This is a genomic window from Pseudomonas sp. NPDC089996, from assembly GCF_044748405.1.
Lineage (GTDB): Bacteria > Pseudomonadota > Gammaproteobacteria > Pseudomonadales > Pseudomonadaceae > Aquipseudomonas.
The window spans coordinates 57140-112762 of sequence record NZ_JBIVGA010000013.1 but is presented as its reverse complement, the minus strand read 5'-3'; the positions used below and the strand labels follow the sequence as shown (position 1 = coordinate 112762).

Annotated in this window: 53 protein-coding genes, 3 pseudogenes and 2 riboswitches (2 of these 58 only partly in view); of the genes and pseudogenes, 28 read left to right on the top strand and 28 right to left on the bottom strand. The window is 63.4% G+C overall.

Annotated features, from left to right (window positions below; translation table 11 throughout):
• The 3 genes from ACIPW4_RS21620 to ACIPW4_RS21610 all read left to right on the top strand — a co-directional run.
• Positions 1-189: the final stretch of a sensor histidine kinase gene (locus tag ACIPW4_RS21620; RefSeq protein ID WP_400661339.1), read on the top strand. 1269 nt of this gene lie to the left of the window's left edge; 189 of the gene's 1458 nt are visible here — the last part of the coding sequence; its start codon lies beyond the left edge, outside the window; it ends in the stop codon at positions 187-189.
• Between the two features lie 304 nt (positions 190-493).
• A complete protein-coding gene (locus ACIPW4_RS21615) occupies positions 494-1987 on the top strand; it encodes a sensor histidine kinase (RefSeq protein WP_400661337.1) in 1494 nt (497 codons plus the stop codon).
• Positions 1962-3389, top strand: a complete 1428-nt coding sequence (locus ACIPW4_RS21610) for a sigma-54-dependent transcriptional regulator (RefSeq protein WP_400661335.1) — start codon at positions 1962-1964, stop codon at positions 3387-3389. The genes ACIPW4_RS21615 and ACIPW4_RS21610 overlap by 26 nt, the downstream gene beginning before the upstream one ends.
• 41 nt (positions 3390-3430) lie before the next feature.
• Here ACIPW4_RS21610 and ACIPW4_RS21605 read toward each other — a convergent pair whose 3' ends face one another.
• From ACIPW4_RS21605 to ACIPW4_RS21595, 3 genes are all read right to left on the bottom strand, one after another.
• The gene (locus ACIPW4_RS21605) at positions 3431-3733 is read right to left on the bottom strand and encodes a hypothetical protein (protein WP_400661334.1); all 303 of its coding nucleotides are present in this window, start codon (positions 3731-3733) and stop codon (positions 3431-3433) included.
• Between the two features lie 84 nt (positions 3734-3817).
• Positions 3818-5170 (bottom strand): GntP family permease, encoded by a 1353-nt coding sequence (locus ACIPW4_RS21600; RefSeq protein ID WP_400661332.1) that lies wholly within the window; start codon positions 5168-5170, stop codon positions 3818-3820.
• 112 nt (positions 5171-5282) lie between these two features.
• Positions 5283-5822, bottom strand: coding sequence for a gluconokinase (locus ACIPW4_RS21595; protein WP_400661331.1), 540 nt, complete (start codon positions 5820-5822; stop codon positions 5283-5285).
• Between the two features lie 206 nt (positions 5823-6028).
• On the opposite strand from ACIPW4_RS21595, the gene ACIPW4_RS21590 reads away from it, so the two are divergent.
• From ACIPW4_RS21590 to ACIPW4_RS21580, 3 genes and pseudogenes are all read left to right on the top strand, one after another.
• Positions 6029-7048 carry a LacI family DNA-binding transcriptional regulator gene (locus ACIPW4_RS21590; protein ID WP_400661329.1) on the top strand — a complete coding sequence of 340 codons (1020 nt, stop codon included), beginning with the start codon at positions 6029-6031 and terminating at the stop codon, positions 7046-7048.
• Between the two features lie 57 nt (positions 7049-7105).
• Positions 7106-7945 (top strand): annotated as a pseudogene (locus ACIPW4_RS21585) (PAS domain-containing protein); the annotation flags it as partial.
• Positions 7946-7987: 42 nt separating this feature from the next.
• Positions 7988-8482: a methyl-accepting chemotaxis protein gene (locus tag ACIPW4_RS21580; protein ID WP_400661366.1), complete on the top strand. Its 495-nt coding sequence runs from the start codon at positions 7988-7990 to the stop codon at positions 8480-8482.
• Here the strand turns inward: ACIPW4_RS21580 and ACIPW4_RS21575 are convergent.
• From ACIPW4_RS21575 to ACIPW4_RS21545, 7 genes are all read right to left on the bottom strand, one after another.
• Positions 8457-11741: a transporter substrate-binding domain-containing protein gene (locus ACIPW4_RS21575; RefSeq protein ID WP_400661327.1), complete on the bottom strand. Its 3285-nt coding sequence runs from the start codon at positions 11739-11741 to the stop codon at positions 8457-8459. The genes ACIPW4_RS21580 and ACIPW4_RS21575 overlap by 26 nt on opposite strands.
• 13 nt (positions 11742-11754) lie before the next feature.
• Entirely contained in the window at positions 11755-12369 is a 615-nt protein-coding gene (locus tag ACIPW4_RS21570) for a response regulator (RefSeq protein WP_400661326.1), read from the bottom strand.
• A 214-nt stretch (positions 12370-12583) separates the two neighbouring features.
• Positions 12584-12826 (bottom strand): DUF1272 domain-containing protein, encoded by a 243-nt coding sequence (locus tag ACIPW4_RS21565; protein WP_400661324.1) that lies wholly within the window; start codon positions 12824-12826, stop codon positions 12584-12586.
• Between the two features lie 61 nt (positions 12827-12887).
• Entirely contained in the window at positions 12888-13640 is a 753-nt protein-coding gene (gene cobM / locus ACIPW4_RS21560) for a precorrin-4 C(11)-methyltransferase (RefSeq protein WP_400661323.1), read from the bottom strand.
• A 30-nt stretch (positions 13641-13670) separates the two neighbouring features.
• Positions 13671-14063 carry a cobalamin biosynthesis protein gene (locus tag ACIPW4_RS21555; RefSeq protein ID WP_400661365.1) on the bottom strand — a complete coding sequence of 131 codons (393 nt, stop codon included), beginning with the start codon at positions 14061-14063 and terminating at the stop codon, positions 13671-13673.
• Positions 14064-14080: 17 nt separating this feature from the next.
• A complete protein-coding gene (locus tag ACIPW4_RS21550; protein WP_400661322.1) occupies positions 14081-14773 on the bottom strand; it encodes a CbtA family protein in 693 nt (230 codons plus the stop codon).
• A 7-nt stretch (positions 14774-14780) separates the two neighbouring features.
• The gene (locus ACIPW4_RS21545) at positions 14781-14966 is read right to left on the bottom strand and encodes a CbtB domain-containing protein (protein ID WP_400661320.1); all 186 of its coding nucleotides are present in this window, start codon (positions 14964-14966) and stop codon (positions 14781-14783) included.
• Between the two features lie 109 nt (positions 14967-15075).
• Positions 15076-15298: riboswitch (cobalamin riboswitch) on the bottom strand.
• A gap of 70 nt (positions 15299-15368) precedes the next feature.
• Positions 15369-15580: riboswitch (cobalamin riboswitch) on the top strand.
• A gap of 100 nt (positions 15581-15680) precedes the next feature.
• On the opposite strand from ACIPW4_RS21545, the gene cobW reads away from it, so the two are divergent.
• From cobW to ACIPW4_RS21525, 4 genes are all read left to right on the top strand, one after another.
• Positions 15681-16748: a cobalamin biosynthesis protein CobW gene (gene cobW / locus ACIPW4_RS21540; protein WP_400661319.1), complete on the top strand. Its 1068-nt coding sequence runs from the start codon at positions 15681-15683 to the stop codon at positions 16746-16748.
• 3 nt (positions 16749-16751) lie between these two features.
• A complete protein-coding gene (cobN, locus tag ACIPW4_RS21535; RefSeq protein WP_400661317.1) occupies positions 16752-20513 on the top strand; it encodes a cobaltochelatase subunit CobN in 3762 nt (1253 codons plus the stop codon).
• A gap of 1 nt (position 20514) precedes the next feature.
• Positions 20515-21516 (top strand): ATP-binding protein, encoded by a 1002-nt coding sequence (locus tag ACIPW4_RS21530; RefSeq protein WP_400661315.1) that lies wholly within the window; start codon positions 20515-20517, stop codon positions 21514-21516.
• Between the two features lie 83 nt (positions 21517-21599).
• Positions 21600-22184 (top strand): VWA domain-containing protein, encoded by a 585-nt coding sequence (locus tag ACIPW4_RS21525; RefSeq protein ID WP_400661313.1) that lies wholly within the window; start codon positions 21600-21602, stop codon positions 22182-22184.
• Between the two features lie 113 nt (positions 22185-22297).
• Here ACIPW4_RS21525 and ACIPW4_RS21520 read toward each other — a convergent pair whose 3' ends face one another.
• Complete coding sequence (locus tag ACIPW4_RS21520) at positions 22298-22564, bottom strand: hypothetical protein (RefSeq protein WP_027919312.1); 267 nt, start codon at positions 22562-22564, stop codon at positions 22298-22300.
• Between the two features lie 343 nt (positions 22565-22907).
• Between ACIPW4_RS21520 and ACIPW4_RS21515 the strand changes: the two genes are divergently transcribed.
• Positions 22908-24233, top strand: a complete 1326-nt coding sequence (locus ACIPW4_RS21515) for a sigma 54-interacting transcriptional regulator (protein ID WP_400661311.1) — start codon at positions 22908-22910, stop codon at positions 24231-24233.
• On the opposite strand, the gene ACIPW4_RS21510 is transcribed toward ACIPW4_RS21515, so the two are convergent.
• The 10 genes from ACIPW4_RS21510 to ACIPW4_RS21465 all read right to left on the bottom strand — a co-directional run bounded on the left by ACIPW4_RS21510 (position 24234) and on the right by ACIPW4_RS21465 (position 35145).
• Positions 24234-26435 carry an LTA synthase family protein gene (locus tag ACIPW4_RS21510; protein WP_400661310.1) on the bottom strand — a complete coding sequence of 734 codons (2202 nt, stop codon included), beginning with the start codon at positions 26433-26435 and terminating at the stop codon, positions 24234-24236.
• Positions 26436-26556: 121 nt separating this feature from the next.
• Complete coding sequence (locus ACIPW4_RS21505; protein ID WP_400661308.1) at positions 26557-27843, bottom strand: hypothetical protein; 1287 nt, start codon at positions 27841-27843, stop codon at positions 26557-26559.
• Between the two features lie 47 nt (positions 27844-27890).
• A complete protein-coding gene (locus ACIPW4_RS21500; protein ID WP_400661307.1) occupies positions 27891-28637 on the bottom strand; it encodes a hypothetical protein in 747 nt (248 codons plus the stop codon).
• Between the two features lie 46 nt (positions 28638-28683).
• On the bottom strand, positions 28684-29364 hold the full coding sequence (locus ACIPW4_RS21495; protein ID WP_400661305.1) for a C39 family peptidase: 681 nt from the start codon (positions 29362-29364) through the stop codon (positions 28684-28686).
• Positions 29365-29433: 69 nt separating this feature from the next.
• Positions 29434-30924, bottom strand: a complete 1491-nt coding sequence (locus tag ACIPW4_RS21490; protein WP_400661304.1) for a heme utilization protein — start codon at positions 30922-30924, stop codon at positions 29434-29436.
• 54 nt (positions 30925-30978) lie between these two features.
• Positions 30979-31557 (bottom strand): adhesin, encoded by a 579-nt coding sequence (locus ACIPW4_RS21485; protein ID WP_400661302.1) that lies wholly within the window; start codon positions 31555-31557, stop codon positions 30979-30981.
• A gap of 1 nt (position 31558) precedes the next feature.
• On the bottom strand, positions 31559-31990 hold the full coding sequence (locus ACIPW4_RS21480) for a hypothetical protein (RefSeq protein ID WP_400661300.1): 432 nt from the start codon (positions 31988-31990) through the stop codon (positions 31559-31561).
• Between the two features lie 298 nt (positions 31991-32288).
• The gene (locus ACIPW4_RS21475; RefSeq protein WP_400661299.1) at positions 32289-32840 is read right to left on the bottom strand and encodes an AAA family ATPase; all 552 of its coding nucleotides are present in this window, start codon (positions 32838-32840) and stop codon (positions 32289-32291) included.
• Positions 32837-33403: a nicotinamide riboside transporter PnuC gene (gene pnuC, locus ACIPW4_RS21470; RefSeq protein WP_400661297.1), complete on the bottom strand. Its 567-nt coding sequence runs from the start codon at positions 33401-33403 to the stop codon at positions 32837-32839. The genes ACIPW4_RS21475 and pnuC overlap by 4 nt, the downstream gene beginning before the upstream one ends.
• A gap of 107 nt (positions 33404-33510) precedes the next feature.
• On the bottom strand, positions 33511-35145 hold the full coding sequence (locus tag ACIPW4_RS21465) for a methyl-accepting chemotaxis protein (protein WP_400661295.1): 1635 nt from the start codon (positions 35143-35145) through the stop codon (positions 33511-33513).
• A gap of 298 nt (positions 35146-35443) precedes the next feature.
• Here ACIPW4_RS21465 and ACIPW4_RS21460 point away from each other — a divergent pair, with 298 nt between their 5' ends.
• Both ACIPW4_RS21460 and ACIPW4_RS21455 read left to right on the top strand, forming a co-directional pair.
• On the top strand, positions 35444-36274 hold the full coding sequence (locus tag ACIPW4_RS21460; protein ID WP_400661293.1) for an undecaprenyl-diphosphate phosphatase: 831 nt from the start codon (positions 35444-35446) through the stop codon (positions 36272-36274).
• A gap of 1 nt (position 36275) precedes the next feature.
• Entirely contained in the window at positions 36276-36704 is a 429-nt protein-coding gene (locus ACIPW4_RS21455) for a DUF1294 domain-containing protein (protein ID WP_400661291.1), read from the top strand.
• On the opposite strand, the gene ACIPW4_RS21450 is transcribed toward ACIPW4_RS21455, so the two are convergent.
• Positions 36705-37064 carry an MmcQ/YjbR family DNA-binding protein gene (locus ACIPW4_RS21450; protein ID WP_400661289.1) on the bottom strand — a complete coding sequence of 120 codons (360 nt, stop codon included), beginning with the start codon at positions 37062-37064 and terminating at the stop codon, positions 36705-36707. It abuts the gene before it with no gap.
• On the bottom strand, positions 37057-37959 hold the full coding sequence (locus tag ACIPW4_RS21445) for a LysR substrate-binding domain-containing protein (RefSeq protein WP_400661288.1): 903 nt from the start codon (positions 37957-37959) through the stop codon (positions 37057-37059). Before ACIPW4_RS21445 ends, ACIPW4_RS21450 begins: the two co-directional genes overlap by 8 nt.
• 133 nt (positions 37960-38092) lie before the next feature.
• Between ACIPW4_RS21445 and ACIPW4_RS21440 the strand changes: the two genes are divergently transcribed.
• Positions 38093-38704, top strand: a complete 612-nt coding sequence (locus tag ACIPW4_RS21440) for an FMN-dependent NADH-azoreductase (protein ID WP_400661286.1) — start codon at positions 38093-38095, stop codon at positions 38702-38704.
• Between the two features lie 131 nt (positions 38705-38835).
• Positions 38836-39870, top strand: a complete 1035-nt coding sequence (locus ACIPW4_RS21435) for an alpha/beta hydrolase family protein (protein ID WP_400661285.1) — start codon at positions 38836-38838, stop codon at positions 39868-39870.
• Here ACIPW4_RS21435 and ACIPW4_RS21430 read toward each other — a convergent pair.
• The 3 genes and pseudogenes from ACIPW4_RS21430 to ACIPW4_RS21420 all read right to left on the bottom strand — a co-directional run.
• Positions 39841-41034, bottom strand: coding sequence for an MFS transporter (locus ACIPW4_RS21430; protein ID WP_400661283.1), 1194 nt, complete (start codon positions 41032-41034; stop codon positions 39841-39843). The two genes, ACIPW4_RS21435 and ACIPW4_RS21430, sit on opposite strands and share 30 nt — an antisense overlap.
• A gap of 249 nt (positions 41035-41283) precedes the next feature.
• Entirely contained in the window at positions 41284-42870 is a 1587-nt protein-coding gene (locus ACIPW4_RS21425) for an ABC-F family ATPase (RefSeq protein ID WP_016715632.1), read from the bottom strand.
• 20 nt (positions 42871-42890) lie between these two features.
• A pseudogene (locus ACIPW4_RS21420) lies at positions 42891-43166 on the bottom strand (site-specific integrase); the annotation flags it as partial.
• Between the two features lie 190 nt (positions 43167-43356).
• Here ACIPW4_RS21420 and ACIPW4_RS21415 point away from each other — a divergent pair.
• Complete coding sequence (locus ACIPW4_RS21415; protein WP_400661281.1) at positions 43357-44193, top strand: hypothetical protein; 837 nt, start codon at positions 43357-43359, stop codon at positions 44191-44193.
• Between the two features lie 33 nt (positions 44194-44226).
• Here the strand turns inward: ACIPW4_RS21415 and ACIPW4_RS21410 are convergent, their stop codons facing one another.
• Positions 44227-44463, bottom strand: a complete 237-nt coding sequence (locus tag ACIPW4_RS21410) for a hypothetical protein (protein WP_400661279.1) — start codon at positions 44461-44463, stop codon at positions 44227-44229.
• Between the two features lie 300 nt (positions 44464-44763).
• Between ACIPW4_RS21410 and ACIPW4_RS21405 the strand changes: the two genes are divergently transcribed.
• The 9 genes and pseudogenes from ACIPW4_RS21405 to ACIPW4_RS21365 all read left to right on the top strand — a co-directional run.
• A complete protein-coding gene (locus tag ACIPW4_RS21405; RefSeq protein WP_400661277.1) occupies positions 44764-44925 on the top strand; it encodes a hypothetical protein in 162 nt (53 codons plus the stop codon).
• A gap of 249 nt (positions 44926-45174) precedes the next feature.
• Positions 45175-45543, top strand: a complete 369-nt coding sequence (locus ACIPW4_RS21400) for a hypothetical protein (protein ID WP_400661275.1) — start codon at positions 45175-45177, stop codon at positions 45541-45543.
• 219 nt (positions 45544-45762) lie between these two features.
• A complete protein-coding gene (locus ACIPW4_RS21395; RefSeq protein ID WP_400661273.1) occupies positions 45763-46092 on the top strand; it encodes a hypothetical protein in 330 nt (109 codons plus the stop codon).
• Between the two features lie 163 nt (positions 46093-46255).
• Complete coding sequence (locus tag ACIPW4_RS21390; RefSeq protein ID WP_400661271.1) at positions 46256-47236, top strand: quinone oxidoreductase family protein; 981 nt, start codon at positions 46256-46258, stop codon at positions 47234-47236.
• Between the two features lie 13 nt (positions 47237-47249).
• Positions 47250-48098 carry a TauD/TfdA dioxygenase family protein gene (locus ACIPW4_RS21385; protein WP_400661270.1) on the top strand — a complete coding sequence of 283 codons (849 nt, stop codon included), beginning with the start codon at positions 47250-47252 and terminating at the stop codon, positions 48096-48098.
• Positions 48099-48155: 57 nt separating this feature from the next.
• The gene (locus ACIPW4_RS21380) at positions 48156-49208 is read left to right on the top strand and encodes a 3-keto-5-aminohexanoate cleavage protein (protein ID WP_400661269.1); all 1053 of its coding nucleotides are present in this window, start codon (positions 48156-48158) and stop codon (positions 49206-49208) included.
• Between the two features lie 173 nt (positions 49209-49381).
• Entirely contained in the window at positions 49382-50686 is a 1305-nt protein-coding gene (locus tag ACIPW4_RS21375) for an MFS transporter (RefSeq protein WP_400661267.1), read from the top strand.
• The gene (locus ACIPW4_RS21370) at positions 50683-51336 is read left to right on the top strand and encodes a DsbA family oxidoreductase (RefSeq protein ID WP_400661265.1); all 654 of its coding nucleotides are present in this window, start codon (positions 50683-50685) and stop codon (positions 51334-51336) included. The genes ACIPW4_RS21375 and ACIPW4_RS21370 overlap by 4 nt, the downstream gene beginning before the upstream one ends.
• Positions 51333-51644: pseudogene (locus ACIPW4_RS21365) on the top strand (Rieske (2Fe-2S) protein); the annotation flags it as partial. The gene ACIPW4_RS21370 and the pseudogene ACIPW4_RS21365, both read left to right, overlap by 4 nt.
• 13 nt (positions 51645-51657) lie before the next feature.
• On the opposite strand, the gene ACIPW4_RS21360 reads toward ACIPW4_RS21365, so the two are convergent.
• The gene (locus ACIPW4_RS21360; RefSeq protein ID WP_400661263.1) at positions 51658-52668 is read right to left on the bottom strand and encodes an AraC family transcriptional regulator; all 1011 of its coding nucleotides are present in this window, start codon (positions 52666-52668) and stop codon (positions 51658-51660) included.
• A gap of 179 nt (positions 52669-52847) precedes the next feature.
• Here ACIPW4_RS21360 and ACIPW4_RS21355 point away from each other — a divergent pair, with 179 nt between their 5' ends.
• The 3 genes from ACIPW4_RS21355 to ACIPW4_RS21345 form a co-directional block, all read left to right on the top strand.
• Positions 52848-53414: an RBBP9/YdeN family alpha/beta hydrolase gene (locus ACIPW4_RS21355; RefSeq protein ID WP_400661261.1), complete on the top strand. Its 567-nt coding sequence runs from the start codon at positions 52848-52850 to the stop codon at positions 53412-53414.
• Positions 53415-53500: 86 nt separating this feature from the next.
• Positions 53501-55456, top strand: a complete 1956-nt coding sequence (locus tag ACIPW4_RS21350) for a DUF1302 domain-containing protein (RefSeq protein WP_400661260.1) — start codon at positions 53501-53503, stop codon at positions 55454-55456.
• A 37-nt stretch (positions 55457-55493) separates the two neighbouring features.
• Positions 55494-55623 carry the start of a DUF1329 domain-containing protein gene (locus ACIPW4_RS21345; RefSeq protein ID WP_400661258.1) on the top strand. It continues 1229 nt past the right edge of the window, so the window shows 130 of its 1359 coding nt (coding positions 1-130); the start codon lies at positions 55494-55496; the stop codon falls past the right edge of the window.

The following is a 55623-nucleotide window of genomic DNA, read 5'->3' as shown; positions in this document are numbered from 1 at the left end:
AAGGGCATGAATGAACAGCAGCAGCGCCTGGCCTTCAAGCCGTTTTTCAGTACCAAGCAAGGTGGGCTGGGTGTGGGACTGGTCCTGGTCAAACGCATCATGGAACGCTTTGGCGGTTCAGTCCGGCTGAGTAGCAGCCAGGGCCACGGCACGCGGGTATCGCTCAGCTTTCGGTTGGCTAATGCGTAACAACAAACATCAAGATTGTAGTGTAACGTCTTGATTCACATGTGTTTTTTACTATTTGGGTAAACGCTACCCAATTGTGGGGAATTATTCTCGAACGGTAACCATGAATACCCATTAACTAATTGATTTATATAGAAAAGACGATTGGTTAATGGGCATGGCGGAGTTCTTGCAGTTAATCGCAGCAGGTAACGCGCGACAAAGGCGGCAGCCGCCGCCCTGGTGAGATGGCATCAATTTGCTACTATCGGTAGCAACTGCGGTGACCACCTTCTGAACGGACTCCCTGTACGGGAACGACGCGATGCAGATGCTGGATGAAGATGCTCCCGTGAGGCACGCCGCACTGCCTGTCAGCAGCGGTTTGGCCGTGCCGATTCAAGAGTTCAACCTGCTGCGTTGGTTTTCGGTGATCAGCCTGCTGATCATCGCTTCAGTGGCGGGCGGGCTGGGCTACGTGTCCACCCGCTTTGTGGTGCGCGACAGCGTAGAGCGCGATGCCATGCTCACCGCGCAGTTTGTTCAAGCCATGGCCCAGGGTGAAGTGCGCCATTCGCAGCTACCTCCGGGTACCACCATGGGCGAACTGCTCGACCCTCGCCTGGACCAACAGCACCTTCAAGTCAGCCCGGAGCTTGCCGAGTCGACCCGGATCGAGTTTCTCGACCACGTCGAGCATTTGCCCGATACCTTGCTGGCCAACGCCTATGCCCGTGACCGCACCATCGTCTGGTCCACCAACCCCCAGCTGATCGGCAAGCGTATCGAGGCTGACGGCGGCCTGGATCGGGCTTTCCGCTCGCGCAAGGCGGTATCGGCCAGCTATCACAAGGCCGAGGATGATCGCGAAGAGCAGAAGTTCCAGCGCGAGCCCAGACACCTGTTCATCGAGAATTACATCCCCTTGTTCGACAGCCAGGGCGAGCAGGTCATGGCCATGGTCGAGATCTACAAGGAGCCGCAGGACCTGGTGCGACGAATTCAGCGCGGTTACGTGTTGATCTGGTCCTCGACTCTGGTAGGCGGTGCGTTGATTTATTTCGGCTTGTTCTGGATCGTGCGCCGCGCTGCGCACATGCTCAAGCAGCAGCAAGACCGGCTGGTGGCCAGCGAAACCTACATGGCGCTGGGCGAAATGTCTTCCGCCGTGGCCCATAGCTTGCGCAACCCACTGGCCAATATCCGCTCCAGCGCCGAACTGGCGCAAGAAATAGCCAGCCCGCTGGCGCAGAAGAACATCAACGACATCATCAGCCAGGTCGACCGCATGTCGCGTTGGGTGCGTGAGTTGCTGGTGTCGCTGCGCCCGGCCAGCGATACCGCCGAGGCGGTGGACCTGGTGGCGGCCATCGAAGACACCCATCTGGCCTTTGCCCAGCAGATCGAACGCAATGGCGTGCACTTCAGCTTCGAAGGGCCGCAGGCGCAGTGGGTGGCCAGCCAGCCTCTGCAATTGACCCAGATTCTCAACAGCCTGTTTTCAAATGCCCTGGAGGCCATGCCCAAGGGCGGCATCCTGCATGCGCAGGTTTGCGTTCAGGAAGGCCAGCGCGTTCAACTGCTGCTCAGCGATACCGGCAAGGGCATGAGCCAGCAACAGGAAAGAATGGTGTTCAAGCCATTCTTCACCACCAAGCAAGGCGGTCTTGGCGTGGGCCTGGCCCTGGTCAAGCGCATCATGGAACGGTTTGGCGGCTCGGTCAGCCTGAGCAGCCGTGAAGAGGAAGGAACCCGCGTCAGCCTCACTTTCAATATCGCAGCGGGAGGGGACCATGGAGCACAGCATCCTGGTAGTTGAGGATGACGAAATCCTCGGCGACAACATTCGTACCTACCTGAGCCTCAAGGGCTTCGAGGTGACGCTCTGCCACAGTGCGGAGCTGGCGCTGGAACAGATCGAGCGGGCCCAGCCCGATGCGGTACTGACCGACAATTCTCTGCCCGGCATGAGCGGCCACGACCTGCTGCGCGCCCTGGTGTCGAAGGCGCCTGACCTCAAGGTGATCATGATGACCGGTTACGGCAATGTCGAAGACGCCGTGCAGGCCATGAAGGAGGGCGCCTTCCATTACCTGACCAAACCGGTGGTGCTGGCCGAGCTCAAGCTGACCCTGGAAAAGGCTCTGGCTGCCGAGCGCATGGAACGCACCCTGTCGTTCTACCAGGAGCGCGAGGCGCAGAAGTCCGGCTTGCAGGCATTGATCGGTGAGTCACCGGCGATGCTCACCCTCAAGCACACCCTGCAGCAGGTGCTCGACGCCGAGCGGCGCATGGCCAATGACGACCTGCCACCGGTGTTGGTCGAAGGCGAAACCGGTACCGGCAAGGAACTGGTCGCCCGCGCGCTGCATTTCGATGGCTCGCGCAGCAAGGGGCCGTTTATCGAGTTCAATTGTGCCTCGATCCCGGCCAACCTGCTGGAGGCCGAGCTTTTCGGGCATGAGAAGGGCGCATTCACCGACGCCAAGGAACGCCGCGTGGGGCTGGTGGAAGCAGCCGATGGCGGCACGCTGTTCCTCGACGAGATCGGTGAGATGGACCTGGTTCTGCAGGCCAAGCTGCTCAAGCTGCTGGAAGATCGCAGCATCCGCCGCATCGGTGCGGTAAAGGAACGCAAGGTCGATTTGCGGGTGATCAGTGCCACCAACTGCAACCTCGAGCAGATGGTGCAGCAGGGCAAGTTCCGTCGCGATCTGTTCTTCCGTCTGCGTATCATCGCTCTGAAAGTGCCGCGGCTGCATGCCCGGGGGCAGGACGTGCTGTTGCTGGCCCGGCATTTCCTGGCCCACCATGGGCGCCGCTATGGCAAGCCAAACCTGCGTTTCAGCGCCGAAGCGGAAGCCTTGATGATGAGCTACAGCTGGCCGGGCAATGTGCGCGAACTGCGCAACATGCTGGAGCAGACGGTGTTGCTGGCCCCCCACGAAATCGTGCAGGCGCACCAACTGAACCTGTGCATGACATTGATCGACGAGCCATTGGTGGCGCAACCCACGGCCACCGTGTACGAGATGCCACGGCACGAACCGGAGCCAGGTACCAGCCTGCCGGACATGGAGCGCGACCTGGTGTGCAAGACGCTGGACCGTACCGACTGGAATGTCACCAAATCGGCGCGCATGCTCGGCCTGTCGCGGGACATGCTGCGCTACCGCATCGAGAAGCTGGGGCTGACCCGGCCTGACAAGCGTCTGTGGTGAGGCTGGGGGCGCATAGCGTCCCCAGGGCTCTATTGCTGGCTCTATTGCTGACTGCCCCCTGAACTGTTTCCGCCTTGGCCCCCGGTTCCTTCCGAACCGCTGCCATCCATCCCGGGCAGGTCGCGATTGTCGTTCTGCCTGGCAGGCGGTGTTTCAGGGTCATTGCCCTGGATTCGCGGGTCGGTATCCCTGGGCATGGGCTTTTCGATGGGGTTCAGGGTGCTGTCGACACCCGGCTGCGGCGCCGGGTTGTGCGGGTCATCGGGGTAGGTGGGGCCGGTGCCGACCGCCAGTGCCAGCGGTGAGGCGAGCAGGGCAAACAGCAGCAGGGTTGAACGGGGCATGGCAGGCTCCTTTGCTTAGGGTAGGGCTCATACTTGCGTTGGGCCCCACCCAGTCTGCTCAGGTGCCATCACGCCGATCAGCGGTCACACCACCGTCGACAGCGCCATGATGAAGATGATGCCGACGATCGACAGGATCGTCTCCATCATGCTCCAGGTCTTGAAGGTTTCGGCGACGGTCATGTTGAAGTACTGCTTGACCAGCCAGAAGCCAGCGTCATTGACGTGGGACAGGATCAGCGAGCCGGCGCCGGTGGCCAGCACCAGCAGTTCACGGTTGACCCCGGGTACCAGGTCGATCACCGGGGCGACGATGCCAGCGCCGGTGATGGTTGCCACGGTCGCGGAACCTGTGGCGATGCGGATCACCGCCGCCACCAGCCAGGCCAGCATGATCGGTGAAATTTCCGCTTGCACGGCCATCTGCCCGATCACGTTGCCCACGCCGGTATCCACCAGCATCTGCTTGAAGCCGCCACCGGCGCCGACGATCAAGACGATGGCCGCGGTCGGTGCCAGGCTCTGGTCAAGCATCTTCATGATCTGCTGGCGGCTGAAGCCACGGGCCGAACCGAAGGTGTAGAAGGCCAGCAGCAGAGCGGCGAGCAGGGCAGTGATCGGGTGGCCGATCAGGTCCATCCACTGACGGAAGATGTGCTCGGCCGGCAGTACCACGTCGGCGAAGGTCTTGAGCAGCATCAGTGCCACCGGCAGCAGCACGGTGACCAGGGTGATGGTGAAGCTTGGCAGGTTGCTCTGGTCGGACTCCTTGGCAATCTGGTCCATCAGTTCCTGCGACGGGTTGCCCGGGATGTAGCGGGCGATGAAGTTACCGAACAGGGGGCCTGCGATAACTGCCGTGGGCAGCGCAACCAACAGGCCGTAGAAGATGGTCTTGCCGATGTCGGCGTGGAAGATGCCGATCGCCAGCAGCGGGCCCGGGTGTGGCGGGACCAGGCCATGAACCACCGAAAGGCCGGCCAGCAGCGGGATGCCGATCTTGATCAGGGAAACGCCCGAGCGCCGGGCGACGATGAACACCAGCGGAATCAGCAGCACGAAGCCGATTTCGAAGAACAGCGGGATGCCGACCAGGAAGGCGGCGAACATCATCGCCCAGTGCACATTCTTCTTGCCGAACGCGCGGATCAGGGTCTGCGCGATCTGGTCGGCGCCACCGGAGTCGGCCATCAGCTTGCCGAGCATCGTCCCCAGGGCGAGGACAATGCCGACAAAGCCGAGCACGCCGCCAAAACCGTCCTGGAACGATTTCATGACCTTGGCCACCGGCATGCCGGAGGTCAGGCCGAGGAAACCGGCGGCCAGGGTCAGGGCGACGAAGGGGTGAACCTTGAAATGGGTGATCAGCAGGATCAGCCCGATGATGGTGACCAGCGCGTCGAGCAGCAGGTAGGTATCTGTAGCCAGTCCGAACATGGTGTTTTGGCCTCGGTCTTATCGTTGTTTTTGGCGTTGCATTTTCATTGAACTATCGCCGCCTACAGGCGTCGAGACAGCGCTATCTTTGGTGAGCCGGAAAACCGCCGGGTCAGGCAGTGCGCGCCAGGCTCCGCTCACCGCGGGGCTTTAGCCAGGTGTCGACCGTTTCGGCGAGTACCGCAATCGGTTGAGTGGCATCCAACGGCAAGGTCAGAGGTTCGCCATGGGGCGCTTCCAGAGCAGCGAACTGGCTGGCTATCAGGCTGGCCGGCATGAAGTGGCCCGGGCGGGCGAGTACGCGCTTTTCCGCTTCTGCGGGGGTGAGCTCGAGGAACACGAACACCAGCTCAGGCATCGCCGCACGCAGGGTGTCGCGGTAACGGCGCTTGAGCGCGGAGCAGGTGAGGATCGGCCGTTCGCCAGCCTTCATCGTCGCTTGCAGCTCCTCGCCCAGGCGCACCAGCCAGCCGGCACGGTCATCGTCGTCCAAGGGGATGCCGGCGCTCATCTTGCGGATGTTCTCGGCAGGGTGGAATGCGTCGCCTTCGATCAGGCGACCGCCGCTCTTGTGGGCAATGGCTTCGCCGACGCAGCTTTTGCCACAGCCGGCCACGCCCATCACCACGATGGCGGACAGGGAAGAATTCATCAGTACCTCCTGCGGGGTGAGACAGCGCTGTCTCGTCGTCGACGAAACGCCACCTCCCCGGTGTTATTGGTCTTGTCCTTACGCAGTATGGACGCTTGGCAGAGCGCTGCAGTGGCCGCTGTCAAAGATTACATTGCCTGCGTCCTGAGACAGCGCTACCTTAGTGGCCGTTCCCCATTCCTGCAAGTAGTAAAATTACAACACCCATGGCTCGAACAGGCTCTCGCACTACAGGTCGTCCCACGCTGGCTGAAGTCGCCAGGCTTTCCGGGGTTTCCCCGATCACCGCCTCGCGCGCCTTGCGCGGGGTCAGCACGGTTGCCCCGGAGTTGGCAGAAAAGGTCATGGCCGCCGCCGCGTCGCTGGGTTACGTGGCCAACCCTGCGGCGCGGGCACTGGCGTCGGCGCGCAGCCAATCGGTGGTGGTGCTGATCCCTTCGCTGTCCAACCAGCTGTTCATCGATACCCTCGAGGCCATCCACGAGGTGATGCGCCCGCGTGGGCTTGAAGTGCTGATTGGCAACTATCACTACGATATCGACGAAGAAGAAAACCTGATTCGCAATTATCTGGCCTATCAACCCTGCGGTATGCTGCTCACCGGCTTCGATCGCAGCGATGCGTCGCGGCAGATGCTGGCGGCCAGCGGTGTGCCCTGCGTGCACATGATGGAGCTGGGGGGAGACACCGGCGCGTTGTCGGTGGGCTTCTCCCAACAGCAGGCCGGGCGTGCCGCTGCAGCGCACCTGATCGGGCGTGGCCGGCGGCGCCTAGCCTTCATTGCCGCGCAGCTTGACCCGCGGGTGATGCAGCGCGCCGAAGGCTTCCGCCAGGCCCTTGCCGAAGCCGGCATGCAGGCCACCGAGCTGGAGATCCTGGCGCCGCAACCGTCCTCCATTGCCTTGGGCAGCGAGCTGTTCAGCCAGTTGCTGGCGCAGGCCCCCGATGTCGATGGCATCTTCTTCTGCAACGACGACCTTGCCCAGGGCGCGGTGTTGCAGGCTTTGCGTCAAGGCATCGACGTGCCGCGCCAGGTGGCCATGGTCGGCTTCAACGACTTGCCCGCTTCAGCGCACATGGTGCCGCGCCTGACCTCCATCCGCACGCCTCGTGCAGCCGTTGGTCGGGGGGCGGCGCAGGCGTTGCTGGCATTGCTCGATGGCAAACGGGTCGCCATCGAGCAGCAGGACCTGGGTTTCGAGTTGATGGTGCGCGAAAGCTCGTGAGGTTTGCCAACGTCTTGCGCTAACCGCCTAATTACAAAGTAATGGCAACTGGCTTGCATGGTACCAATGGCGATCTATGCTCAGGAAACTCTGCGCATCGAGGATCCTGGCCCCATGTTCGATTTCCATCGCAAGTCCGACCTGATCGAGATTCAACGCGCACGCCAGGCATTGGCTGAAACTCAAGCCAAGCTTGCCGCGATAAGTCGTTCCATGGCGATGATCGAGTTCGCCCCCGACGGTACCATCCTCGGGGTCAATGCTCAGTTCTGCCAGGCCATGGGCTACACCACCGAGGAACTGATCGGAAAGCACCACCGGCTGTTCTGCGACCCGGGCTATGCCAAAAGTGCCGAGTACCAGCAGCTGTGGCGGGAACTGGGCGAGGGCAAGGCGATCAGCGGCACGTTCGAGCGGGTCGACAAGGCAGGCCGTGAAGTGTGGCTGGAAGCCAGCTACATGCCTGTGCTCGACGACCACCAACACGTCACCAGCGTGATCAAGGTGGCAACCGATATCAGCCAGCGAGTCAAGGACGAGCATGAAAGTGCAAGCCTGCTCAAGGCCATCGGGCGCTCCATGGCGGTGGTCGAATTCACCCCGCAGGGCCGAGTGATCAAGGCCAACCAGAACTTCCTCGATACCATGGGCTATCGCCTGGAAGACGTGCAGGGCCGCCACCATGGGCTGTTCTGCCATGCCCATGAGCGCGAATCCGGCGAATACCGTGAGTTCTGGGCTTCGCTCAACCGTGGCGAGTACCACTCGCACCGCTTCGAGCGGGTCAACAAGCAGGGCCAGACGGTTTATCTCGAAGCCTCGTACAATCCGATCTTCGACAGCAAGGGTCGGTTGTACAAGGTAGTCAAATTCGCAAGCGACATCACCGCCCAGGTCACTACCCAGCAGAGTGCTGCAGAAGCGGCCCATGCCAGTTCGGTGCAGAACGATGCCAGCGCGCGCAAGGGGACCGAGGTGGTGCAGCAGACCGTGGAAGTCATCGAGCAGATTTCCCAGGAGCTCAATGATGCCGCGCGCAGCATCGATGCGGTGAGCAAGCAGTCCGATGTGATCGGCCAGATCGTGCTGACCATCCGCGGTATCGCCGACCAGACCAACCTGCTGGCATTGAACGCCGCCATCGAAGCGGCGCGGGCCGGTGAGCATGGCCGTGGCTTTGCCGTGGTTGCCGATGAGGTGCGCAGCCTGGCGGCGCGCACCAGCAAGGCGACACTGGAGATTGTCGATGTGGTGCGGCAGAACCATGACCTGTCGCTGACCGCCGTGGCCAGCATGCAGTCGAGCCTGACGCGGACCGGCCGAGGCGTTGCCCTGGCCAACGAGGCGGGGACGGTGATCATGGAGATCCAGCAAGGCTCCCGTCACGTGGTCGACGCCATCAGCCAGATCAGCTCGACGCTGCAATTGCACTGAGGGTATCGCCCAGCTCCTGCAACAAGGCCTGCAGGCTTGCTTCCAGCTGCAGGCGCAAGGTCTCCGTCGGCAGCCCTCGGTCATGGGCGTGTTCGATGGCCTCGCACGCCTTCACGACCCCGCGTACCCGCAGCATCCTGGCGCCCCCTTTGATGCGATGGGCGAGGGCGCGCAACGTGTCAGGGTCACCCGCGCCACCCAGCGCTTGCAGCGCGGCAAGGTCTTCACGGGCGCTTTGCGTCAGTTGTTCGAGCAGGCGCCTGGTCAGCTGCTGGTCATCCTGAGTCAGGTGGCGTAGCTCGTTCAGGTTGAATCCGCTCGGCCTGGACGCTGCCAGCGGCTCGCCCGTGCGCGCGTGCGGCACGTGCGGCAGGTGAGCCTTCAGTGTCTGCAGCCCGATGGGCTTGAACAGGCAGTCGTCCATGCCACTTTCCAGGCAGCGTTGACGTTCTTCGGCCTGGGCATTGGCCGTCACCCCGAGAATGCTGCAGGCGGGCTGTCCGCGTTCCTGCTCCAGCTGCCGCACCTTGCGGGCCAACTCATGGCCGTCCATCACCGGCATGCTGCAGTCGGTGATGACCAGGTCGAATGCGTGCGCTTGCCACAAGGCCAGTGCCATTTCGCCATTTTCGGCCAGTGTCGCCTGATGGCCGAGGCTGTTTAGCTGCTTTTCCAGCAGCATCAGGTTGGCAGGGTAGTCATCGACCACCAGAACGTTCAGTGGCCCGCTGTCGGTTTCGCGGGCGGGCGTTTTTTGCTCCACGGGCGCTGGCGGTGCGCTCAGCGACAGCGACATCTGGACCACTACGCGCGTGCCGACGCCTTCCACACTTTGCAGGTCCAGCCTGCCCCCCATCAGTTCGGCCAAGGTCCGGCTGATCACCAGCCCCAGGCCTGCGCCCTGGCTTGCCCGAGGGCCAGCGGCCTGGGTGAAGGTGTTGAACAGCCGGGCCTGATCCTGGGTGGCAATGCCGATGCCGGTGTCGCTCACGCTCAGCTCGATCAGCGCGGCGTCGCCTGATACCGAGGTTTTGCATGTGAGACGGGCCAGTACTTCGCCGCGATCGGTGAACTTGATGGCGTTGCTCAGCAGGTTTGAGAGGATCTGCTTGAGCCGCAGCGGGTCGGCCAGGACCCAGCGTGGCTCGTCGGGCAGTTCGCTTTGCAGGTGCAGGCCCTTTATCCGTGCGTTGCCGTCGAAAACGCGCAGGGTGCCGCGCACCAGGTCGACCAGGTCGATCGCGACTGGCTGCAAGGTCATGTGCCCGGTTTCGATACGCGAGATATCCAGGATGTCACCGATCAGCCCGAGCAGGCCGATGGCGGAGTCGTGAGCGGTCTGCAGGGTCTGGGTGTCGCAGCGACCAGAACGGTTGTCCTCCAGCGCCAGTTCCAGCAGGCCGATCACCGCATTCATGGGGGTGCGGATCTCGTGGCTCATGGTCGCCACGAAAGCGCTTTTGGTCTTGCTGGCCTGTTCGGCCTCGTCCTTGGCCTCGCGTAGCTGCTCCAGCAGGCCGCGGCTGAACGCCAGTTGTGTCTGGAGTGCGCGCTGAGCCTCGGTGCGCTGGTGGATCAGCTTGCGCAGGTAGCTGTTCCAGAACACCACGCCCGCCAGCAGCAGGGCAGACAGCACCAGCACTTGCAGGGCCAGGGTGCGGTAGTTGCGCCACGGGCTGTCGCTGACCAGGGTGCTGGTACGCCAACGGTTGACCAACTGCTCCAGCTCTTCAGGGGGGATACTCATCAACGCCTTGTCGAGGATGGCCTGCAGCTGTGGCTGGTCAGGCGCCACGGCAAAGGCGGCGACGCCTGGCTCGTCGTCCAGGACACTGGCGATACGCAGGCGCCCGTTGAACACCTGGTTGATGTAGTACGAAGCATTGATATGGCTGCTGAAAGCAGCGTCAGCATCACCGTTGGCCACCGCTTCCATCAGGCCAAGGGGATTGTTCACCATGACCAGTTTCGCCTGTGGAAAGCGCCGCAGGACGTCGGCACGCAGGTGTGAGCCATGCAACAGGGCAATGCGCTGGCCGTCCAGGTTCCCGGCCAGCAGCGCCGAGGGTGCCTGGTTGCGAGTCACCAGTACTCTGGGGCTGACCAGATAGGGGCGCGTGTAACGCAGCTGCGACTCGCGTTCTGTACCGTAGCCCAGTGCCCCGATCATCTGGGCCTTGCCTTGGGCGACTTTCTCGACCATCTGCTGCACCGAGTGCTGTTCGATCAGCTTGAACTGCAGGCCCGTGCGCAGGCTGATCTGTTCGAGCAGGTCGACGGTGATGCCGCTGACATGCTGCTGGGCGTCGTTGAACGTAAGTGGGGCAAGGGCCGTGTCTACCAGCACGGTCACCTTCGGGTGGCGGGAAATCCAGTCCGTTTCTTCATCCGTCAGGGCTGACAGGTGGCGTTCCAGCAACAGGCTGGTATTGCCACTGCTCCAGCGGCGCAGAATATTCAAGCGCTCACTTTCGGTGATCCTGGCCATGGCGGCATCGACCAGGCGGCGCAGTCGCGGGTTGCCATTGGCGAAAGCGAAGGCGAACTTGCCGGGTTCCATCTGGCTGAAGTGGTCGATCTTCACTCTGCCCTGGTAGCTCTTGCCTATCAGGAAATCGGTACTGATGGCATCGCCCAGATAAGCGTCCGCCCCACCCATCTCGACCGCTGCCAGCCCCGCGAGCGTCGAGCGATACAGGCTCAGTTGTGCCTTGGGGTAAAGTGCGCGGACGGTCTCGCCCGGCAGGTAGTGGTCGACCATCGCCAGGCGCAAGCCTGCCAGGTCCTTGCCATCCTTCAGCAGGCTGTCCGCGCGCGTCACGATCACCGGCAGGTCATCGGCGTAGGGCAGGCTGAGGCTGAGCTGGGCATCGGCCGCTTCAAAGGCATTGGAGCTGCCCAGCAAATCGATCTTGCCAGCGCGCAACGCGGCAATCGCTTCATGGCGGCTGGCGTAGCGCCTGACGTCGACGGGTACCCCCAGTTGTTCGGCGATCAGCCCGGCATAGTCGGCAGTGAGACCCTCGTAATCAGCCAGGCTGACGTTGATTTCGAAGGGCGGGTAATCCGGCCGCGAACTCCCCAGCACCAGGCCACCGCGCTGTTGTAGCCACTGGCGGTCGGCAGCATCGAGCGGCAGCGGTTGTGCGGCACTGGTGGCGCGTGCCAGCAGATGCCGTGGTTCGCCGTCGGCGAGGGCCATGAACGGGCCGCAGGCAAGGGTGATGAACAGGGTCAGGCCGGCCAGCACACGTTTCATGGTGCCCGGTCGCTCAGTTGACGTGGTTGCGTTTGGCCAGGTCAACCATTTCCACCAGTGACTCGGTCTTGAGTTTTTCCATGATGCGGCCGCGGTAGGTGCTGATGGTCTTGGCACTGAGGTTCATGCAAGTGCCGATGTTCTTGTTGTTTTCGCCGCGGGTCAGACGTCGCAATACTTCCATTTCGCGATTGGAAAGGCTGCCCAGGCGCTCCGGCTCGCTCTCCAGGGTGTTGCTGTTCACCGACATCTGCGGAAAGGTGGAGTAGCCCTTGATCAAGGCTTTGAGGGCGAAGACCACGGCCTCGAGGTCTTCGCCTTTGGTAACGAATGCACCGATGCCGGCATCCAGACAGCGGCGTACGTAAAGATCGGTGGCTTGCCCGGTCAGCACCATGATTTTCGGTGCTGGCTCCTGTTGCTGCAGGCGCTTGATGACTTCCATGCCATCCAGGCCGGGGAGCCCTATGTCCAGCACCACTACATCCGGGCGCAGGTCGCGCACTTTCTGCGCCACTTCACTGCCATTGTCGACCTCGCCGACGATACGAAAGCGCTCACGCTCGAGCAGTATGCGCAAGGAAAAACGGACGATGGCATGATCATCAACGATCAGCACGGTTGTCATGTCACTAACTCCTGTCGGAATGTGGTCGGTTTCCTGAAGCATTCAGGAATACGTCTGCAAGCTTTTTCTGCTGTGCGGCACGATACGACCATTCCGGATCCGTGGTAATGGCGAGTATAGATGTGTTGAACAAGCGAACCGGTATTGTGGAAATTTCCTACAAGATAAGTGTTACAGGCATCGTCGCAAGAGACGATACCCGTGTTGGCGAGGGTCAGGCGCAGGGCGGGTGAGGCTTGAGGACGCGCTGGGTAGAGGCGGGGTTGTTGCTCAGGGCAGGGCCCACCCGCGTCGGGCGTGCCAGCAGCTGGCCGCCGCAATTCGGGCAACGCCCCTGCAGGCGGCTGTCAGCGCAGTTGCGGCAAAAGGTACATTCGAAAGAGCAGATCATGGCGTCAGGGCTGTCGCCCGGCAGATCGGCATCACAGCACTCGCAATTCGGGCGTAGCTCCAGCATGGGTATCCCTCCGGTCGGGTGGAAAGCGCAGTCTGCTCCGCCTCTCATCGCCTTGGCAATGCTAGTCGCCGGGACGGTACAGGTGGGCGTGGCCGGCGCGGTACAGCGCCGATTCGCTGAACGGCGCATCGCCCAGCACATGGCCGACAAGAATCAGTGCGGTGCGACGAAAGCCCTTGCTGGCAACCTGTTCGACAATATCGGCCAGCGTCCCGCGCACCCAGTCCTGGTCTGGCCAAGTGGCACGATGCACCACCGCGACCGGGCAGTCGGTGCCGTAGTGAGGCAGCAGTTCTTCTACGATGCGTGGCAGGTGCTTGACCCCGAGGTGGATGGCCAGGGTGCTGCCATGGCGGGCCAGGTCAGCGAGCTGTTCGCCTGCGGGCATGGGTGAGCTGTCGCCGTAGCGGGTGAGGATGACCGTCTGCGCGACTTGCGGCAGGGTCAGTTCACAGCCAAGCAGCGCTGCACTGGCGGCGGTGGCCGTGACCCCTGGGATGATCTGGTAGTCGATGCCCAGTTCGCGCAGATGCCGGATCTGCTCGCCAATGGCACCGTACAGGCTCGGGTCACCACTGTGCACGCGGGCCACGTCGTGGCCCTTGGCATGCGCGGCACGGATGGCGTCGATGATCTGTTCGAGGTGCAGTTCGGCGCTATTGATGACTGTCTCGGCCTGATGGCCCTCGAGCACCGCTGCGGGTACCAGGGAGCCTGCGTAGATGATCACCGGGCACTGACGGATCAGGCGCTGGCCCTTGACCGTGATCAGTTCCGGGTCGCCGGGGCCGGCGCCGATGAAGTAGACCGTCATGGCAAATCCTTGGACAGATGAAAGAAGCGATTATCCGGCGCAGGCCAGCGCCAGGGTAGCGGGGCCGAGCACCTGCCGCGCTACCCGGAGCGTGGCGCTTGTGTGGCTGAGGCTGGCCAGTGCCAGTGCCGTGCTCTCGGCTACGCCCCAGCATCCGCTGTGCGCGTAGGCGACGGCCGAGCGGTGGCTGAGCAGTGGCTCGAACGCCAGCAGTTGCCCCGCTTCGAAAACCACCAATGGCAGTGCGTGACGTGCAGCGAGCTGTTGCAGGCCTGGTTCATCGCCTTTGCCGGCGATGCTGGCAATGCCACGAAGTGCTGCGGCGCTCAGGCCATGCCGCTGCAGCACTTCCTGCAGCAAGGTGTCCAGGGCCTCCACCGGGCAGCCGCGGCGGCAACCGAAGCCGGCGTACAGCGCCGGCATGGGTAGGGCGATGGCCATCAGGCGTGGCTGGAGCGGCGATACAGCCAGGCGCTGAGCAGGCCCAGGGCTACCCAGAACACTGCGTTGGTCAGCCAGGACGCGATCTTGAATTGAGCTTCCAGGGCTTGCGGGGCCAGGCTTTCGTGAACCTCCGGCTGCGGCGCGCCGATCAGGTGCGGTACCACCAGCAACACGGCGCCCAGTGCCTTGAGCACCCCATGGCGTGCAAACACCAGCAGTGCCAGGCCCAATGCGGTCGCGGCTGCAGTGCCGATCCACCAGCTCTGGCGCTGACCGAGGTCGGCGGCAGCCGTCCCTGGCAGCTCTGGTGGCAAGCCCAGGGTGGGCGCCAGGCAGAACACGGCGAAGCCGGCCAGCCCCCACAGCGCGCCGGTACTGGTGCGCCCCGGTTCGCGCAGGCTGTAAAGGGCGGCGAGGATCAGCGCGAAGCCGACGGCCACCACCAGATTGCCACCGGTGGTCGAGAGGATGCGCTGCCAGCCATCTTCGGGCGACCAGGCTTCTTCGCTGTGGCTGTGGCCAGCGACGGCCTCTTCGCCGTGGTTATGGTGTTCGGCGGCAGGGGCGGCCGATTCGTAGGTTTCCGCCTGGAGGATCAGCGGTGCGACCCAGAAGCTTTGCAGCAGGGTCAGCAACAGGGCGGCGAGCAGGCCGCTGAACCCGGCAGTGCGGGCGATACGCTTGATCATGGCAGCCTCAGTGGCAAGGGAAGGCGGCGCTGTGGCGGGTGTCGTGCGCGGCGTTGTGCACGGCTTCGATGTGCGAGAAGCCGGCAAAGTAGACCAGGCACAGGCCGAGCAGGCTGGCGCCGACGGCGATGACCACGCGCTGGCTGAGGGGGACGGGCGTAGCGATGCTGTGTTTGGCACTGGTGACGGGCATGACGCGTTCCTCTGCTTTGCTTTTTTATAAAGACAATGGGGCAATGGACAAGCGCGGCAGCCCCGGGTGCGAGGCGCCCGGGGGAATGCGACAGCGCCCGCCCACCGCGGGGTGTTCATGAACGACAGGCCGGTCTCCGGGCTTGCGAGGAGGAGCAGGGCTCCTTTGAAAGCATCACCTTCCCATGCCGGACTGCGTGGCACAGTGGTCTGGACGCTTCGCTCGCTTACCGTTGCGGGGGCAGCACCGGATTTGCCCGGCCCTGGCGAGGGCCTGCGACGCACCGATTTCCCGTTTCACCCCATAGGGGCACCTGACGCAAGGCGTAAGGAGAGCACGGGGCGAGAGTGCCGTCAAATGGTTGCTGAACCATCATTCGGTTGACCACCCGCCACCCCCCGCGTAGCCTTGCGGCTTCGAGGTTCTTCGGCCATGCCGAAGCTAAGACGGGAACGCGGTACACGCCGCGGCTGCCCCCGCAACTGTAGGCACCGATAACGGATCGACACAGCCACTGCGCCCAGGCGCGGGAAGGCGTCATCCCGCCAGATGCTTCCCCGTGAAGCGCTGGAACGGTGCAAGCCAGGAGACCTGCCTCGAGACGATTTCGACTTTCAACCGGGCGGGGTGATCCGGTGGCGAACGAGCCCGGCCGGCCTGGCCTGTGGCTTTACGTCCCGTGTGCCCGCGCCAACCTGCCAAGGGCAACGCGACATGAAAACACTGGCCAAGCTCCCCGTCACCATCGTCACCGGCTTCCTCGGCTCGGGCAAGACCACCTTGCTCCGCCACATGCTCGACAACGCCCAGGGCCGCCGCATCGCGGTCATCGTCAATGAATTCGGCGAACTTGGCATCGACGGCGAAATCCTCAAGCAGTGCAGCATCGGCTGCACCGAGGAAGAAGCCAGCGGCCGTGTCTATGAACTGGCCAATGGCTGCCTGTGCTGCACCGTGCAGGAAGAGTTCTTCCCGGTGATGCGCGAACTGGTCGCCCGCCGCGGCGATCTCGATCACATCCTCATCGAAACCAGCGGCCTGGCGCTGCCCAAGCCGCTGGTGCAAGCCTTCCAGTGGCCGGAAATCCGCAATGCCTGCACCGTTGACGCCGTCATCACTGTTGTCGACAGCCCGGCCGTGGCCGCCGGCACCTTCGCCGCCTACCCCGAGCAGGTCGACGCGCAACGCAAGCTGGACCCCAACCTGGACCACGAATCGCCGCTGCACGAACTGTTCGCCGACCAGCTGGCCAGCGCCGACCTGGTGGTACTGAACAAGGCCGACCTGATCGACGCCGCAGGCCTGGCCAAGGTCCGTGCCGAAGTGGCCGAAGAGCTGCCGCCCGCGGTCAAGGTAATCGAGGCCAGTCGCGGCCGACTGCCGCTGGACGTGCTGCTGGGCGTAGGCGCCGAGTCCGAGGCGCACATCGATGGCCGCCGCACCCACCACGATTCCCACCATGACGGCGACGATCATGACGATCACGATCACGACGCCTTTGACTCGATCTCCATCGACCTGCCCGAAGCCGACGAAAGCCTGCTGCTCGATGCCCTGACCCAGCTGGTCGTGGAGTTCGGCATCCTGCGCGCCAAAGGCTTTGCGGCCATCCCTGGCAAACCGATGCGTCTGCTGGTGCAGGGTGTGGGTACCCGTTTCGACAAACACTTCGACCGCGCCTGGCGCGCCGACGAGCCACGCATCACCCGCCTGGTGCTGATCGGCCAGGACCTCGACGCCGTGCAACTGGAAGCGCGCCTGCGCCAGGCCCTGGGCGCCTGACCCATGCACCTGCTGCGGACCCAGCCCGGCGGCTTCGTGCCGGACGACAGCATTGCCGACCTCGGCCAGACACCCGCCGACCTGGTGATCCTCTGCAGCGGCGACTCGCACCTGGCATTGCTCGCCGAGACCGCCGAGCAACTGCCGGAGGATTTCCCCAGCCTGCGCCTGGCCAACCCGATGCAGGTGCAGAACCATGCCTCGGTCGACCTGTATGTCGACGAGGTGCTGCGCCATGCCAAGGTGATCCTGGTATCACTGCACGGCGGCGTGGGCTACTGGCGCTATGGCGTCGAGCAATTGGTCGAACTGGCTGCGCGGGGTGTGCAACTGATCATGGTCCCCGGCGATGACCGCCCGGACCCGGAGCTGACAAGCCTCGGCACCGTCACCGGCGAGCCGGCCGAGCGCCTCTGGCATTACTTGCGCCAGGGTGGCAAAAGCAATGCCGTCAACCTGTTCAGGTGCCTGGCCAACCAGTGGTTGGGGCGCGATTATCACTGGGACGAACCGCAACCATTGCCAAGGACCTCGGTGTATCACCCGCGCACACCCGGCGCGCAACTGGAGGATTGGTACAGGCAATGGAACGCCGAATACCCGGTGGCGCCGCTGCTGTTCTATCGCTCACACCTGCAAGCCGCCAACACCGCATTCATCGACACGTTCTGCGAGCGCTTGCAGGCAGCCGGCCTCAATCCGCTGCCTATCGCAGTGGCCAGCCTCAAGGAAAGCGCCTGCCTGGAGCAGGTCGAGGCCTGGCTGGACGAAGTGGGCGCCGAGGTGTTGATCAATACCACGGGATTTGCCCTGTCCAGCCCGGAACGTCCCAACCTGCGCCCATTTCGTCGTGATATCCCGGTGCTGCAGGCTATCTGCGCGCAGGACAACCAACCGGGTTGGGAAGCCAGCGAGCAAGGCCTCGGTGCTCGCGACCTGGCCATGCACATCGCTTTGCCGGAGCTGGACGGGCGCATCATCACCCGCCCGGTGAGCTTCAAGGACATGGCCTGGCGCAGCGAGCGCAGCCAGTCCGACGTGGTCTGTTACCGCGCGCACCCCGAGCGCATGGACTTCGTCGCCGAACTGGCGCGGCGCTGGGTCGAGCTGTCGCGCCTGCCCAATGGGCAAAAGCGTGTGGCCCTGGTGCTGGCCAACTACCCGACCCGCGATGGCCGTATCGGCAATGGCGTCGGCCTGGACACCCCGGCAGCCGCCTTGAACATCCTCAAGGCACTGCAGGCCGAGGGGTATCCGCTGGCAGCGCTGCCAGGCAGCGGCACGCAACTGATTCATCAGTTGCTTGGCGGGGTCACCAACGACCTCGATCACCTCGACCAGCGCCCCTGCGCCCAGAGCCTGAGCCTGGCGGATTACCAGGCAGCCTTCGCGCGTCTGCCCGAGGCCAATCGCCGGGCGGTGCTGGAGCGTTGGGGGCCGCCCGAGCAGGACCCGATGTACCGCGAAGGCCGCCTGATGGTGGCTGGCCTGCGCTTCGGTCTGACCTTCGTCGGCATCCAGCCTGCGCGGGGCTATCAGGTCGACCCCAGCGCGGTGTACCACGACCCGGACCTGGTGCCGCCGCATGGTTACCTGGCGTTTCACTTCTGGCTGCGCCATGCCTTTGCTGCTGATGCCGTCATCCACGTCGGCAAGCACGGCAACCTGGAATGGCTGCCCGGCAAGGGCGTCGGCCTGTCTGCGCAGTGCTGGCCGGACGCACTGCTCGGCCCGCTGCCGAACATCTACCCGTTCATCGTCAATGACCCGGGCGAAGGTGCCCAGGCCAAGCGCCGTACCCAGGCGGTGATCATCGATCACCTGATGCCGCCGCTGACCCGCGCCGAAACCTATGGCCCATTGCGTCATCTGGAACAGCTGGCGGACGAATTCTACGAAGCACAGTTGCTCGACCCACGGCGCGCCCGCGAACTGCAACGCGACATACTGGAGCTGGTCAAGGCCAACCACATCGACCGCGAGTTGCAGCTCGAAGGCCAGCTGGACGATGCGGCGGTATGGCTGCCGCGCCTGGACACCTACCTGTGCGACCTCAAGGAGTCGCAGATTCGCGATGGCCTGCATGTCTTCGGCCAGTCGCCGCAGGCACGCCTGCGCATCGATACCTTGCTGGCCTTGCTGCGCGTGGAGCGGGGCGATGGCCGCGGTGGCAATGCCAGCTTGTTGCGCACGCTGGCCAGGGCACTGAGCCTGGGTTTCGATCCGCTCGATTGCGACCTCGGCGAGGCCTGGTCAGGCCCCCGTCCGCCGCTGCTGCGGGCCGTGAACGAGGGCGTGTGGCGCACGGCGGGTGACACCCGGGAGCGCCTTGAGCTGCTGGCGCTGCGCATCATCGAGCAGGCACTGGAGGGGCATGTGCAACTCCCCGAGCAGGCTGAATGGCAGCCGGTGCACCAAGTGATTCAAGCCCTGCGCGAGCAGGTGGCGCCAGATCTGGACGCCTGCGGCGCTGCCGAAATCAACGGCCTGCTCGCCGCGCTTGCAGGGCGTTTCGTCCCCGCTGGGCCCAGCGGTGCCCCCAGCCGTGGCCGACTGGACGTGCTGCCCACCGGGCGCAACTTCTATACCGTGGACGTGCGCAACCTGCCGACCACCACGGCCTGGCGCCTGGGGTTCGCCTCGGCCAACCTGATCCTTGAACGGCACCTGCAGGACCATGGCGACCACCTGCGTCAGCTTGGCTTATCGGTGTGGGGCACGGCGACCATGCGCACGGGGGGGGACGACATCGCCCAGGCCATGGCGTTGATGGGCGTGCGCCCGGTATGGGCCACCGCCAGTCAGCGTGTCGACGACTTCGAGATCCTGCCGCTGAGCCTGCTCGACCGCCCGCGGGTAGACGTGACATTGCGTGTTTCGGGCTTCTTCCGGGATGCCTTCGGCAACCTGATCCGCCTGTTCGACGCCGCTGTGCAGGCCGTGGCGGCACTGGACGAGCCGGACGACCTCAACCCCCTGGCCGCACGGGTACGCAACGAGCGCGCCAGCCTGCAGGCGCAGGGCGTGGAGGCCGAACAGGCGGCACGCCAGGCTGGTTGGCGGGTGTTCGGTGCCAAACCGGGTGCCTACGGTGCCGGCGTGCAGAATGCCATCGAAGGGCGACTGTGGCACAGCCGTGACGACCTCGCCGAGGTGTACCTCAACCACGGCGGCTACGCCTACGGAGCCAGTGATGAAGGCACGCCGGCGCGAGCCCAGTTCGCCCGGCGCCTGGGCCAGGTGCAGGCGGTGCTGCAGAACCAGGACAACCACGAGCACGACCTGCTCGATTCTAATGATTACTATCAGTTTCAGGGGGGCATGCTGGCGGCATCGGAGACCTTGTCCGGTGCTGTGGTGGCCAGTTACCACGGCGATCACAGCCAGGCCGACCGGCCGCGCATCCGCACCTTGAAAGAAGAGCTGAACCGCGTGATCCGTGCCCGAGCCCTGAACCCGAAATGGATCGACGGGGCGAAGCGCCACGGCTACAAGGGTGCGTTCGAACTGGCCGCGACGGTCGACAACCTGTTCGCCTTCGACGCCACCACGCACCTGATCGACGACCATCATTACCAGTCGCTGGCCGATGCCTACGTGCTAGACCCGGCGACCCGCGACTTCATGCGCGAGCACAACCCCGAGGCCCTGCGTGACCTCACCGAACGCTTGCTGGAAGCCCAGCAGCGCGGGCTCTGGGAAGCCCCTGGTGACTACCGCGAAGCGCTCGAGGAGCAGTTGCTCGACGGCGAGGAACAGGCTTGAAATGACTGAACCCCTGCAATTTCCGTTGGCCGCCGTGGTCGGTGCCGAAGACCTCAAGCTGGCCCTGTGCCTGACGGCCATCGACCCGAAGATCGGCGGCGTGCTCATCGAAGGCCCGCGCGGCATGGCCAAGAGCACCCTGGCTCGCGGCTTGGCCGACCTGCTGGGTGAGGGCCCGTTCGTGACCTTGCCGCTAGGGGCGAGTGAAGAGCGTCTGATAGGGACGCTGGACCTGGACGCCGCGCTCGGCCAGGGCAAGGCGCAGTTTTCCCCCGGGGTGCTGGCCCACGCCGATGGCGGCGTTCTGTATGTCGATGAAGTCAACCTGCTGCCCGACCCCTTGGTCGACCTGCTGCTGGATGTAGCCGCCAGTGGTACCAACCGCATCGAACGTGATGGCATTTCCCATCGGCACAGCGCCCGTTTCGTCCTGATCGGCACCATGAACCCCGAAGAAGGCGAGTTGCGTCCGCAGTTGCTCGACCGTTTTGGCCTGAATGTGGCCCTCGAAGGGCTGCCTGCGCCGCACGCACGTCAGCAGATCATTCGCCGACGGCTGGCCTTCGACAGCGACCCGCAGGCGTTCTGTGAACAGTGGGCCAATGCCCAGACGCAACTGCGCGAGCGCTGCCAGTCAGCGCGCCAGAGCCTGGCGGCGATCGCTCTGGATGATCAGGCCCTGGCCTGGATCACCGAGCGCTGCTTTGCCGCCGGTGTTGATGGCTTGCGTGCCGACCTGGTCTGGCTGCGCGCCGCCCGTGCCCATTGTGCCTGGCGCGGTGGGCAGGCCATCGAGGAGGCCGATGTCGACGCGGTGGCGGAGTTCGCCTTGCGCCATCGCCGCCGCACGTTGCCTGATGCGCCAGCCAGTACGCCGCCAGGTGCAGCCGATGGCCGCGACAGGCAGGACGAGGGCGGGCAGGGCGACTGGGGGGCGCTTCCAGCGCAGCCGGTCAGCAGCGGCGCGCGGCGAGAGGTGCCGAACTGGGCAAAAAAGCCCTGAGCATCCGCCAACCAGGTTTGCCGTTGGCGGATGCCATGCCCCGTGTCGGCAAACTGGCAGGTGCAAGCCGCGGGCGCGCCCGTATGGCATCTTCTGGCGGGGTGGCCTGGCTGCCCACTTTGCTCAAGGGGCGTCCGGCAGCGCGCCAGGACCTCTGCTGGCAGCAACGTCATGCCCAGGCCAGTGAATTATGGCTGGTGATCGTCGACGCCTCGGCTTCCACGCGCCGCCATCAAGCCCTGGCGCAATGCAAAGGCCTGTTGGCCGAGCTGTTCGACCAGGCTTACCGGCAACGCGCCCGTCTTGCCTTGCTGACGGCCAGCGGTGGCGCACCGCAATGGCAGCGCCATGGCCTCAAGGCATCGGCAAGCCTGCAGCCCTGGTTGCAGGCCCTGGGGGCCGGTGGCGGTACACCGCTGATCGCTGCACTCGATCAGGCGCGGCGCTGGCTGCAGGCTCGGCACAAAGCCCATCCACACGAATTGCAGCGCTGCCTGGTCTTCACCGATGGTCGCCTGCAGCGCTGGCATGCCGTACAGCCCATGCCGTGCGCCACCATACTGGTGGACATGGAATTGGCGCCAATTCGCCTGGGGCGGGCTCAACAGCTGGCCACTGAACTGCAGGCCGAGTACCAGCACCTTGAACAGTTCAAACGAATGGAGTGAGTCAGGCCGAAGCCTTGGCGCGACACTATGTCGCAATAAGAAAGTTGCCTGGCAGGCCAGTGCAAAGTTGTGCAAGTGCGTGCCGGGCACGCACTTGAATGGGCACAGCGATATTACTTGGGCATGGACCAAGGCTGCAGGTCATAGCCTTTCTGGCACAGTTCTGCACGCACTTCCTCGATCAGGCTGGCCCATTGTGCAGGGTCCGAATAGATGCGCGACGATACTTGCTTGCTGCCAATACGGGTGCTGGTCCGGTCGATGACCGCAAGGCTCAGCTCACCGGTGCCGTTGGGCGCATCCCAGGCAACGCACTGGAACGGTTCGAACGCGTGGTCGGCAATCAGCAGTGCTTCATTGACACGGAGCGGGGCATTCATGGTTCGGTCTCTCTATGGTCCCAAACATCGAAATAAGGTCCGCTTTACTGCTACGTCGCTTCAGGTTTAATCGCGATCCGCAGCGCGGGGTTATTCGTACTGATGCTCCAAGTTAGGGGTGGAGTCACACAGATAATGTAAATTTTTTGCGGGTTACACCTTTTTGTTTCCCGGCGCCGGCTGTGACGTCAATAAATATGAAAAATTCCCGAACGGCATTGAGCGGGTTGAATCCGGCAGACAGACGGTCGTGGGCAGCGTCAAGTTCGTTGCTACTGTTAATTGGGCGCCGCAACTTACTGTTTTAACGTAAAAAACCAACAATTGGCGCCAAGGAACGGACATGCACGAGACTGCCGCTCTGCGTCGCTTGCTCATCGTCGACCCCTGCGACGATTGTCACCGTCTGTTACCTGGCCTGGAGAGTGCCGGCTGGGAAGTTCACAGCTGTAGCCTCGATCTGGCCCTGGAGCATCGCTGCGACATTGGCCTGCTGCGCCTGCAGCCGTCGCACCTGCGGCATCCCGATGCCGTGAAGGACATGATCAAACGCAGCAATACCGAGTGGATTGCCGTGCTCGATGCCGAGCAGTTGCGCCTGCAGAATGTCGGAGATTTCGTCTGCGAGTGGTTTTTCGACTTTCATACCCTGCCATTCGACTTTTCCCGCGTCCTGGTGACGCTGGGGCGCGCATTCGGCATGGCTCGGCTGCGCGGCAAGGGCACGGTCAGGGTGGACGGGCTGGAACATGAACTGCTCGGCGACAGCCGCCCGATCCTCGAATTGCGCAAACTGCTGGGCAAGCTGGCGCCGACCGAATCGCCCGTGCTGATCCGCGGCGAGAGCGGTACCGGCAAGGAACTGGTGGCGCGCACGTTGCACCGCCAATCACTGCGCAGCGAAATGCCGTTCATCGCCATCAACTGCGGGGCGATACCTGAAAACCTCATCCAGTCCGAGCTGTTCGGGCATGAAAAAGGTGCCTTTACCGGTGCCCACCAGCGCAAGGTGGGGCGGATCGAGGCAGCCCACGGCGGCACGTTGTTCCTCGACGAAATTGGCGACCTGCCGCTGGAGTTGCAGGCCAATTTGCTGCGTTTCCTCCAGGAAAAGCACATCGAGCGGGTAGGTGGAAGCCAGCCGATACCGGTCGACGTACGGGTACTGGCGGCAACCCATGTGGACCTGGAAAAGGCCATCGAGCATGGGCGCTTTCGCGAAGACCTGTACTACCGGCTCAACGTATTGCAAGTAGTCACGGCCCCGCTGCGTGACCGGCATGGCGACCTGTCGATGCTGGCCAACCACTTTTCGCATTTCTACAGCCTGGAGACAGGCCGCAGGCCGCGCTCCTTCAGCGATCATGCGCTGGCTGCGATGGGTCGGCACAACTGGCCGGGCAATGTCCGTGAGCTGGCCAACCGGGTGAGACGCGGGCTGGTGCTGGCCGAAGGGCGCCAGATCGAGGCTCAGGACCTTGGCCTGCACGGGCTGGAGCAGGAGGACCAGCCGCTGGGCACCCTCGAAGACTACAAGCACCGGGCTGAACGCCAGGCGCTGTGCGATGTGCTGGACAGGCACAGCAACAACATGAGCATTGCCGCGAAGGCGCTTGGGGTATCGCGGCCGACGTTCTACCGCCTGCTGCACAAGCACCAGATTCGCTGATCAGCTGGAATGGGCGATATGCCCGTCAGCCAGGTCCTCCAGTGGTTCTTCCTGGTCTGGTAGCGCAGTGATCACACTGAAATCGCTCACCTCGACTTCGCCGCCGCCATAACCGAGCAGGTGGAAGGAAAACGCCTTGCGCATCGTCGGGTTATCGAAGCCGAATTCCATTTCCAGCGGTTCGTCAGTCGTCACCCGAATTTCCTCGGGCAGCCCCAGCGGCACATCCTGCTCCAGCTCCTTGGCTTTGAGCTGAATATAGGCGGCGTGCTGCGGGTTCAGCGAACGCACCTTGATCCGTACCCGGGTGTGCGAGCCCTCGGGCATTTCCAGGTATTGCGCGCCGATCAGGTTGTCAGCCCAGTCGTCACGGATGCGTGCCTGCAACTGAATGGCGGACGGGCCGCCGAACTGGTAACGCAGGTTCAGCGGCGTCTGCAGCAGCGACTGGTCGAGCACCCCGGCCAACGCGCCGATCTGCGCCCCCAGCGCACCGTCGCCAGGGCCGAGGTAGCGGGCCCGGTCGGCGATGAAACCGGGGCTGTCATAGCGGCGGCAGCGCTGCTGGAAGTCGCATTCGGTGAACACGCCCTTGCCATCCTGGTAGCGCAGCATGCCGTTGGTGTAGGAAATCATCTCTCGGCCACTGTCGTAATCGCGGTACAGCGAGCGTCCGCCGAGCGCGACCGGGATCGGCAGGGCAAAGTAGTCGAGCAGCGAGGTGGCCAGGTCGATGTGGCCGTAGGTGCCATTCTTGATGCGCGGCAGTTGAGCCTGCTCCGGTGCCAGGGTCAGGTTGAAGCCCCAGGACGAGGCCAGGCGCACGCCGTCGATACCGTGGGACTCGTCCGAGGTGATTACCACCAGTGTGTCGTTGAGAACGCCCTGGCGTTCGAGCTTGTCGAGGAACGCGCCGAGCGCATCATCGAGGTAGGCGACCGCCGCTTGCTTGGCGGTGTCGTAACGCTGCAAGTACGCTTCAGGGGCGGAGTAGGGCTGGTGGGTGCCGACGGTCAGCAAGGTGAGCATCCAGGGGCGCTCTTGCTGGCGTAACTGGCCGACATAATCCAGGGCGCCTTCGAAAAACGCCCGGTCATCCTTGCCCCAGGGAAATTCCAGGTAGTTGGTGTTGCTGAACCACTCCAGCCCGTGAACCGAGTCGAAGCCGATATGCGGCATGATCCGGTCCTTGGCCATGAAACGCAGGCCTGCGCCTTGCAGGTAGTGGGTGGTGAAGCCGGCCTGGCGTAACTGTGCCGGCAGGCATGCCTGGTTGCGCTGCTGCTGGGTAAGCAGCTCTACGCCCTTTGGCGTGCCGTTGGCGAGCTTGTCGTAGTCGCCGCACAGCATCGCATACAGGCCGCGGATGGTCTGGTGGGTGTGCAGCACATAGTCCGGGGTGTTCATGCCACGCTCGGCCCAGCGGCTGAGGTTGGGCATCAAGTCTTCGTCGAAACGGCTGTTCAGGGCCTGGCGGTTGGGGCGCACGTAGGCGCCAGGGATGCCTTCCAGGGTGATGACCAGCAGGTTGCGGGCGCGGCCCGGCGCGGCGAGCAGCTTTTGCCCGCTGAGGTCATGCTGGGTCAGGCCGGCGGTGGGCAGCGGTGTGACTGTGGGTGCGCGGCCTGCCCAATGTTCGGCATGACGCTGCAGGTCACCAGCCGCTGCGGACAGCAACTGATGGGGCAGATTGTACTGACGCCACTGGTCTGCGTCGCTCGGGGCCAGGTGCTGGCTGCCCCAATGCGCAGCAAGCAACAGCGCGGGGATGGCCCATGCCTTGCGAGAGAGCGCTGCTCCAGGTTGCTTGCGGCTGCGCCAGGCGCTCCCCAGCCAGGCCAACAGGCCGCCCGCCAGCACCACAGGCAGCCAGGCATGGGCCAGGCCGCCGCCGGTGGAGTTTTCCATGAATTGCGGGTCGAACAGGTAAGCCAGGTCGGCACTGTTCGGCAGCCTGCCGACAGCGCTGACCAGTTCGGCCGAAGCCACCCACAGCGCGGCCCATGCCAGCAGAACCGGCAGCGCCAGCCACCATGGGCGACGCTGCAACAGCAGCACCAGCAGGGTGCCCAGCGCCAGGTCCGACAGGTAGCCATACGGGCTGGACCAACCCAACAGGGTGCGCACGGCCAGAGGAATCACCAGCACCAGGGTAATCAGGGCGAGAAGCCGGGTGCGTGGCGGGCCTTGCAGGTTCTTCACGAAAACTTTCCTTTTGCCATGAAATCGTCACACAGATGTGGGCGATGATAACAGGCCGATACCCGGAAAGCCGTTGGCTACAAGGTTGGTAACCAATTGGGGCGCGATGCGCCCCCGGGTGTCAGAAGTAGTACGGGAATTTGAGGCTGAAGGAAAAGTCCGGCGAATCGTCTGTCAGGCCTATCGACAGGTTCGGCACGATCGTCAGGTTGTTGGTGGCGGCAAAGGTCAGGCCGACGTTGAAGTTGGCCGCGTTGTAGTCGCTGTTGGTCACCGACTGCCAATCGCCGCCATCGGGCTTGATCTTGCTCTTGCTCGAGAACTGGTCGGTTACCGAGAACGACATGCTCATCTTCTCGTTCAAGGCGAATGCGATACCGCCGCCGATCTGCCAGGAGTCACCCAGTTTCACGTCCCCAGGCACCTTGGTGTTGACTTGGGGGCTGATGTCGCTGAACGAGTCCTCCATGTTGTACGTGTACTGCAGGCTGGCGAACAGCACGGCCGGGTCGAAGGTCTTGACCAGGGACAGGCCCGGCGAAATCGACCAGACACCATTGCCGGTAGGCAGGTCTTCCGGTACTGCCAGGTTGTCGTTGCCAGGGCTCTGGATCAGCTTGATGCCATACGGGTCCTCGCCTGTCGGCGCCTTCACCCGCAGCGTCGCAACGGCGTCCGGCCAGGTTTCGTCCTCGTCGAGGAACTTGTAGGCGATACCGACGTTGACGTCGCCGATGGCAGGATCGCGGGTCACCGATTCGTCGTTGGTGGTACCCGCAGCACCACCTGCGCCACCAGACGAGTAGGTGGACTGGCGGTAGACGATGGGAACGTTGATATCGAACTGCCAGCGCTGATCGACGTTGTAGCGGGCGGTCAGGTCCAGGGTCCAGTTGTCGGCCTTGATGCGGTCGATGTTGATATTGCCCAGGAAGATCGAGTCCAGCGCCAGGAACCCGTTGAGGGTCAACGCCCGGGTATCGTAGTGGGTGTAGGTCACCCCGGTTTCGACACTGAACTTGCCGCCACCGAAGAAGCCGCTCGCTTCGTCATAGAGGTTGGAGACGCTCTGCGCCGGCTCGGAGTTGTCCTGCAGCGACTGCCCGTAGGAGCTGCCACTGCCGCTGCTGCCTGGCGTGCCAGAAGCCACGGTCTGGGCACCTTTCACCCCCTCTGCAGGGGACTTGGTCAGGCGCTTGGGTGCCGGCTGGGCCGGGGCCTCCTCGACCTGCTTGAGCCGTTGTTCCAGCACCATCAGTGCGTTCTGTTGGGCTTCATAGCGCTGTTTGAGCGCAATCAGTTCCTGTTTGAGTGCTTCGACCTGAGGGTCGGTTGCCGCCTGTAGCAGAGTGGCCGGGGCCAATGTTGATAAACAAACGATAGCTCTGAACGTCAACAAACGGTGCATGGATTAGCCGTCCCTTCTGACTACATACGATGAGACTTGAGCGTAGATCAGTATCCGAGATTGCGAAGGCCTTTGAGCTGGTCAAGATTGGCGCTCACAGACCCCGCTACAGGCGGGCTGTCTCGCAGTACCACATTCAGCGAGGTCAGGTTGCTGACCCGGTTGCTGGAGCCGAGCAGGGTGGTGTTCTGCATCAGCCCACCCTGGCCCAGGCGCTGCAGGCTGCTGCCCTGGTTGCCGTTGGCGATGATGTTCATCTGCACGCCGCTGCTGCCGGATGACACGCTCATTGAGCCTGCGCCGTTGGCTCCCACCAGTGTGGAACCCGCCGTCAGAACCTGACCCTGCGGTTGGTCGGCTGGCGCTTCGTTGCCCTTGGTGACATTGATGTCGACATTGTTGTGGGCCATGTTGAAATCGCCGGCCGCGCGCACTACCTGGGTCACGCCCTCGGTGCTGTTGAGGCCGCTGCCGCCGGTGACGGTACCGGTACCGGTGCTGCTGGTTCGAGCGCTGCCGGTGCCTTTTTCATCGATCATCGACACATAGAACTGCGGTTTGAGGGTCGATTGCTGAATCTGCATGGACGACGTCGCGCCGATCACCTCGCCATTGGCGTTCTGCCAGGTGCTGCTCATGACCACACCGAAGCTGACGATCCGCCCAGGCATCACATAGCGCCCCCGCAGGCTTGCCAGCTCCTGATCCTTCAGTTCGATCGGTTTGAACGTTTCTGCCTGGGTCGGCAGGCTGGCGGCCAGGCACATGACTGCCAGCCACAGGGAAGTCTTCATGGAGTGCTCCCGGAACGTCTTGCCCTACTTCATTGAAAGTAGGCCGTTAGAAGAAGTCGCTTTGAATGAAACCGAAGTCCATCAGCTCCGCATCCTGCACCGGCGTGAAGTTGCTGATGCGGTTCTTGGCGCTCAGCGGCAGCGGCGGGTCGAGGAGAACATTGCTCTTGTCATAGCCCTGACCGATGACGGCGAAGATGATGCCGTTCCAGCCTTTGACGAAATCATCGAGCTTGAAGCGCTTGTGGCCAAGGACAGGGTCACCGATGTACACCCAGCCCCTGTCGACCTTCTGCATCACCACGAAATGCTTGTAGCCGCGGATATCCATCAGCACGACCACGGGGATGCGGATGCTGTGGAGCGTGTCCGGAGCCACCTTGTAGCCGCGTGCGCGCATACCCAGGCTTTCGACATATTTCTTCATGTCGAGCATCGAGAACCCTTGCGTGCGGACCAGGTCCTGGTCGGCGTGGGCCAGCATGCCCTCGATGACCTGGTGTTCATCCACGTCCAGCCAGTAGGCCTGGCGCAGGATGGTCGCCAGCGACGCTGCACCGCAGCTGAAATCGGTCTTCTGTTGAACCAGGTCGGCAAACTTGCGTTCGCGTATGCTCTGGATCGGTTTGTAGATCACCGCACCACCCGGCAGCACGGACAACGGCATCTGGGATGCTTCGCCAAGACTGGCGATGCACAGCAGAAATGCCAAGGCGATCATGCGCATGTTCGACGCCCCCTGCCTTCTTCTTGTTGGAAAGAGGCTCCCCGAAGGGAGCCTCCACAGCGCAGCGTGTTACATCGAGGTATTGGAGATGGCCAGCGAGTTGCTCTGCTGGTTGCCCACACCGGCCGCCACGTTCACGCCCAGGTTGCCGCTGCCACCGTTCACCGAACCACTCAGGGTGGCGGTGTTGGTCACAGGGTTGGCCCAGCCGGTCGGGGTCAGCACTTGGAACGACACGGTGTTGCTCAGCGCGTACTCGCTAGACTCGCTGAAGCTCTTCGAGATGCTGTCCGACGATTCCGATGCTTTCTCGCCGGCCTTGTCGTACGCCGAAGCACTGGCTTTTTCCCAGTCCGACGCATTGGCTTTCTCGTAGGAAGTATCGCGAGCCTTGTCGTAGGACGAGTCGCGGCTACGGTCATACGAAGAGTCATAGGCTCTGTCAAAGGACGAGCTGAGCGACTTGTCGAACGACGAGTTGCTGGACGAGTCATGCGACTTGTCGACCGATGCATCCAGCGATGCACTGAGTGATGCGTCGAAGTCGTTGCTGCGCGAGCGGGTGAAGTTGCCGAAGGTCTGCGAGGACGATGCGCTGCCATTGGCGCTGGCATCGAGCGATGCGCTAACCGTGGTGTTGGAGGTAGAGCTGTGGTCACGGCTGGCAGAGCCGTTTGCAGCCCAGTCGTTGGAGCCACTGGCGGTCATGCTGTTGCTGCCGCTGGCGGTGCTGCTGTTGGAGCCGCTGGCGGTCATGCTGGTAGAGCCACTGGAGCTGCTGCTCTTCGACCCGCTGGCGCTGGCACTCTGGCTTCCCGACGCGCTGTAGCTGGAGCTGGAGCTCTTGTCGACACTGGCATCGAACGCGCCGCTACGAGAGGACGATCCGCTCGAAGAGGTGGTGAAGGTCAGCGTGTCGACAGTGTAGGTGCGGTCGGCAGAGTTGTTCACCTCCAGCCCAGGGCCACTCTGGTTGGCCGAGGCAGTGGCGGTTGAGTTACCGATTGCTGCGGCGTTGTTGGCGATGGCCATGCTGTTTTTCTGCTGGTTGAGATCGCCGCCAGCGATGTTGATGCCCAGGTTGCCGCTGCTGCCTTCAGCCGAACCGCTCATGACGGCAGAGCTTTGGGTCGACCAGTTGTTGACCTTGTTGTTGTTGCTGCGCTGAGTGATCTCGGCGGTCGCATTCGAGGTGCCGAAAACGAAGCTGTTGTCGATGGCTGCGTTGTCGGACGAGGTGTTGGCGATAGCCGAAGCGTTGGCTTGCTGGTTGCCGTTACCGGCCGCCACGTTGACACCCACGTTACCACTGGCACCGGCGCCCGAGCTGCTCATCTCGGCTTCGTTGATGGTGCCTTGGTTGCGGATCGTATTACCGGTGCTTCTCTGGCCGTCATTTGCATTGGCCGTGGCATCGGTCATCACCGCACGAGCCGGTGGCGTGTGGTTATTGTTGTTGTGGCCATTGCCACGACGGTCGTTCTGATCAGCCTGTGCAGCAACAGCCATGACCGCAGCAATTGCGAAAACCAGAGGCTTGATTGCCATCGAAGGTTTCATGGTGTTTCTCCGTTCTTTAGGTTAAGTGTTGTTCTTACCTTTTACCTGTCAGGGTCAGTTCGCGACCCGTACGCTCAGGGTGTTTGCCGTCTGGTTGCCCACCCCGGCGCTCTGATTCAGCTGGATGACCCCGCGGCTACCGGTGAATGCCTGGTCACCGGTGGTGACCTGGCGATAGCCGGGTGAGGTATCAGATGGATCGGAGCTGTTGATCAGCGCCACGTTTTGCTGCAGCAGGACGCTGTCATCGATGCTTTGCGGTTGAGTACTGATGCTGATGCGCAGGGCATTGGCCTGCTGGGTTGCGGCCCCGGCGCTCTGGTTGACGCCCAGTGCACCACTGCCCTGGCTGAAGGCATTGCCCTGAATGCTGGCGCTGGCGCCCATGTTGGGGTCGACGATGGCCTGCTGGCGTTGGCGGATCTGCGTGGTCGCGGCGGCCTCGTGGCCCGTGGCGAGTGCCCGGGCGTTGGCCTGTTGCTGCAGATCGCCAGCGGCCTGGTTGACGGTGAAGTTGCCTTGATACCGGGCGCCGGAGTTGTCGATGCTGGCGTCATTGATGACCGGGACCGGGGACTGCGCCAGCGCCGATGCGCTGCTCAACATGGCCAGGACTAACAGCGTCTGCCTCATGTCATTTGCCTCCAGTGAGGATCTGCAACGGGGCAAGTCCGCGCTGGACGCTGGTGTTGACCATGTTGGCAATGCCGCTGCCCGAGCCTGTGCCGCGCCCGGCCGCCTGGTTGGCCAACTGCGTCTGGTTGCCGATCTGGCCGCCAAGGTTGTTGGTCTGCTGAGTAATCAGCGTTGAAATCCCCGTGCCGCTGGTGATGCTGGCGAAGTCGCCATCACTCAGCTCGTTGGTTTGCTTGATCACGTACGCCGAGGGGTTGGCGTTGGCGGTGGTGGGATTGGGGTCGGGCGCCAGGGGCGCGCGAATGGCCATGCGCGGTTGCACATCGCGGGTGATGATGATGATGCCGTTGTCGGCCATTGCGGGCAGGGTCGAGCCCAAGGCACAACCGACCAGCAGCAGGCGAACAATGCCCTTATCCAGTTTCCCCATGACGGCTGCTCCTTTTGCAAGCGCTGGTCTTGTTCAGCGTTGCGAAGGTGCAGAGCGAAAGTCGTGCCGCTTTTTAATTATCCTTTGAAATCAATGGCTTGAGCGCATTCCCTGATCTGGCTGTGAATTTGTTGTATCAGGGCTGAGACAAATTTTCCGCAACACCGGGTTTGGCCCAGCATTTGCGTTACTCGAACGGCGGTTTCGCAGACTGTTTCATCACCTTGACACCGCCCCTGAAAAGGGCGTGCAACCCCGTAGATACAGGGAGTTGGCGTCAGTGGGGTGTGTCACCTGATTAACACTCGGTTGGGCAGAGCGGGGGTTTGTCGTTCAACAGGCGCTGTACGGCTCGCAAGGCCGCTGCGCTGCGCTGCGGCCAGTCACCTTCGATGATCTGCAGCGGTTGCCCATGGTATTCCAGCCACCGGCGGCTGTGGTCGAAGAACCTCTGGCGGTCGGCGAGGTCTGGCTGGCTGCGCTGGCCATCGGCGACCCAGCCCACACCTTGCGGGCTGAGCAGCAGGTGCAGGTCGTAACGTCGGGCAAGCAACGCCTGTTCCAGCCAGGGCGGGCAATCGTCGAACAGGGCGCGGCTCCACAGCATGTTGCTGAGCAGGTGGGTGTCGAGGATCAGCAGCTCAGGTGCCTGCTGGCGGGCCTGGTCTTCCCAGGCCAGCTGGCCACGGGCGATGGCGGGAACATCGGCATAGCAGGTATCGCGGCCTTGCTGGTCGATGAAGTGGCGCACGTATTCGGCCACCACGATACCGCCGAAATGAGCCTGGATTTCACCGCTGAGCCAGCTTTTGCCACTGGACTCGGGGCCGCAAAGCACCAGGACCTTCATGCGTGCACCAAGGCTGGGTCACGGCGCCATTCCAGCCAGCCGCGTACCGCGATCAGGGTCAGTACGACAAAGAAACCGGCAGTGAAATACAGCTGCTGGTGCAGGTACTGGCCGACATAGACCACATCCACCACGATCCACAGTGGCCAGCACTGCACGCGTTTCTGCGCCATCCACAGCTGCGCGACCAGGCTGAAACCGGTCAGCGTCGCATCCAGCCAGGGCAGGGCGGCGTCGGTCCAGCCGGCCATCGCCGCACCAAGTGCCACGCTCAGCAGCAGCCCGGCCGCCAAGCCGCCGAACAGCGCCCGGGTTGGCAGGTGCGATACCTGGCGGGCATCCTCGACGCGGCCCGGGCGCTTCCATTGCCACCAGCCGTACAGTTGCAACACGGCGTAGGCCAGTTGCAGCAGCATGCCCGAGTAAAGCTTCACCTCGTAGAACAGCCAGCCATAGATAAGCACCATGACCAGCCCGATCGGCCAGCACCAGGCGTTCTGTTTGACGGTGAGCCACACGGCGGTGACGCCGAGCACGGCGGCGATGAGTTCGAGGCCGGACATCGGCGATCCTTGGTTGGCAAAGGGCGGCGATTGTAGCTTGTGCGGGGCGGGAGGTGTAGCGCGCAACCAGCACCAGCCCGTTCGCCGGGCCGGTGATCACGCCCGGTTCAGACCCGGAACTGGCGCAATAGCTGTTCCAGCTCCTCGCTCAGTTGCCCCAGCGCCAAGCCGGCATCACTGGACCGACGCGCGGCGTCGGCGGTCTGCTGCGACAGGCCGGCGGTGTCCAGCACATTGCGGTTGATCTCCTCGACCACATGCGACTGCTGCAAGGTGGCACTGGCGATCGAGGCGTTGAGGGCGGTGAGTTTGTGCAGCGCCTGGCTGATGGCATCCAGGCTGGAGCCGGCCTCACGGGCTTGCTGCACGGTCTGGCGCGAGGCCTCACTGCTGGTGTCGATGGCTTTGACGGCCGCGTCGGACTGGCCTTGCAGGTGCTCGATCATGGTGTGAATTTCGGCCGTCGATTGCGCAGTGCGTTGCGCCAGCAGGCGCACCTCATCGGCGACCACGGCAAAGCCGCGGCCTTGTTCGCCAGCGCGAGCGGCTTCAATGGCGGCGTTGAGGGCGAGCAGGTTGGTCTGCTCGGCGATGGCGCGAATCACTTCCAGCACTCCGCCGATCTTCGTGCTGTGCCCGGCCAGGTCACGGATCACCTGCACGGCCTGCTCGATGGTCGCCGAGAGGCGGTCGATCTGCTGCAAACTGCCGTGGATCGCCTGTTGACCGTGCGCCACCTGCTGCTGCGCAGCGCGCATCTCGTCGGCGGCCTGTTCGGCCGTCTTGGCCACATCCTGCACGGCATAGGTGACTTCGTTGACTGCCGTCGCCACCTGGTCCATCTGCATCGACTGCCGGGCGCTGTGCTGCTGTGCGGCGCCTGCACTGTCCCCGACGTGCCCGGCCGACTGCGCCAAGTCGTGGGCAGCGCCCTGAAGCTGGCCCACCACCCCCTGCAGCTTGCCGTTGAACTGGTTGAAGTGCTGGCCCAGGTGGGTGATCTCGTCGCGGCCATGGGTGTCCAGGCGCCGGGACAGGTCGCTTTCGCCGCTGGCGATGTTGCCCATGGCCTGTACTGCCTCCTGCAGAGGGCGGGCAATGCTGCGGGCGATGAGCATGACCACCAGGGCCATCAGCACGGCGATGGCAAGGCCCAGCAGTGAGGCATCACGCAACTGGCGGGCGAATTCGGCCTGTACATCGTCGACGTAGACGCCGGAGCCGATGATCCAGCCCCAGGGTTTGAACAGCTGGATATAGGAGGTCTTGGCCACCGGCTCGCTGGCGCCTGGCTTGGGCCAGCGGTAATCGACGGGGCCGGCGCCCTGGCTGCGGGCGAGGGCGACCATCTCGTTGAACACGGCGAAGCCGTCCGGGTCACGAATGGCAGAGAGATCCTGGCCGTCGAGCTTGGGGTTGGCCGGATGCATGATCATCTTCGGCCCCAGGTCGTTGATCCAGAAATAGTCGTTCTGGTCGTAACGCAGTGCTTTCACCACTTGCAGGGCCTGTTGCTGGGCCGCGTCACGGCTGAGTGTGCCGGCGGCTTCCAGGCCCTGGTAGTAGGCCAGCACGCCTGCGGCGGTCTGCACGACGTGGCGGGTCTTTTCCGCCTTGGCCTGGTACAGGTCGCCATGGATCTGGCGCAGCATCAGCAGGCCGAGCGCCACCAGCATGCCCAGCGCAACCACCAGAATCAGCCACAGACGTCGGCTGATCGACATCGACCGTAATGCCTTCATTGAATCCACTCCCGCATTGTTCTTTTTATTCAGGTGCATCCAAGCATGGTTTGGCAGCGGCAGGCACTCGACTAATGGCTAAGTGCTAGTTAATGGCTACTCTGACACCGGGCGCACAAGCCTTTACCGTGCCGCTTTGATAGGATTTCGGCCGTGCAAGATGAAACCTTTAGCCAGGCTGAACTTTTCCACTGGCGTCGGTCCCAGAAGTCGCTGTAAAAAGGCCGCGCCGCGTGCGGCAATCAAAGCAAACCAAGAATAAGGGGCCTGCAATCAGCAGTGGCCCATCGGGGGAATAATGGATTTTTGGACTGCCTTTCAGGCAATCATCTTGGGTGTGGTCGAGGGGCTCACGGAGTTTCTGCCGATTTCAAGTACCGGTCACCAGATCATCGTCGCCGACCTGATCGGCTTTGGTGGCGAGCGGGCCATGGCGTTCAACATCATCATCCAGCTGGCGGCGATCCTGGCGGTGGTGTGGGAGTTTCGCAGCAAGATCCTCGAGGTGGTGTTCGGCCTGGCCAGCCAGCCGAAGGCGCGGCACTTTACCGCTAACCTGCTGCTGGCGTTCATGCCGGCGGTGGTGTTGGGCGTGCTGTTTGCCGACATGATCCATGAATACCTGTTCAACCCGATCACCGTGGCGACAGCGCTGGTCATTGGCGGCGTGATCATGCTGTGGGCTGAACGCCGCCAGCACACCGTGGCGGTCGACCATGTCGACGACATGCGCTGGACCCACGCCTTGAAGATTGGATTCGTGCAGTGCCTTGCGATGATCCCGGGTACCTCGCGCTCCGGCTCCACCATCATCGGCGGCCTGCTGTTTGGCTTGTCGCGCAAGGCCGCCACCGAGTTTTCGTTCTTCCTGGCGATGCCGACCATGGTCGGCGCGGCGGTGTATTCGGGTTACAAGTACCGCCACCTGTTCGAGCCGAGCGACCTGCCGGTGTTCGCCATCGGCTTCGTGACCTCGTTCATCTTCGCGATGATCGCTGTGCGGGCGTTGCTGAAGTTCATCGCCAACCACAGCTACGCGACCTTTGCCTGGTACCGCATCGTGTTCGGTCTGCTGATCCTGGCGACCTGGCAGTTTGGCTGGGTCGACTGGTCGACGGCGCACAGCTGACATGGCACGGGTACAGAACACTGCGCCACGCGGCGCCGAACGCACGGCAGGCGTGCGCAATGCGCGCCTGAAACTGTTGCTGCTGGGTGTGCTGTGCCTGCTGCCGGGGCTTGGCGCGACGCAGATGGGCTGGAGCGGGCAGAGCTGGGTACCGCTGGCGATGTACCCCTTGGTCAGCCTGATCAGCCTGCTGCTGTACTGGCAAGACAAGCGCCAGGCCCAGGGCGACGCCTGGCGCACGCCAGAAAAGGTGCTGCATGCCAGCGAGTTGCTGGGGGGCTGGCCCGGTGCACTGGTCGCGCAGCAACTGCTGCGGCACAAGACACGCAAGCTGTCCTACCAGCTGGTGTGCTGGGGCATCGTGCTGCTGCATCAGGTGTTCTGGCTCGACTACCTGTTTCTCGGCAGCCGCTTCCTGCCCTTCGACTGATCAGCTCAGCAGGCCTGCCTGCAGCCGTTTCGGCAGCCGCCGCACCACCAGCTGGTGCGAGCGCTGCAGCAGGTCGCACAGTTCATCCCGGCCCATGGGGTAGGGCGGTGCCATGCTGATCCACCTGGCACGTGCCAGATAAGGCGCGGGCCGCACGCCAGGGCGGTCGCAATAGCCTAGAAACAGCTCATCGGCGACCTTGAACGACAACCCCGCCCCAGCCAGGTCGAGCACTGCGAACATCTTGTTGCCGGCCACGGAAAACACCCGGATGCCGCCCCATTTGAAGTCTTCCCGCGCGCCCGGCAGGCTCAGGCAGAACGCCGCCACCTGTTCCTCGGTCATTTTCTGCCTAGACATACCGTTCCCCACACGCTTCGAATGACGCCGCCAGGTGGTCTATCCATGCCCGCACGGCCGGCAACAAGCCACGTCGATGAGGGTAGACCGCTTGCAGGTAGCCGCCAGGCAATGACCAGTCCGGCAGCAGCTTCACCAACTCGCCGCGTGCCAGTTCCTCTTCGCAGAACATGCTGGGCAGGGCGGTAAAGCCCAGCCCGGCGCGCACTGCGGCGTTGCGCACGACGAAATCGTCAATGGCCAGGCGTGGCTCCAGGGCGACTTCCTGCTCACGGCCATTGGGCCCGAGCAAGCGAAAATGCACCAGTCGGTCGGCTTCGGCGGCGCCCAGCACCGGCAACGTACCCAGCTCGGATGGCTCGCGGATATGGTCGGCAAAACCCGGGGCTGCCACCAGCTGCATCTGTGCCTGGCGCAGTCGGCGGGTTACCAGTGCCGGGTCTTCGTCGCCCAGGTCGCGCACCCGCAAGGCGACGTCGATGCCTTCGGAAATCAGGTCGACACGGCGGTTCAGCAGGACCATGTCCAACTGCACCTGCGGGTACTGTTCGAGGAAACGGCTGATCACCGCCGGCAGAAACGCATGGGCCAGCGCTACCGGGCATGACACGCGCAGACGCCCGCGCGGCTCGCTGCTCATGCTCGCCACCACTTCGTCGGCGGCCTCGGCCTCCAACAGCATGGCCTGGCAATGGTGCAGGTAGCGCTCGCCGACGGCGGTGAGCTTGAGCTGGCGCGTCGTGCGCTGCAGCAGGCGGGTGCCCAGGCGCTCTTCCAGTTCGGCAATACGGCGCGAAAGGCGCGACTTGGGGATACCTAACTGGCGCCCGGCCGCAGCAAAGCCGCCGGCTTCGACCACCTGAGCAAAATAGAAAAGATCATTGAGGTCTTGCATTGGCCTGTCTCACTGTTCTACCTGTGGGACAAACTAACGCATTTTTACAGACTTTTCAGCCATTCGGCATCCCGGTAGGATTCTCTCCATCGTGATCGCCCACCGCCGCGGTCTTCATTCACAGGAGAGTCCCATGAAACTGTTGCATATCGATTCGAGCATCCTGGGCGACAATTCCGCCTCCCGCCAACTCAGCCGCGAAGTGGTCGAAGCCTGGAAAGCCGCTGACGCGAGCATCGAAGTGGTCTACCGTGACTTGGCGGCCGACGCCATCGCGCACTTCTCGTCCGCCACCTTGGTGGCTGCTGGCACCCCGGAAGAAGCCCGTGACGCCGCCCAGGCCTTCGAGGCCAAGCTGAGCGCCGAAACACTGGAAGAATTCCTCGCCGCCGACGCCGTGGTGATTGGCGCGCCGATGTACAACTTCAGCGTGCCGACCCAGCTCAAGGCCTGGATCGACCGCGTTGCCGTAGCCGGCAAGACCTTCCGTTACACCGAAGCCGGACCGGAAGGCCTGTGCGGCGGCAAGAAAGTGGTGCTGGTCTCCACCGCCGGTGGCTTGCATGCTGGTCAGCCTACCGGTGTCGGCCATGAGGACTTCCTCAAAGTGTTCCTCGGCTTCATCGGCATCACCGACCTGGAAGTGGTCCGCGCCCACGGCCTGGCCTATGGCCCGGAACACCGTACCCAGGCCATCGATGCCGCCCAGGCGCAGATTGCCAACGAGCTGTTCGCCGCAGCCTGATCGCCTGGCGACAAAGAAACCGGCGGGCGCCCCGTGCACCCGCCGGTTTTTTCATTCATTTTTCATGTGCCGGTGGTAAGGCCGGTTCTATGCTGAAGCTATCCTGATGCCTGCTATGCGATAGCTGACCGATGAACACTCCCCGCTGTTTGCTGGCATTGCTGCTCGGTGGGCTGCTGGCCCATGCCGAGGCTGCGCCCTGGGTTGCCGGGTTGCACCATATGATCCTCGACGACCCGGTCGATGCCAGGCCGATGCAGGCGCTGGCGTTCTATCCATCCCATGGCACACCGCGCAATATCCGCCTCGACGGTTACCCCATCGACGTCGCCGAGGAAGCGCCGGTAGCGCTCGGCCAGTTCCCGCTGCTGGTCCTCTCCCACGGCAACACCGGCAGCCCGCTGGCACTTCATTACCTGGCCACTTCACTGGCCCGCCGGGGCTTCGTGGTGGTGGCGGTGGTGCACCCGGGCGACAACGCCCGTGACCACAGCCGGTTGGGCACGTTGAGTAACCTTTATGGTCGGCCTTTGCAGGTCAGCGAGGCCATCACTGCCGCCCGCGAGGACACGCTGCTGGGCCCTTACCTGAATGACGGCAAGGTCGGTGTGATCGGTTATTCGGCGGGTGGCGAAACCGCATTGATCCTGTCTGGCGCCCGGCCCGATCTGGATCGCCTGCGCCGTTATTGCCTGGAGCGACCGGGCGACGCCGATGCCTGCAAGACTCACGGCGTGCTGATTGCCGACCGCAGCGAGTTGGCGCCCAAGGCCGACTCACGGGTAGGCGCGGTGATGTTGATGGCCCCTCTGAGCCTGATGTTCGGCCGCCATGCCCTGTCCGATGTGAAGGTACCTGCATTGATCTACAGCGGCGACAGCGACCAGCTGGTAGCGGTGGACCGCAATGCCGAGGCGTTGGCGCGCAAGCTGCCGATTACCCCGGACTACCGTTTGCTGGCTGGGGCCGGGCACTTTGTGTTCATGGCACGCTGCGACGAAGAGCAGCATGCCCGCATGCCGGCGCTGTGCAAGGATGCCGATGGCGTCGATCGGCGGCATATTCACCATTCGTTGCAACGCGATACGGCGGCCTTCTTCACCCAGGCCTTGGGTGCACCGGAGCGGGCCGAACGGTCAGCTGCGGTGGCTGCGCCGCGCCAGTAGCAACGTCAGGCCGACTCCGGCCAAGGCCAGCAGGGCCGCAACGCAGAAGATCGAGGCATAGCCCAGGTGCACCGCCACCGCGCCCATCACCGGGCCGGCGATGGCCAGCGCCATGTCGAAGAACACCGCATAAGCCCCCAGCCCGGCACCGCGGCTGCCGCTCGGCACCTGCCTGATCGCTTCGACACCCAGTGCCGGGTACACCAGCGACAGGCCGAAGCCAGTCAGGCCGGCACCAACCAGCGCCCAGGGCGGCGAGGGTGCCAGCCACAGCAGGCTCAGACCGAGCACTTCCGTAGCCATGCAGGCCATGGCCACGTTGTAGCCACCGAAGCGGTTGACCGCGTTGACGAACAACAGCCGCGAAATGATGAAGCACAGGCCGAAGGCGCTCAGGCACCAGGCCGCACCGACCCAGCCGCGCTCCAGGTAATAGAGTGTGACGAAGGTGGTCAGGGTGCCGTAGCCAATCGACGCCAGGGTCAACCCCAGGCCGCAGGGTGCGACGCGCCCGAATGCCGACCAGAACGGCAGCCGTTCGCCACGTGTCACCACCACATCCGGGCGTTTACGCAGCACCAGCAAGGCCAGCAGCGCCAGTACCAGCAGGGCAGGGCCGAGCACGCTGAAATCCAGGCCGGCAACCGCCAGCACGCCGACCGGGGCTCCGATGGCGATGGCACCGTACGAAGCGATGCCGTTCCACGAGATCACCCGTGCCGTGTGTTCCGGGCCGACCTGGCTGATACCCCAGCTCAAGGTGGCGACGCCGATCAGCCCCTGGGCCAGGCCCAGCAGCACACGTCCACCGAGCAGCAGTGCCAGGCTCAGCAGCGGCGCTTGCAGTGTCCAGGCCGAGAACAGCGTCAGCACGCCACAACCGGCGATGCCCAGCAGGCCATAGCGAATCGCCTGCTTGCCACCCAAGGTATCCGCCACGCGCCCGGCCAAAGGGCGGCTGAGCAGAGTGGCGAGGTATTGCAGGCCGATGGTCACCCCGGCAATCACCGCCCCGAAGCCCAGCTGATCGTGCACATACCCAGGCAGCACCGCGATCGGCAGGCCGATGCAGAGGAAGGCAATGAAGGTGTAGAAGACGATCGACAGGATCTGCAGGGTGATGCTGACGGTACTGCTGGCGGGGGCGGGCTGTTGCGCGGTCATGGGCTCTTTCGCGGGCGGGCGGTTGGGCGTGCCCTAATCATGGCCGCTGTGCGAAGGAAATGAAAGCAGGCTAACGAATTATTCGTCGGAGCGTACCATTCTGTGGGATTGGCGCTGGATTCTTCGCGGGCAAGCCCGCTCCCACAGGATCCCCATGGCCTTCAGGGATGTGGTAATCCTGTGGAAGCGGGCTTGCCCCGCGATGAGGCCGGCCCAGCCGACATGATCGACCAGGCCAGATCAGCTACTTCAGACCAGAACGCCCTGGCTGCGCAGGTAGTCGTCATAGGTGCCGCTGAAGTCCACCACGCCATCGGCGCTCAGTTCGATGATGCGAGTCGCCAGCGACGACACGAACTCACGGTCATGGCTGACGAACAGCAGAGTGCCGGGGTAGTTTTCCAGCGCCAGGTTCAGCGCTTCGATCGATTCCATGTCCAGGTGGTTGGTCGGCTCGTCCATCACCAGCACGTTCGGCTTCTGCAGGATCAGCTTGCCGAACAGCATGCGGCCTTGCTCACCACCGGAAATCACCTTCACCGACTTGAGGATCTCGTCGTTGGAGAACAGCATGCGCCCCAGGGTGCCGCGGATCACCTGCTCGCCGCTGGTCCACTGGCCCATCCAGTCGAACAGGGTCATGTCGTCTTCGAAGTCGTGGGCGTGGTCCTGGGCGTAGTAGCCCACTTCGGCGCTGTCGGTCCATTTCACCGAACCGGCATCCGGCGTCATCTCGCCGACCAGGGTACGCAGCAGGGTGGTCTTGCCGATACCGTTGGGGCCGATGATCGCCACGCGCTCGCCCGCTTCGACAGTGATGTCGAAGTTCTTGAACAGCACCTTGTCATCGAAGGCTTTGGCCATCTTCTCGACCACCACCGCCTGGCGGTGCAGCTTCTTGGTCTGCTCGAAGCGGATGAACGGGCTGACACGGCTCGAAGGCTTGACCTCGGCCAGCTGGATCTTGTCGATCTGCTTGGCCCGCGACGTGGCCTGCTTGGCCTTGGAGGCGTTGGCCGAGAAACGGCTGACGAAGGTCTGCAGTTCGGCGATCTGGGCTTTCTTCTTGGCGTTGTCCGACAGCAGCTGCTCGCGCGACTGGGTGGCCGCAGTCATGTACTCGTCGTAGTTGCCCGGGAACAGGCGCAGCTCACCGTAATCCAGGTCGGCCATGTGCGTGCACACGCTGTTGAGGAAGTGCCGGTCGTGGGAAATGATGATCATGGTGCTGTTACGCGCCGTGAGGATGGTTTCCAGCCAGCGGATGGTGTTGATGTCCAGGTGGTTGGTCGGCTCGTCGAGCAGCAGCACGTCCGGGTCCGAGAACAGCGCCTGGGCCAGCAGCACACGCAGCTTCCAGCCCGGCGCCACTTCGCTCATCGGGCCAAAGTGCTGCTCCAGCGGAATCCCCAGGCCCAGCAGCAGTTCACCGGCGCGGGATTCGGCGGTGTAGCCGTCCATCTCGGCGAATTCGGTTTCCAGCTCGGCGACGGCCATGCCGTCTTCTTCGGTCATTTCCGGCAGCGAGTAGATGCGGTCGCGCTCGGCCTTGACCTTCCACAGCTGGCCGTGGCCCATGATCACGGTGTCGATCACGGTGAATTCTTCGTAGGCGAACTGGTCCTGGCGCAATTTGCCCAGGCGGGTGTTCGGCTCGAGCATGACCTGGCCACCAGACGGCTCGAGGTCGCCGCCGAGGATCTTCATGAAGGTCGACTTGCCGCAACCGTTGGCACCGATCAGGCCGTAGCGGTTGCCGTTGTTGAATTTGACCGAAACGTTTTCGAACAGCGGCTTGGAGCCGAACTGCATGGTGATGTTGGCGGTGGAGATCAAGGAGCTTACCTATCAATAACTTACGTGGCTTCTTCGCAGCTGCGGACCCATGTCGGACCAATCTGGAGCTTTTCCGGCTCCTGCCAGTCGTTGGACGAGTTGATCCAGCGCGCATAAGTCGATAAGAGCATCTGCACGCCATGCCCGAGCTGTTGGGCGATAAATGCGGGGTTGAGACCAGACATTGAGGCTATTGTCGCATAGGTGCGGCGGCAGTTATACGGGGGGACGGTAGCTGATCCCAAAGCTTTGAGGATCGGGCGCCATGGGAAGTGCAGGTCGGATGTCTGTTTGAGGCCCGCAAGCGGGCTGATAGCGCTGCCACAGGCTTGGCGGCTAACATTGAACTGATTTTGCGTTTGTTCGAGATCCACCTTTGTCTTGGTAACATTTTTGCAGACCCCCCGGGAGTAACGGAATGACAACTTACTGCACTGACGCAGCGCCTGCCCTGATGAGCTCGACCTGTACATCGGGTGGCATTGAATGAGCGATTCCAATCCGTTTCCCGCACTGATCGAATATTTCTCCGCCAAACGGGCGATGTTGCAGCAGGACAAGCACTGGCTCACCAGCATCGCCCTGGGTTCGTCCCACGGGGATTTCGCGTTCGATCCCGCCTACTGCCCGGGGTCATTCAACCTGTGCAGTCGTTCTCAGGATTTTCGCCATGCCCTGGCACTCTATGAGCATGCACTGAGCCAGGCGCCGAACCTGGACACCCTGATTGTCTTCTACTCGGTCTTTTCACCGGGCAATGTGCTGGAACAGTCGCCCAGCGAGAAAACCCTGGCACCGTTGATGAATGAGATCTTCCAGCTGGGGCTGAGCTACCAAGATCCTCTGTTGACGCAGATCGCGGCGCAATTACAGGGGCGACTGGGCACGGGCGGCAGCACCCTCGGCGGTGCAGCCGGTTTCCTTCCCGATCAGCAGAAAGCCTTCATGCCGGCCAGTTACGGCGCAGCCCAGCGCGTCGCCGACCATATGCGCCTCAATGCCCGCGAGGACGGTAACCAGTATCTGGCGAAACTGTTGCTACTAGCTGCCGAATGCGAGCATCGGGTCATCGTGGTCATTCCGCCCATGCACGCCGAGTACCGGCTGCACGCGGGGGCTGATTCGGCTTTCCTGTTTCGCGGGGTCTTCGAGCTGCAGCAGTTGATGGGCGCCCTGTGTCCCGATTTCGCCATGAGCGTGCTCGATCTCTACGCCGACGCCGATTTTGCTCCCGATCATTTTGGTGATTTCGACCATCTGATCCCACAAGGTGAAGGGGCGATGCTGTTGTCAGGCAAGATCGCACAGGCGCTTGCCTTGTAGTTTCCTGATTCAGCAGGCGGTACCAGCAGCCTGTCACCCTTCCGGCAGGCTCACCCCACAGACAAATTCATCCGAACCCAGCCGGTGCGAGCCAAACTCCACGACGTACCCATCGCCACGGCGCTGCGCCTCGGCCCTGGCCGTTCTCTGGTCTGCGTAAATGTCTACAAAATGCCAGGGATGCACCTCGCGCAGTACGCCCCAGCCCAGTACCCAGCCCTCACGGCTAGGATCTGGCGGAAGGTTTTTAGCCAGGCTGCGAATGCTCATGTCTCTGTCCTCGGCACAGGTGACTCAACGCTACCTCAGTGACTGCTGGCCGTACAGGCACCACGGAGACCATCATCACCGGCATTACTACGATGAAGATCTTGGAGGGCATCAGGACTACCCTCGCTACAGACGCATGGCAGCATTGACTTCATCCCTTCGCTTGCGGCCAGGCCGTGCCACGCCACTGTAAAGAAATGGAAAAGCTCGCCCAGGCTGGCCGGTCTGGAATCTACACTGGCAGCGCTGTCTTGCCTGCCATCAGGCAGGACACCAGTTTATGCCTTCTGGAGCGTTGTAATGAAGTTGAAGCATGTGTTGCGTGCGGCCGTGGTGGTCGCGTTGGTATCCACCCTGGCGGGTTGCTGGATGTTCATGCCGCCGGGCGGCGGCGGTGGGCATGGTGGGGGGCATGGCGGCCCGGGCATGATGGGTGGCGGGCACGGTGGTGGCCCACGCTGACGGTCATGAGACAGACCGCTGTTCGCTCACCAGCCAAGGTCGGGCGGACAGCTTGCCAGGCCGTCCTGAAGATTCAACCCGAAATCCGAAAGTCGAAAACCGGCTGGCCATCGGCCATTTCCCATATAGCAAACAAGCCTATTGGGCTTCGGACTTTGCGCAGTAACATGGGGGCATGAAAACCAAAAAAGGGTGTTCTGCCTTGCAACTCTTTTCCAGGTTCTCGTTGGGGCAGCTGGAGCGTGTCGCGTGAAGCGTTCAAGATCGGTCGCAGGCGCAGTACTGTTATCCACTTTCGCCACGCTGTTTATGGCCGGGTGTGCACAGAATCCGGATGTAAGAGAGGGCCATGGTTATACGTCGGGCGCCACCGATAGAAGCGCGCCAGACTATCTGGGGTGCGTCAAAGGCGAACTTCAGGGCGATGTGAAAACCTATGAAGTCGATGGTGACAACTCGGTCAAGCTGTACGTGGAAAGTACCGACCCCAACAAGGCCGATGGCCTGGTGGAACTGCGCGGCACTGGAACGCAGCGTCAGTTCACTGCCTACCAGCGCGATGCCTGGTATGACCATGGCCGCTTGCTCGATGCTGCATTGATGTGCAAGAAAGCCTGACGCGGTGATCGGCAAGAGCAAAAAGCCCGCACCTGAGAGCGGGCTTCTTGCGATGGGTGCTGATCCATCAGCGCTTCTCATTCTAAAGGAATGGGTCGGCTTGCCCATTCGACGGAAGTATTGCGCAATTGAAACCAGGCCCTGGCACGACCTTGGTGGATTACCGCTTCGGTTCGATCCCGGCTAGAATGGCCCACGTTCCCGTCAGGTCAATTGCAAATGCCAACCTTTCGTATCCTGCTCTGCGCCGCGCTCGCTGCAAGCCTCGCCGGCTGCGCAAACCCAGGCAAGCCCACCGCCAGCAAGCTCACTGCGAAATCACCGGCCGATTATGCCGCCTGCGTACTGCCAAAGTGGCAGGCGCTGTCTCCCCAGACCACGCAGAAGTCGATCAACCATGGTTATCGGTTGACCGCACCCAGTGCCGTGACTTCAGACGAAGTGCTGGAGGTCGTTGAATATCGCGACGGCAGCCGGGCAACTTTCTATAAGGGCAGTTTCCTCTCGAGTGACAAACTACGTATGGCTGCCAGAGAATGCCTGGAGTAATCGGCTGATACTGGGGAACAGGTCGCAGGCCCTGGCCCGGTGATCTGTCATCAAATGAAAACCCGCTGTCGCCCGATGCGAAGCACCCCGCACCTTAAGCGCTTACATTCCAATCACCCAGAACTGACGCCTTGCGTCCAGATCGATGATTGGAGAGACAAGCATGTCCAAAGCCGTACGTTTCCACCAGACCGGTGGCCCGGAAGTACTGCGCTACGAAGATGCCGAGGTTGGTGAACCCGGCCCGGGGCAGGTGCGCCTGCGCCAGGTGGCGGTCGGTCTGAACTATGCCGACACCTATTTTCGCAATGGCACCTACCCGATCCCGTTACCCAATGGCATCGGCGTGGAAGCGTCCGGTGTGGTGCAGGCGGTAGGCGAGGGCGTGACTCAGGTGGCGGTGGGTGACCGGGTTACCTACACCGGTTTCCTCAACACCCTCGGCGCGTATTGTACCGAGCGGCTCATTCCTGCTGCGGCGCTGATCAAGCTGCCGGAAACCATCGCCTTCGAGACCGCCGCCGCCATGACCATGCGCGGGCTGACTGCGGCCTACCTGATGCGCCGACTGTATGCCTTCAAACCCCGCGACACGGTGCTGTTGCATGCCGCAGCGGGCGGCGTCGGCCTGATCGTCGCGCAGTGGGCGCGGTTACTGGGGCTGAACGTGATCGGCACGGTATCCACCGAGGCCAAGGCCGAAGTCGCCCGCGCCCATGGCTGCAACCAGATCATCAACTACAGCGTCGAGGACGTGGCCAGTCGCGTGCGTGAGCTCACCGACGGCGTCGGCGTGAACGTGGTGTTCGACAGCGTTGGCAAGAACACCTTCATGGGTTCGCTCGACTCGCTCAAGCGCCGTGGCCTGATGGTGTGCGTCGGTACTGCCTCCGGCACCATCGCGTCGTTCGACCCGCAGTTGCTGGCGATCAAGGGCTCGCTGCAGCTGACCCGCCCGGCGCTGGCCGACTTCATTGCCGACCCTGCGGAAAAGGCCGACCTGGCCGGCGAGCTGTTCGAGCACGTCAGCAGTGGCCGCATCCGCATCGAGATCAACCAGCATTATGCCTTGCAGGATGCCGTCCAGGCCCATCGCGACCTGGAGGCACGCAAGACCACCGGCTCGTCGATCTTCGTCATCTGAAGAGGGCAACAGCATGCACATCGAACAACTGACCTGTGCGATCGGCGCCGAGATAAGCGGTGTCAACCTGGCTGACGCGATCCACGACGACGATCTGTTCGAGCAACTGCGCGCGCAGTTGCTCAGGCACCGTGTGCTGTTCCTGCGTGACCAGCACTTCAGCCGCGCCGAACACGTGGCCTTTGCCCGGCGTTTTGGCGAGCTGGAGGACCACCCGGTGGCCGGCAGCGACCCGGAGCATCCTGGCCTGGTGCAGATCTACAAACGCCCCGACCAGCCCAACGACCGTTATGAAAATGCCTGGCACACCGACGCCACCTGGCGCGAAGCACCACCCATGGGTTGTGTGCTGCGCTGCGTCGAGTGCCCGCCGGTGGGCGGCGACACGATGTGGGCGAACATGGTGCTGGCCTATGAAAACCTGCCGATTGACGTGAAAGCCAAGATCGAAGGCCTGCGTGCACGCCACAGCATCGAGGCCAGCTTCGGCGCCGCCATGCCGATCGACAAGCGCCTGGCGCTCAAGGCGCAGTTCCCCGACGCCGAGCACCCGGTGGTGCGCACCCACCCGGAAACCGGCGAGCAGGTGCTGTTCGTCAACGCCTTCACCACCCACTTCAGCAACTACCACACCCCCCAGCGCGTGCGCTTCGGCCAGGACGCCAACCCCGGTGCCGCCGACCTGCTGCGTTACCTGGTCAGCCAGGCGTACCTGCCCGAGTACCAGGTGCGCTGGCGCTGGAAGCCCAACAGCGTGGCCATCTGGGACAACCGCAGCACCCAGCATTACGCGGTCATGGACTACCCGCCGTGCAACCGCAAGATGGAGCGTGCGGGGATCAAGGGCAGCGTCAGCTTCTGAATCGCCGCCGCCAAAGGCGGCGCACAGCGCAATCACAACAATAACGAGGACTACTGCATGCAATTCTTCGATGATTCGTTGCACCCGGAAAACATGGAAAAGGTGGTGATCACCGTCGCCCCGTATGGGCCGGAATGGATGCCCGAGGACTTCCCCGAAGACATCCCGCTGACCATGGACGAGCAGGTGCAGAAGGCCGTCGATTGCTACGAGGCGGGTGCCACCGTGCTGCACCTGCATGTGCGCGAACTGGACGGCAAGGGCTCCAAGCGCCTGTCCAGGTTCAACGAGCTGATCGCCGGCGTGCGTGAAGCGGTGCCGGACATGATCATCCAGGTCGGTGGCTCGATTTCCTTTGCCCCCGAGGGCGAAGGCGAGGCGGCCAAGTGGCTGTCCGACGATACCCGGCACATGCTAGCCGAGCTGACCCCGCGCCCCGACCAGGTGACCGTGGCGATCAACACCACGCAGATGAACATCATGGAGCTGCTGTACCCAGAGTACCTGGAAGGCACCTCCCTGGCTCACCCGGCGATCCATGCTGCCTACAGCGAGATGACCGTGCCCGCCGGGCCGGCCTGGGTGCGCGAACACCTGCGCCGGCTGCAGGCCAGCGGTATCCAGCCGCACTTCCAGCTGACCGGCATGCACGCCATGGAAACCCTTGAGCGCATTGTCCGCCGTGGCGATTACATGGGCCCGCTGAACCTGACCTGGATCGGCATCGGCGGCGGTTTCGACGGCCCCAACCCGTTCAACTTCTTCAACTTCATCCACCGGGCGCCGGATGGCTGCACGTTGACGGCCGAGTCGCTGCTCAAGAATGTACTGCCGTTCAACACCATGGCCTTGGCCATGGGCCTGCACCCACGCTGCGGCAACGAAGACACCATCATCGACCAGCACGGCAAGCGCTTCGGCTCGGTGCAGCAGATCCGTCAGACCGTGCGCGTGGCCCATGAGCTGGGCCGTGAAGTGGCCAACGGCAAAGAGGCCCGGGCCATTTACCGCATTGGCGAGCGGTACACCAGCATCGAGCAGACCCTCAAGGCCAACGGCATGGCGCCGAACCGCCAGCCGGGGCACAAGGGTGTGCCGCAGCGGGCCTGACATGCAGGTCCGGCCTCTTCGCGGGCAAGCCCGCTCCCACAATGGACCTCTGTTTCCTCAGACCCTGTGGGAGCGGGCTTGTCCGCGAAGAGGCCAGAACCAGCAGTAAAGATTCTGGCTGTTACCCATAACAACAAGAACATCACCCACGCCCGATACTCCGAGGAGGCACCATGGCCACCTATCTCGCCAGTGCCCAGGCACCCGGCACCGACACCGCGCACAGCGTCCCGCGGCGCTATGCCTGGGTCGTCTTCGCCCTGACCTTCGGCCTGTTGATCTCCGACTACATGTCGCGCCAGGTGCTCAATGCCGTGTTCCCGCTGCTCAAGAGCGAGTGGGTACTGAGCGACAGCCAGCTCGGCCTGCTCAGCGGCATCGTCGCGCTGATGGTCGGCCTGCTGACCTTCCCGTTGTCATTGCTCGCCGACCGCTTCGGCCGGGTTCGCAGCCTGGTGCTGATGGCCGTGCTGTGGAGCCTGGCGACCCTGGGCTGCGCGCTGGCAGAAAACTACCCGCAGATGTTCATCGCCCGCTTCCTCGTGGGTGTCGGCGAGGCCGCCTACGGCAGCGTCGGCATTGCCGTGGTGGTGGCAGTGTTCCCCCGCGACATGCGTGCGACCCTGGCCGGCGCCTTCATGGCCGGTGGCATGTTCGGCTCGGTGCTGGGCATGGCCTTGGGCGGCATCCTGGCGCAGCATCTGGGCTGGCGCTGGGCGTTCGCCGGCATGGCGCTGTTCGGCCTGGTGCTGGCGATGCTGTATCCGCTGATCGTCAAGGAAGCCCGCATTACCGCGAAATGTGCCGAACAAACCCTGGCGAAGGCAAGCCACCCGCTGCGTACCCTGTATGGATCACGCTCGGTCATTGCCGCTTACATCGGCAGTGGCCTGCAATTGTTCGTCGGCGGCACCGTCATCGTGTGGATGCCCAGCTACCTGAACCGCTATTACGCCATGGGCACTGACCGCGCCGGGGCGATCGCTGCGGTGATCGTGCTGTTCAGCGGTATTGGCACCATCCTCTGCGCAATGCTCTGTGACCGCCTGGGCCGTCAGCGCCCGGACCGCAAGATCAGCCTGGCCATCGGCTATTGCCTGGGCAGCTGCCTGCTGCTGTCGGTGGCCTTTGCCTTGCCGGCGGGCAGTGCGCAGTTGGTGCTGATCTGCCTGGGCATGATGATCGGCGTCGGCACCAACGGCCCGTCCAGCGCCATGGTCGCCAACCTGACCCACGCCGCGGTGCATGGCACTGCCTTCGCCACCCTGACCCTGGCCAACAACCTGCTGGGCCTGGCGACCGGGCCGCTGATCACCGGCCGGGTTTCCGACCTGATCGGTTTGCACGCCGCGTTTCAGCTGGTGCCGCTGGTGAGCATCGCCGCCGCTGCGGTGTTCTTCATCGGCAAACGCCATTACCACCGCGACATGGAGCGTCTGCAAGCATCGGTCAAACGTACCGAGGAGTCGAGTTCGTGAAACAGACGTTATCCATCGAAGTGTTTTTCGATTTCATCTGCCCGTGGTGCCTGATCGGTCAGCGGCAATTGCAGGCTGCCCTGTTGCTGCTGCAGCGCGAACAGCCGCAGGTGCAGGTGGACCTGCAGTGGCGCGGCGTGCAGCTGCTACCAGGCCTGCCTGCCAATGGCCTGCCATTCCATGCGTTCTACATGCAGCGGCTGGGCAGCGAACAGGCCGTTCGCGAGCGCCAGGCACAGGTGCGAGCAGCGGCCAGTGTAGTGGGCGAAGACATCGATTTCACACGCATCCGCCGCATGCCCAATACCGCCAACGCCCACCGCCTGTTGCAACGGGCGTCCAGCCTGTTCAGCGCCAGGCGGCTTGAAACGTTGCTGGTGCAGCTGTTTATTGCCTACTTCCATCAGGGCCGCGACCTCGGCGACAGCCGGGTCTTGCTCGCCATTGCCCAGGCCTGCGGGCTGGAGGCGGCGCAAGTGGTCGACTGCCTGCGTGATGATGGCAGCCCGTTCCTCGACGGAGCCGGGCGCGCAGGCAGCGCGGTGCCGTGTTTCCGCTTCAATGGCGGCCGCCTGATTGCCGGCGCGCAACCTGCCGAAGTGCTGTTCGCAGCAATGATTGAAGCCTTGCCCGAACAGGTGCCGGCATGACGCGGCGTATCGCCCTGGCGGCAAGCCAGGTACCCGAACGCAACGCGCGCGTGCTGGTAGAAAGCCACGGCAAGAGCCTGGCCGTGTTCAATGTGGCCGATACCCTCTACGCGATCGACGACAGCTGCCCGCATCAAGGCGCCTCGCTGTGCGGCGGGCGCCTGGAGGGCCGGGTCATCCAGTGCTGCGCCCACGGCCTGCGCTTCGATCTTGCCAGTGGCTACCTGCTGAATTCGACAGCGCTCCGGGTCCAGACCTACCCGGTCGAATACCAGCAGGGTGAAGTGTTCATCGTGATCGACCGCGAAACCTTATCGCCAGTCATGGCGCCTTTTCGGCGAGCCTGGCACGCCAGCTGGCCGGCGGCATGCCGAACTGGGCGATGAACCAGCGGGTGAACGAGCTGGGCATCGAGTAGCCGAGCATGTCGGCGATGCGCCCCAGCGAGTAGCTGGGGTTTTCCAGGTAACGCATCACCAGGTCGCGGCGCACGTCGTTGATCAGGTCCTTGAAGGTCAGCCCGTCTTCCTCCAGGCGCCGTTGCAGCGTGCGCACATTCATGCCCTGGGTCTGCGCCACCTGCTCGATGGTGGCACGGCCCATGGGCAGCAGCAGGTAGATGGTCTTGCGCAGCTCCAGTTCCAGTGACGGCGTGCCACCGGCCGGCAGGGTGTCCAGGTAGCGCCGCGCCAGGCGTGCCATGGCTTCGTTGGCCTGCGGGCTGGCGCTGTCGAGGTCGGCGGCGGGGCAGACGATGCCATTGAACTCGCTGCCGAACACCAGCTTGCAGCCGAAGATGCGCCGGTGGATGGCCGGGTCGGCGGGGGCAGCATGGGTGAAGTTGGCGCTGATGGGGTGCCAGTGGCTGCCCAGCAGCGCCGCACACAGGCGCAGCATCACGCCGATGGCCAGCTCCGTGGCCTGGCGGCTGCCCGTTGCCCGCTCGTTGATCACCTCTTCGCGAATGATGACCGTCTTGCCGGCTTCCTCGATATGGATGGCCAGCGCGTCGTTGAGCAGATGACGGTATTGCACGATCACCTGCAGGGCGTCGCGCAGGTTGCGTTGGTGGCTGAGCAGCAAGCTGATCGCGCCAAAATCAGACAACTGGCGCGATTCCGCCATGCGCAAACCAAAGGTTTCGCAGCCGCTGATGCGTGCCGACTCCTCCAGCAGGGAAATGACATTGGCCGCCGGAATGCGGTGGTCGGGGTTTTCGAGCAGGGCTGCGCTGAGGCCGACCTGGGCAAGCAAGGCGTTAGGGTTCAGGCCCACATGGCGGGACACTTCGAGGTAATTGGTCAGGCTGGCGGCACGGACTAGGGCGGGCATTCTTATTGTTTTCCGTCAGGCGGTTGCTGCTTTATAGCCTGCGTGTCATCCCTTGAGAAGCACAAGCGCCGGACAGCCAGCTGTCATCAAATGAAAAGCCACTGACGCGCAATGTGAAGCACCCGTAGAGCCCCCTCATTACTGTGAGCCTCGTAACCGATTCAAGCCGAGGTCCCGACGTGGAAAAACTGCAAACCACTGCCACCGTATTGATCATTCCTGGCCTGCGCGAATTTGCCAGCGAGCATTGGCAGACCTTGCTCGAAGCGCGCCTGGCCAAGGTCCGCAGCGTGCCACCGCTGCAGGTCGACGGGCTCAGCTGCAACGGCCGTGTCGAAGCCATCCAACGCGAGCTGGAGCAGATCGACGGTGAGGTGGTGCTGGTGGCGCACAGCGCAGGCGTGTTGATGGTGGCCCACTGGGCTGCCCGCTATCAGCGGCCGATCAAAGGCGCCTTGTTGGCAGCACCGCCAGACCTGCACGCCCAGTGGCCGGCCCATTACCCTAGCCCGCAGAGCCTGGGCGAGCAGGGCTGGTCGCCCTTGCCGATGACGCCGTTGCCGTTCCCCAGCATCGTCGCTGCCAGCAGCAACGACCACCTGGCCAGCTTCGACGCCGCCGGCGCCATGGCCCAGGCCTGGGGCAGCGAGCTGGTCGCCCTTGGGCCGGTCGGCCACCTCAACCCGGCAGCCGGCTTCGGCCCCTGGCCACTGGCCGAAAACCTGATTCGTCGCCTGGACCACTGATCTGCCAAGCACGCACGGATGCCCAAGCCAAGCCCGCAGATGACGGGCGGCCATGAACAACAAGAACAATAAGTGGAGTCATCGCAATGCCAGAACATCGCACCCACCGTGCTGTGAAACCACAGCGCTGCCTGCTCGCCTGCGCCATCAGCCTGCTCAGCCTGCCCGGCGCGCACGCCTTCGAAGTCACTACCGGTAGTGAAGACTGGGCCGTACGCTTCGATAATACGGTCAAGTACAACTATGGCGTGCGCACTGAAAGCGCCGATAAACGCATGCTGGGCACGCCCAACAGCAACGACGGTGACTACAACTTCCGTAAGGCCGGCACCAACATCACCAACCGGGTCGACCTGCTGACAGAGTTGGACGTGGTCTACCAGGGCAGCACCGGTTTTCGGGTCAGCACCGCCAGCTGGTACGACAAGGCGTATGACAATGCCGGGTCCAACAGCAACCCGTTCGTCAACGGCAACGGTGACCAGTCCGGCATCAACCCCGGCCTCAATGGCCTGCCGGGCACCGGTGTGCCGCTGGGCAGCCCGCACCTGAGCAACTATGCCCAGCGCTACTACAGCGGCCCGTCCGGTGAAGTGCTGGATGCCTTCGTGTTCTTCAGCCGCGACGTTGGCGAAGAATCGCAAGTCAGCGCCAAAGTCGGCCAGCACAACCTGTTCTGGGGTGAAACCCTCCTCAACCCTGTGCACTCGCTGAGCTACGGCCAGTCCGGGCTGGACCTGGCCAAACTGGCAGCCTCCCCAGGTACCGAAGCCAAGGAACTGTTCGTACCTCGCAACCAATTGTCCACGTCGTTCATGGTCAACCCCGAACTGACCTTGGGCGCCCAGTACTTCTTCGGTTGGGATGCCGCGCGCCTGCCGGAAGCCGGTACCTACTATGGCGGCTCCGACGTAGTGGGCGAGGGCGCCCAGAGCTTCCTGCTTGGTCACACCGGCACCCCAGGGCTGATCCCGGTGCGCGGTGCGCTTACCACCCTCCGCCGTGGCGACGACCTGACGCCGCGCAACAGTGGCGACTGGGGCGTCATGGCCAAGTGGTCGCCCGAGTGGCTCGGCGGCACGCTGGGCTTCTACTATCGCAAGACCTCCGAGATCCTGCCCCAGGCCTGGCTCGACGCACGCGGCATGACCGTGGCCCGTGGCCCGTTCGGCGCGCCGCCGGCCAGCCGTCAGGCAGCGGTCGGCAACCTGTACAACTCGCTGCAGAGCACCACCTACCAGTTCGCCTATGCCGACGACATCGACATCTATGGCCTGAGCCTGTCCAAAGACGTCGGCGGCATCAGCGTCGGCAGCGACCTCAACATTCGTCACCACATGCCCCTGGCGAGCATCCCGGCCATCGTCAGTGCCCCTGGCACGGCGGGCCTGGGGGGCGGCTTTGGCCTGCTGCCGCCGCGCCTGGCGAGCAGCGGGGTGATCTACGACGTGCCCAAGGACGGCGACAGCCTGAGCGCCACCGGTGAAACCCTGCACTGGACCCTCAACGGCCTGATGACCCTCGGCAACACGCCGCTGTTCGACTCGGCAACCCTGCTCGGCGAGCTGTTCTACAGCAATCTGCTCAAGCTCGATGGCCACAACGAGGCCTTGTACAAAGGCAAGCGCAGCTACCGCGGCATCGACCAGCCGACCCGCGACAACTGGGGCATCGCCGTCAACTTCACCCCCACCTGGTTCCAGGTGATGCCAGGTGTCGACCTGAGCCTGCCGCTGTCGGTCAACGTCGGCATCGACGGCGTGTCGCCGGTGCAGGGCGGCGGTGCCAAGGACACCGGCAACTATGCGGTTGGCGTCAGCGCCGCCATCTACAACCAGTACTTCGTCGACCTCAAATACGTCGACAGCTTCGGCAAGACCCAGTCCTGCAAGGATGGCCAGACCGACGGCAGCACGCCGAACGCACTCGACGGCGAACAGGACTACACCTGCTACGGCGGCGGCTACGCCTCCTTCTCCGGCGGTGGTGCCACCACCGAAGACCGTGGCGCCCTGTACCTGACCCTCAAGACCACGTTCTGAGACCTGCCCCCACAGACTTCACAGGAAAACAACAATCATGAACTACGTGAACACCCTGTTGGCCACGTGCCTGTCGCTGGCCGCCCTCAACGCCGCCCACGCTGCGGTAACCCCTGACCAGGCTGCCAAGCTGGGCAAGAGCCTGACTACCTTGGGCGCGGACCAGG

Coding starts and splice junctions, on each gene's coding strand:
- ACIPW4_RS21465 (WP_400661295.1), bottom strand. CDS start 35,145: ATGAAGGCATTACGGTCGATGTCGATCAGCCGACGTCTGTGGCTGATT.
- ACIPW4_RS21590 (WP_400661329.1), top strand. CDS start 6,029: ATGGCTCGAACAGGCTCTCGCACTACAGGTCGTCCCACGCTGGCTGAA.
- ACIPW4_RS21525 (WP_400661313.1), top strand. CDS start 21,600: ATGGCATCTTCTGGCGGGGTGGCCTGGCTGCCCACTTTGCTCAAGGGG.
- pnuC (WP_400661297.1), bottom strand. CDS start 33,403: ATGTCCGGCCTCGAACTCATCGCCGCCGTGCTCGGCGTCACCGCCGTG.
- ACIPW4_RS21610 (WP_400661335.1), top strand. CDS start 1,962: ATGGAGCACAGCATCCTGGTAGTTGAGGATGACGAAATCCTCGGCGAC.
- ACIPW4_RS21380 (WP_400661269.1), top strand. CDS start 48,156: ATGCAATTCTTCGATGATTCGTTGCACCCGGAAAACATGGAAAAGGTG.
- ACIPW4_RS21375 (WP_400661267.1), top strand. CDS start 49,382: ATGGCCACCTATCTCGCCAGTGCCCAGGCACCCGGCACCGACACCGCG.
- ACIPW4_RS21430 (WP_400661283.1), bottom strand. CDS start 41,034: ATGACCGCGCAACAGCCCGCCCCCGCCAGCAGTACCGTCAGCATCACC.
- ACIPW4_RS21505 (WP_400661308.1), bottom strand. CDS start 27,843: ATGCACCGTTTGTTGACGTTCAGAGCTATCGTTTGTTTATCAACATTG.
- ACIPW4_RS21405 (WP_400661277.1), top strand. CDS start 44,764: ATGAAGTTGAAGCATGTGTTGCGTGCGGCCGTGGTGGTCGCGTTGGTA.
- ACIPW4_RS21595 (WP_400661331.1), bottom strand. CDS start 5,822: ATGAATTCTTCCCTGTCCGCCATCGTGGTGATGGGCGTGGCCGGCTGT.
- ACIPW4_RS21575 (WP_400661327.1), bottom strand. CDS start 11,741: ATGAAACGTGTGCTGGCCGGCCTGACCCTGTTCATCACCCTTGCCTGC.
- ACIPW4_RS21395 (WP_400661273.1), top strand. CDS start 45,763: ATGCCAACCTTTCGTATCCTGCTCTGCGCCGCGCTCGCTGCAAGCCTC.
- ACIPW4_RS21530 (WP_400661315.1), top strand. CDS start 20,515: ATGACTGAACCCCTGCAATTTCCGTTGGCCGCCGTGGTCGGTGCCGAA.
- ACIPW4_RS21415 (WP_400661281.1), top strand. CDS start 43,357: ATGAGCGATTCCAATCCGTTTCCCGCACTGATCGAATATTTCTCCGCC.
- ACIPW4_RS21555 (WP_400661365.1), bottom strand. CDS start 14,063: ATGCCGGCGCTGTACGCCGGCTTCGGTTGCCGCCGCGGCTGCCCGGTG.
- ACIPW4_RS21615 (WP_400661337.1), top strand. CDS start 494: ATGCAGATGCTGGATGAAGATGCTCCCGTGAGGCACGCCGCACTGCCT.
- ACIPW4_RS21455 (WP_400661291.1), top strand. CDS start 36,276: ATGGCACGGGTACAGAACACTGCGCCACGCGGCGCCGAACGCACGGCA.
- ACIPW4_RS21550 (WP_400661322.1), bottom strand. CDS start 14,773: ATGATCAAGCGTATCGCCCGCACTGCCGGGTTCAGCGGCCTGCTCGCC.
- ACIPW4_RS21570 (WP_400661326.1), bottom strand. CDS start 12,369: ATGACAACCGTGCTGATCGTTGATGATCATGCCATCGTCCGTTTTTCC.
- ACIPW4_RS21500 (WP_400661307.1), bottom strand. CDS start 28,637: ATGAAGACTTCCCTGTGGCTGGCAGTCATGTGCCTGGCCGCCAGCCTG.
- ACIPW4_RS21385 (WP_400661270.1), top strand. CDS start 47,250: ATGCACATCGAACAACTGACCTGTGCGATCGGCGCCGAGATAAGCGGT.
- ACIPW4_RS21445 (WP_400661288.1), bottom strand. CDS start 37,959: ATGCAAGACCTCAATGATCTTTTCTATTTTGCTCAGGTGGTCGAAGCC.
- ACIPW4_RS21450 (WP_400661289.1), bottom strand. CDS start 37,064: ATGTCTAGGCAGAAAATGACCGAGGAACAGGTGGCGGCGTTCTGCCTG.
- ACIPW4_RS21350 (WP_400661260.1), top strand. CDS start 53,501: ATGCCAGAACATCGCACCCACCGTGCTGTGAAACCACAGCGCTGCCTG.
- ACIPW4_RS21600 (WP_400661332.1), bottom strand. CDS start 5,170: ATGTTCGGACTGGCTACAGATACCTACCTGCTGCTCGACGCGCTGGTC.
- ACIPW4_RS21515 (WP_400661311.1), top strand. CDS start 22,908: ATGCACGAGACTGCCGCTCTGCGTCGCTTGCTCATCGTCGACCCCTGC.
- cobW (WP_400661319.1), top strand. CDS start 15,681: ATGAAAACACTGGCCAAGCTCCCCGTCACCATCGTCACCGGCTTCCTC.
- cobM (WP_400661323.1), bottom strand. CDS start 13,640: ATGACGGTCTACTTCATCGGCGCCGGCCCCGGCGACCCGGAACTGATC.
- cobN (WP_400661317.1), top strand. CDS start 16,752: ATGCACCTGCTGCGGACCCAGCCCGGCGGCTTCGTGCCGGACGACAGC.
- ACIPW4_RS21545 (WP_400661320.1), bottom strand. CDS start 14,966: ATGCCCGTCACCAGTGCCAAACACAGCATCGCTACGCCCGTCCCCCTC.
- ACIPW4_RS21435 (WP_400661285.1), top strand. CDS start 38,836: ATGAACACTCCCCGCTGTTTGCTGGCATTGCTGCTCGGTGGGCTGCTG.
- ACIPW4_RS21495 (WP_400661305.1), bottom strand. CDS start 29,364: ATGCGCATGATCGCCTTGGCATTTCTGCTGTGCATCGCCAGTCTTGGC.
- ACIPW4_RS21440 (WP_400661286.1), top strand. CDS start 38,093: ATGAAACTGTTGCATATCGATTCGAGCATCCTGGGCGACAATTCCGCC.
- ACIPW4_RS21460 (WP_400661293.1), top strand. CDS start 35,444: ATGGATTTTTGGACTGCCTTTCAGGCAATCATCTTGGGTGTGGTCGAG.
- ACIPW4_RS21490 (WP_400661304.1), bottom strand. CDS start 30,924: ATGAAACCTTCGATGGCAATCAAGCCTCTGGTTTTCGCAATTGCTGCG.
- ACIPW4_RS21485 (WP_400661302.1), bottom strand. CDS start 31,557: ATGAGGCAGACGCTGTTAGTCCTGGCCATGTTGAGCAGCGCATCGGCG.
- ACIPW4_RS21605 (WP_400661334.1), bottom strand. CDS start 3,733: ATGCCCCGTTCAACCCTGCTGCTGTTTGCCCTGCTCGCCTCACCGCTG.
- ACIPW4_RS21390 (WP_400661271.1), top strand. CDS start 46,256: ATGTCCAAAGCCGTACGTTTCCACCAGACCGGTGGCCCGGAAGTACTG.
- ACIPW4_RS21410 (WP_400661279.1), bottom strand. CDS start 44,463: ATGAGCATTCGCAGCCTGGCTAAAAACCTTCCGCCAGATCCTAGCCGT.
- ACIPW4_RS21565 (WP_400661324.1), bottom strand. CDS start 12,826: ATGCTGGAGCTACGCCCGAATTGCGAGTGCTGTGATGCCGATCTGCCG.
- ACIPW4_RS21480 (WP_400661300.1), bottom strand. CDS start 31,990: ATGGGGAAACTGGATAAGGGCATTGTTCGCCTGCTGCTGGTCGGTTGT.
- ACIPW4_RS21360 (WP_400661263.1), bottom strand. CDS start 52,668: ATGCCCGCCCTAGTCCGTGCCGCCAGCCTGACCAATTACCTCGAAGTG.
- ACIPW4_RS21475 (WP_400661299.1), bottom strand. CDS start 32,840: ATGAAGGTCCTGGTGCTTTGCGGCCCCGAGTCCAGTGGCAAAAGCTGG.
- ACIPW4_RS21520 (WP_027919312.1), bottom strand. CDS start 22,564: ATGAATGCCCCGCTCCGTGTCAATGAAGCACTGCTGATTGCCGACCAC.